At 68.6% G+C, this 56,502-nt stretch carries 56 protein-coding genes and 1 tRNA gene (1 of these 57 only partly in view); 38 read left to right on the forward strand and 19 right to left on the reverse strand.

Going from position 1 to position 56,502, the window contains the following annotated elements; all coding sequences use genetic code 11:
- Positions 1-604: DNA glycosylase AlkZ-like family protein (locus tag NN2_RS11515; RefSeq protein ID WP_174554962.1), on the reverse strand; the 604-nt coding region annotated here is incomplete at its 3' end.
- A gap of 173 nt (positions 605-777) precedes the next feature.
- Between NN2_RS11515 and NN2_RS11520 the strand changes: the two genes are divergently transcribed.
- The 8 genes from NN2_RS11520 to hisH all read left to right on the forward strand — a co-directional run bounded on the left by NN2_RS11520 (position 778) and on the right by hisH (position 10,191).
- Positions 778-1,644: an arylamine N-acetyltransferase family protein gene (locus NN2_RS11520; protein WP_063012983.1), complete on the forward strand. Its 867-nt coding sequence runs from the start codon at positions 778-780 to the stop codon at positions 1,642-1,644.
- A 65-nt stretch (positions 1,645-1,709) separates the two neighbouring features.
- On the forward strand, positions 1,710-3,476 hold the full coding sequence (locus tag NN2_RS11525; RefSeq protein ID WP_063013071.1) for a penicillin-binding transpeptidase domain-containing protein: 1,767 nt from the start codon (positions 1,710-1,712) through the stop codon (positions 3,474-3,476).
- 233 nt (positions 3,477-3,709) lie between these two features.
- Positions 3,710-5,275, forward strand: coding sequence for a serine/threonine-protein kinase (locus NN2_RS11530; RefSeq protein ID WP_063012985.1), 1,566 nt, complete (start codon positions 3,710-3,712; stop codon positions 5,273-5,275).
- Between the two features lie 93 nt (positions 5,276-5,368).
- Positions 5,369-5,974: a maleylpyruvate isomerase family mycothiol-dependent enzyme gene (locus NN2_RS11535; protein WP_063012987.1), complete on the forward strand. Its 606-nt coding sequence runs from the start codon at positions 5,369-5,371 to the stop codon at positions 5,972-5,974.
- A 494-nt stretch (positions 5,975-6,468) separates the two neighbouring features.
- The gene (hisD, locus tag NN2_RS11540; protein ID WP_030514647.1) at positions 6,469-7,806 is read left to right on the forward strand and encodes a histidinol dehydrogenase; all 1,338 of its coding nucleotides are present in this window, start codon (positions 6,469-6,471) and stop codon (positions 7,804-7,806) included.
- Complete coding sequence (locus NN2_RS11545) at positions 7,803-8,936, forward strand: histidinol-phosphate transaminase (RefSeq protein WP_063012988.1); 1,134 nt, start codon at positions 7,803-7,805, stop codon at positions 8,934-8,936. The genes hisD and NN2_RS11545 overlap by 4 nt, the downstream gene beginning before the upstream one ends.
- Positions 8,933-9,565 (forward strand): imidazoleglycerol-phosphate dehydratase HisB, encoded by a 633-nt coding sequence (gene hisB, locus NN2_RS11550; protein WP_030514645.1) that lies wholly within the window; start codon positions 8,933-8,935, stop codon positions 9,563-9,565. The genes NN2_RS11545 and hisB overlap by 4 nt, the downstream gene beginning before the upstream one ends.
- Complete coding sequence (gene hisH / locus NN2_RS11555) at positions 9,562-10,191, forward strand: imidazole glycerol phosphate synthase subunit HisH (protein ID WP_063012990.1); 630 nt, start codon at positions 9,562-9,564, stop codon at positions 10,189-10,191. The genes hisB and hisH overlap by 4 nt, the downstream gene beginning before the upstream one ends.
- A gap of 11 nt (positions 10,192-10,202) precedes the next feature.
- Here hisH and NN2_RS11560 read toward each other — a convergent pair whose 3' ends face one another.
- Entirely contained in the window at positions 10,203-10,679 is a 477-nt protein-coding gene (locus NN2_RS11560; protein WP_063012992.1) for a hypothetical protein, read from the reverse strand.
- 231 nt (positions 10,680-10,910) lie between these two features.
- On the opposite strand from NN2_RS11560, the gene priA reads away from it, so the two are divergent.
- The 4 genes from priA (at position 10,911) to hisI (ending at position 13,665) form a co-directional block, all read left to right on the forward strand.
- Positions 10,911-11,642 (forward strand): bifunctional 1-(5-phosphoribosyl)-5-((5-phosphoribosylamino)methylideneamino)imidazole-4-carboxamide isomerase/phosphoribosylanthranilate isomerase PriA, encoded by a 732-nt coding sequence (priA, locus tag NN2_RS11565; RefSeq protein WP_030514642.1) that lies wholly within the window; start codon positions 10,911-10,913, stop codon positions 11,640-11,642.
- Between the two features lies 1 nt (position 11,643).
- Positions 11,644-12,486 (forward strand): inositol monophosphatase family protein, encoded by an 843-nt coding sequence (locus NN2_RS11570; RefSeq protein ID WP_063012994.1) that lies wholly within the window; start codon positions 11,644-11,646, stop codon positions 12,484-12,486.
- Positions 12,483-13,256, forward strand: coding sequence for an imidazole glycerol phosphate synthase subunit HisF (gene hisF / locus NN2_RS11575; RefSeq protein WP_030514640.1), 774 nt, complete (start codon positions 12,483-12,485; stop codon positions 13,254-13,256). The genes NN2_RS11570 and hisF overlap by 4 nt, the downstream gene beginning before the upstream one ends.
- 61 nt (positions 13,257-13,317) lie before the next feature.
- Complete coding sequence (gene hisI, locus NN2_RS11580) at positions 13,318-13,665, forward strand: phosphoribosyl-AMP cyclohydrolase (protein WP_030514639.1); 348 nt, start codon at positions 13,318-13,320, stop codon at positions 13,663-13,665.
- 5 nt (positions 13,666-13,670) lie between these two features.
- Here the strand turns inward: hisI and NN2_RS11585 are convergent, their stop codons facing one another.
- The 3 genes from NN2_RS11585 to NN2_RS11595 all read right to left on the reverse strand — a co-directional run bounded on the left by NN2_RS11585 (position 13,671) and on the right by NN2_RS11595 (position 15,549).
- Positions 13,671-14,195 carry a MarR family winged helix-turn-helix transcriptional regulator gene (locus NN2_RS11585; protein WP_227463178.1) on the reverse strand — a complete coding sequence of 175 codons (525 nt, stop codon included), beginning with the start codon at positions 14,193-14,195 and terminating at the stop codon, positions 13,671-13,673.
- Between the two features lie 149 nt (positions 14,196-14,344).
- Positions 14,345-14,941 (reverse strand): hypothetical protein, encoded by a 597-nt coding sequence (locus NN2_RS11590; RefSeq protein ID WP_063012996.1) that lies wholly within the window; start codon positions 14,939-14,941, stop codon positions 14,345-14,347.
- A 131-nt stretch (positions 14,942-15,072) separates the two neighbouring features.
- On the reverse strand, positions 15,073-15,549 hold the full coding sequence (locus NN2_RS11595; protein ID WP_063012998.1) for a peroxiredoxin: 477 nt from the start codon (positions 15,547-15,549) through the stop codon (positions 15,073-15,075).
- Positions 15,550-15,645: 96 nt separating this feature from the next.
- On the opposite strand from NN2_RS11595, the gene NN2_RS11600 reads away from it, so the two are divergent.
- The 9 genes from NN2_RS11600 (at position 15,646) to NN2_RS11640 (ending at position 25,539) form a co-directional block, all read left to right on the forward strand.
- Positions 15,646-17,223, forward strand: a complete 1,578-nt coding sequence (locus NN2_RS11600) for an anthranilate synthase component I (RefSeq protein ID WP_369817545.1) — start codon at positions 15,646-15,648, stop codon at positions 17,221-17,223.
- A gap of 50 nt (positions 17,224-17,273) precedes the next feature.
- Positions 17,274-18,236: a TIGR02234 family membrane protein gene (locus NN2_RS11605; protein WP_369689956.1), complete on the forward strand. Its 963-nt coding sequence runs from the start codon at positions 17,274-17,276 to the stop codon at positions 18,234-18,236.
- Positions 18,237-18,387: 151 nt separating this feature from the next.
- Positions 18,388-19,212, forward strand: a complete 825-nt coding sequence (gene trpC / locus NN2_RS11610) for an indole-3-glycerol phosphate synthase TrpC (RefSeq protein WP_063013000.1) — start codon at positions 18,388-18,390, stop codon at positions 19,210-19,212.
- Positions 19,209-20,483, forward strand: a complete 1,275-nt coding sequence (gene trpB, locus NN2_RS11615) for a tryptophan synthase subunit beta (protein WP_063013002.1) — start codon at positions 19,209-19,211, stop codon at positions 20,481-20,483. Before trpC ends, trpB begins: the two co-directional genes overlap by 4 nt.
- On the forward strand, positions 20,480-21,271 hold the full coding sequence (gene trpA / locus NN2_RS11620) for a tryptophan synthase subunit alpha (RefSeq protein WP_063013004.1): 792 nt from the start codon (positions 20,480-20,482) through the stop codon (positions 21,269-21,271). The genes trpB and trpA overlap by 4 nt, the downstream gene beginning before the upstream one ends.
- A gap of 83 nt (positions 21,272-21,354) precedes the next feature.
- Positions 21,355-22,590: a prolipoprotein diacylglyceryl transferase gene (gene lgt, locus NN2_RS11625; RefSeq protein WP_104406383.1), complete on the forward strand. Its 1,236-nt coding sequence runs from the start codon at positions 21,355-21,357 to the stop codon at positions 22,588-22,590.
- Between the two features lie 31 nt (positions 22,591-22,621).
- Positions 22,622-23,107, forward strand: coding sequence for a TM2 domain-containing protein (locus tag NN2_RS11630; RefSeq protein WP_063013008.1), 486 nt, complete (start codon positions 22,622-22,624; stop codon positions 23,105-23,107).
- Positions 23,108-23,210: 103 nt separating this feature from the next.
- Positions 23,211-24,632, forward strand: a complete 1,422-nt coding sequence (gene pyk, locus NN2_RS11635; RefSeq protein ID WP_082856921.1) for a pyruvate kinase — start codon at positions 23,211-23,213, stop codon at positions 24,630-24,632.
- A gap of 1 nt (position 24,633) precedes the next feature.
- Complete coding sequence (locus tag NN2_RS11640; protein ID WP_062966168.1) at positions 24,634-25,539, forward strand: acyl-CoA thioesterase; 906 nt, start codon at positions 24,634-24,636, stop codon at positions 25,537-25,539.
- Between the two features lie 24 nt (positions 25,540-25,563).
- Here NN2_RS11640 and NN2_RS11645 read toward each other — a convergent pair whose 3' ends face one another.
- The 4 genes from NN2_RS11645 to NN2_RS11660 form a co-directional block, all read right to left on the reverse strand.
- Positions 25,564-25,968, reverse strand: a complete 405-nt coding sequence (locus NN2_RS11645) for a hypothetical protein (RefSeq protein ID WP_030514626.1) — start codon at positions 25,966-25,968, stop codon at positions 25,564-25,566.
- A gap of 107 nt (positions 25,969-26,075) precedes the next feature.
- Positions 26,076-26,801, reverse strand: coding sequence for an arsenate reductase/protein-tyrosine-phosphatase family protein (locus tag NN2_RS11650; RefSeq protein WP_369817544.1), 726 nt, complete (start codon positions 26,799-26,801; stop codon positions 26,076-26,078).
- Positions 26,802-26,852: 51 nt separating this feature from the next.
- Positions 26,853-27,434 carry a phenylacetaldoxime dehydratase family protein gene (locus NN2_RS11655; RefSeq protein ID WP_063013012.1) on the reverse strand — a complete coding sequence of 194 codons (582 nt, stop codon included), beginning with the start codon at positions 27,432-27,434 and terminating at the stop codon, positions 26,853-26,855.
- A gap of 113 nt (positions 27,435-27,547) precedes the next feature.
- Positions 27,548-27,634: transfer RNA gene (locus NN2_RS11660), tRNA-Leu, on the reverse strand.
- Between the two features lie 196 nt (positions 27,635-27,830).
- Between NN2_RS11660 and NN2_RS11665 the strand changes: the two genes are divergently transcribed.
- The 4 genes from NN2_RS11665 to NN2_RS11680 all read left to right on the forward strand — a co-directional run bounded on the left by NN2_RS11665 (position 27,831) and on the right by NN2_RS11680 (position 33,158).
- The gene (locus NN2_RS11665) at positions 27,831-28,457 is read left to right on the forward strand and encodes an ANTAR domain-containing response regulator (RefSeq protein WP_063013013.1); all 627 of its coding nucleotides are present in this window, start codon (positions 27,831-27,833) and stop codon (positions 28,455-28,457) included.
- Positions 28,458-28,760: 303 nt separating this feature from the next.
- Positions 28,761-31,541: a DNA polymerase I gene (gene polA / locus NN2_RS11670; protein WP_439955851.1), complete on the forward strand. Its 2,781-nt coding sequence runs from the start codon at positions 28,761-28,763 to the stop codon at positions 31,539-31,541.
- Positions 31,542-31,678: 137 nt separating this feature from the next.
- Complete coding sequence (locus tag NN2_RS11675) at positions 31,679-32,323, forward strand: class I SAM-dependent methyltransferase (RefSeq protein WP_063013017.1); 645 nt, start codon at positions 31,679-31,681, stop codon at positions 32,321-32,323.
- Between the two features lie 406 nt (positions 32,324-32,729).
- Complete coding sequence (locus tag NN2_RS11680) at positions 32,730-33,158, forward strand: 2-isopropylmalate synthase (protein ID WP_063013019.1); 429 nt, start codon at positions 32,730-32,732, stop codon at positions 33,156-33,158.
- Between the two features lie 89 nt (positions 33,159-33,247).
- On the opposite strand, the gene trxA is transcribed toward NN2_RS11680, so the two are convergent.
- A complete protein-coding gene (trxA, locus tag NN2_RS11685; protein ID WP_030514619.1) occupies positions 33,248-33,613 on the reverse strand; it encodes a thioredoxin in 366 nt (121 codons plus the stop codon).
- A gap of 76 nt (positions 33,614-33,689) precedes the next feature.
- Entirely contained in the window at positions 33,690-34,199 is a 510-nt protein-coding gene (locus NN2_RS11690) for a 2'-5' RNA ligase family protein (protein ID WP_227463179.1), read from the reverse strand.
- A 170-nt stretch (positions 34,200-34,369) separates the two neighbouring features.
- On the opposite strand from NN2_RS11690, the gene NN2_RS11695 reads away from it, so the two are divergent.
- From NN2_RS11695 to NN2_RS11710, 4 genes are all read left to right on the forward strand, one after another.
- Entirely contained in the window at positions 34,370-35,461 is a 1,092-nt protein-coding gene (locus NN2_RS11695; RefSeq protein ID WP_439955852.1) for an isocitrate/isopropylmalate dehydrogenase family protein, read from the forward strand.
- A gap of 152 nt (positions 35,462-35,613) precedes the next feature.
- Positions 35,614-36,522: an ABC transporter substrate-binding protein gene (locus NN2_RS11700; RefSeq protein WP_245658662.1), complete on the forward strand. Its 909-nt coding sequence runs from the start codon at positions 35,614-35,616 to the stop codon at positions 36,520-36,522.
- A 6-nt stretch (positions 36,523-36,528) separates the two neighbouring features.
- Positions 36,529-37,479 carry an amino acid ABC transporter permease gene (locus NN2_RS11705; protein ID WP_063013085.1) on the forward strand — a complete coding sequence of 317 codons (951 nt, stop codon included), beginning with the start codon at positions 36,529-36,531 and terminating at the stop codon, positions 37,477-37,479.
- Positions 37,476-38,264: an amino acid ABC transporter ATP-binding protein gene (locus tag NN2_RS11710; RefSeq protein WP_063013023.1), complete on the forward strand. Its 789-nt coding sequence runs from the start codon at positions 37,476-37,478 to the stop codon at positions 38,262-38,264. The genes NN2_RS11705 and NN2_RS11710 overlap by 4 nt, the downstream gene beginning before the upstream one ends.
- Before the next feature lie 14 nt (positions 38,265-38,278).
- Here the strand turns inward: NN2_RS11710 and NN2_RS11715 are convergent, their stop codons facing one another.
- Positions 38,279-39,121, reverse strand: coding sequence for an oxidoreductase (locus NN2_RS11715; protein WP_063013025.1), 843 nt, complete (start codon positions 39,119-39,121; stop codon positions 38,279-38,281).
- A gap of 90 nt (positions 39,122-39,211) precedes the next feature.
- Here NN2_RS11715 and NN2_RS11720 point away from each other — a divergent pair, with 90 nt between their 5' ends.
- Positions 39,212-40,105: a LysR family transcriptional regulator gene (locus NN2_RS11720; protein WP_063013027.1), complete on the forward strand. Its 894-nt coding sequence runs from the start codon at positions 39,212-39,214 to the stop codon at positions 40,103-40,105.
- A gap of 19 nt (positions 40,106-40,124) precedes the next feature.
- On the opposite strand, the gene NN2_RS11725 is transcribed toward NN2_RS11720, so the two are convergent.
- The gene (locus tag NN2_RS11725) at positions 40,125-41,024 is read right to left on the reverse strand and encodes a LysR family transcriptional regulator (protein ID WP_063013029.1); all 900 of its coding nucleotides are present in this window, start codon (positions 41,022-41,024) and stop codon (positions 40,125-40,127) included.
- A gap of 71 nt (positions 41,025-41,095) precedes the next feature.
- Between NN2_RS11725 and NN2_RS11730 the strand changes: the two genes are divergently transcribed.
- The 4 genes from NN2_RS11730 (at position 41,096) to NN2_RS11745 (ending at position 44,574) form a co-directional block, all read left to right on the forward strand.
- The gene (locus tag NN2_RS11730; protein ID WP_063013031.1) at positions 41,096-42,460 is read left to right on the forward strand and encodes an FAD-binding oxidoreductase; all 1,365 of its coding nucleotides are present in this window, start codon (positions 41,096-41,098) and stop codon (positions 42,458-42,460) included.
- A gap of 83 nt (positions 42,461-42,543) precedes the next feature.
- Positions 42,544-43,482 carry an SPFH domain-containing protein gene (locus tag NN2_RS11735; RefSeq protein WP_063013033.1) on the forward strand — a complete coding sequence of 313 codons (939 nt, stop codon included), beginning with the start codon at positions 42,544-42,546 and terminating at the stop codon, positions 43,480-43,482.
- Positions 43,482-43,661, forward strand: a complete 180-nt coding sequence (locus tag NN2_RS11740; RefSeq protein ID WP_063013035.1) for a type II toxin-antitoxin system antitoxin — start codon at positions 43,482-43,484, stop codon at positions 43,659-43,661. Before NN2_RS11735 ends, NN2_RS11740 begins: the two co-directional genes overlap by 1 nt.
- Before the next feature lie 109 nt (positions 43,662-43,770).
- The gene (locus tag NN2_RS11745) at positions 43,771-44,574 is read left to right on the forward strand and encodes an NADH-quinone oxidoreductase subunit E (protein ID WP_063910734.1); all 804 of its coding nucleotides are present in this window, start codon (positions 43,771-43,773) and stop codon (positions 44,572-44,574) included.
- On the opposite strand, the gene NN2_RS11750 is transcribed toward NN2_RS11745, so the two are convergent.
- Positions 44,549-45,430, reverse strand: coding sequence for a class I SAM-dependent methyltransferase (locus NN2_RS11750; protein ID WP_063013037.1), 882 nt, complete (start codon positions 45,428-45,430; stop codon positions 44,549-44,551). The genes NN2_RS11745 and NN2_RS11750 overlap by 26 nt on opposite strands.
- A 473-nt stretch (positions 45,431-45,903) precedes the next feature.
- On the opposite strand from NN2_RS11750, the gene rpsA reads away from it, so the two are divergent.
- Entirely contained in the window at positions 45,904-47,376 is a 1,473-nt protein-coding gene (gene rpsA, locus NN2_RS11755) for a 30S ribosomal protein S1 (protein ID WP_063013039.1), read from the forward strand.
- A 221-nt stretch (positions 47,377-47,597) separates the two neighbouring features.
- Entirely contained in the window at positions 47,598-49,127 is a 1,530-nt protein-coding gene (locus NN2_RS11760; RefSeq protein WP_030514604.1) for a phospholipase C, read from the forward strand.
- A 54-nt stretch (positions 49,128-49,181) separates the two neighbouring features.
- On the opposite strand, the gene NN2_RS37095 is transcribed toward NN2_RS11760, so the two are convergent.
- Positions 49,182-49,388 (reverse strand): hypothetical protein, encoded by a 207-nt coding sequence (locus NN2_RS37095; RefSeq protein WP_146098606.1) that lies wholly within the window; start codon positions 49,386-49,388, stop codon positions 49,182-49,184.
- 291 nt (positions 49,389-49,679) lie between these two features.
- Here NN2_RS37095 and coaE point away from each other — a divergent pair, with 291 nt between their 5' ends.
- Positions 49,680-50,876 (forward strand): dephospho-CoA kinase, encoded by a 1,197-nt coding sequence (coaE, locus tag NN2_RS11765; RefSeq protein ID WP_063013087.1) that lies wholly within the window; start codon positions 49,680-49,682, stop codon positions 50,874-50,876.
- Between the two features lie 23 nt (positions 50,877-50,899).
- Here the strand turns inward: coaE and NN2_RS11770 are convergent, their stop codons facing one another.
- The 3 genes from NN2_RS11770 to NN2_RS11780 form a co-directional block, all read right to left on the reverse strand.
- Positions 50,900-51,862 carry an aldo/keto reductase gene (locus NN2_RS11770; RefSeq protein ID WP_063013041.1) on the reverse strand — a complete coding sequence of 321 codons (963 nt, stop codon included), beginning with the start codon at positions 51,860-51,862 and terminating at the stop codon, positions 50,900-50,902.
- Positions 51,863-51,904: 42 nt separating this feature from the next.
- Complete coding sequence (locus NN2_RS11775) at positions 51,905-52,429, reverse strand: ribonuclease FAU-1 family protein (protein ID WP_063013043.1); 525 nt, start codon at positions 52,427-52,429, stop codon at positions 51,905-51,907.
- 86 nt (positions 52,430-52,515) lie between these two features.
- Positions 52,516-53,079 carry a DUF402 domain-containing protein gene (locus NN2_RS11780; protein WP_082856930.1) on the reverse strand — a complete coding sequence of 188 codons (564 nt, stop codon included), beginning with the start codon at positions 53,077-53,079 and terminating at the stop codon, positions 52,516-52,518.
- A gap of 865 nt (positions 53,080-53,944) precedes the next feature.
- Between NN2_RS11780 and uvrB the strand changes: the two genes are divergently transcribed.
- Positions 53,945-56,128: an excinuclease ABC subunit UvrB gene (gene uvrB / locus NN2_RS11785; RefSeq protein ID WP_063013091.1), complete on the forward strand. Its 2,184-nt coding sequence runs from the start codon at positions 53,945-53,947 to the stop codon at positions 56,126-56,128.
- 71 nt (positions 56,129-56,199) lie between these two features.
- Here the strand turns inward: uvrB and NN2_RS11790 are convergent, their stop codons facing one another.
- Positions 56,200-56,502, reverse strand: the 3' portion of a protein-coding gene (locus tag NN2_RS11790) for a VOC family protein (RefSeq protein ID WP_063013045.1). 168 nt of this gene lie beyond the right edge of the window; only the last 303 of its 471 coding nucleotides appear in the window; the start codon falls outside the window, past its right edge — the gene reads right to left on this strand; its stop codon occupies positions 56,200-56,202.

Here is a 56,502-nt window from a genome sequence, read left to right on the forward strand (position 1 = left end):
AGGTGTACTGGCTGCTGGTCCAGCCGCCGTTGGGACGGCCGCGCACGATGAGCCCGTCGCACCCGAGGATGAGCAGCACCCAGGTGGTGATGTTGGTGGGTTTCGAATACGGCTTGCCGGGTGCGGTGTCGACCTGGGTGCGCAGCCGGGGCACGGCGGCCGACAGTTGCGCGCCGGTCGCGCTGCCTCGGGCCAGCAGTTCCCGATGGGTCTCGTCGGCCACGTCGGCCAGCCAGGCATCGATATCGCCCTCGACGGCCTGGGCCAGATACTTCCCGTAGGCGCGGCGCTGCTTGATCGCGAGCGCGTCGGCCACCGCGGCCTGCAGGACGGGAACCATGCCGACCGGCGCGACGAACATGGTCCGGCGCATCGCCAGCAGCCGCAGCAGCGACCGATCCTCGTAGAGGGCGTGCTCCACGTCCGCCGGAGCCAGGCCACGCGTGCGGGCGCAGACCGCGAGGAACACCGTCGCGGGATCGGTGGCGTGCAGGGCGACCATCGAATCGGCGATATCCGCGGGATCGGTACCGCGGGATTCGACAGCGAGCCGATGCCGCCGCGCCAGCCGCGCGCGTCGCTGAGCGACCGTAATCGAACGCATGGGCGAATCCTAGCCTGCTCGGGCCGCGTCGAGGACGACATCCGCACCCCGCAGTAGTGGGAAGGATGTGGGACACGCTGTCGTTGATCATGAGGCGAACGACAGTCACCGAGACCGCACCTGCACGCGGGCGGCTGCGCGCCCTCCGGACGCGAGACCACACAGGAGAACTCATGACGGAAAACCCGGCCCCGGTCTCGAACTGGGACGGTGCGGCACTGGATCTGCCGGCGTATTTCGCCCGCATCGGCTTCACCGGAACGCCGGCGCCGACCCTCGACACCCTGCGCGCGCTGCAGTACGCGCACACCACCACCATCCCGTTCGAGAACATCGAACCGGTGCTGAAACGTCCGGTGCTGCTGGATCTTCCGTCGTTGCAGGACAAGATCATCCGATCCCGCCGCGGCGGCTACTGCTACGAGAACGTGGGCCTGTTCGCCGCCGCGCTGGAACGGATCGGCTTCGGCGTCACCGGTTTACACGGGCGCGTGAGTATGGGCGCGGGCGGTGAGATCCGCCCGGCGACGCACGCCCTGCTGCGCGTGACCACCGCCGACGACGAGCGGGTATGGCTGTGCGATGTGGGTTTCGGTTCCGGGCCGTTGGCCCCGCTCGAGCTGAATCCCGATGCGGGGGAGGTGCGCGCCGGCGACTGGCGATTCCGGCTGGAACGCACGCGCGGCGAACTCGATTCGCAACTGTGGGTGCTGCATCACTTCGCCCGCGACGGCTGGATCGACCGCTACAGCTTCACCATGAATCCGCAGTACCGCATCGACTACGCGGTCGGCAACCACTTCGTCTCCACCTTCCCGCGCTCGCCGTTCGTGACCCGGCCGTACGTGCAGCGATTCCGGCCGGACCGGCACGACGTCATCGACAACACCACCTGGATCACCGAATATCCGGACGGCACCTCGCACAGCCGCGATCTGCCGCCGGCCGATCTGCCGAAGATCCTGGCGGCCGAATTCGATATCGAACTCGACGACGCGGACGCGGCGACACTGGCGGCGGGGGAGTGGCTGCGCCGCTGACCGGCGGCCCGCGCGGGGCGGGCGATTACCGCACCGCGGCGGCGCACGGCGGTAGTGTCGGCCGCGTGCGCACCGGATCGAAGTTGTTCGCCCTGCTCGCCGCCCCGATTCTCGCTGCCGCCGCCTGTTCCGGAGACAGTTCCGCCGACCGGCTCGACCGCAGCGTGCACACCTTCGCCGAGGCGTTGAGTCACGGTGATCCCGCCGCCGCGGCCGCCGTGACCAGCGATCCGGCGCAGGCCACGACCACCCTCGGCGCCCTCTTCGACAGCCTCGGCAAGAAGGTGCGCGTCGACGTGCGCTCGGTGGACCGGTCCGACCACCACGCGACGTTCGGCCTCGCCACCACCTGGACCTTCGGCACGGCCGGAAATCAGTGGACCTACACCACCACCGGCACCGCCGACGAATCCGGCGACCAGTGGAAGGTCCGGTGGAATCCGGCCACCGTGGCGCCCGGCCTCGAGACCGGGCCGCTGTCCTACGACACCGTGGCCCCGCAACCGGCCGCGCGCGTGCTCGACCGTGACGGCGCGGAATTGATGACCCAGCAGGTCGTCACCCTGGTGCAACTGGCGCCCGGCGCCGACCCGAATGCCGTTGCGGCCGTACTGGGACCGATCGATCCGAGTATCACCGCGGCGAGCCTGCGCCAGGACATGGACAAGGCGCAGGGCAAACCCGTCACCGCGATCGTGTTGCGGGCCGATGATCTCGCCCCGGTGCAGGATCGGCTCGCCGCGCTGCCGAACGTCACGCTGGCACCGCAGACCCGGCTGCTCACCGTCGACAAGACGCTGACCTCGCCGGCCCTGTCCGGCGTGAGCGACCTCTGGCAGCACAGTACCGACGCCGCGGCCGGCTGGGCCGTGCGCGCGCAGACCGCCGACGGCGTCCACACGGTGGGCGGACAGGACCCGAAACCCGTCGCCGACATCAGGACCACTCTCGACACCGGAATGCTGCGCCGCGCCGAGGCCGCGCTCGCGCCGATCCCGACTCCGGCCGCGATGGTGGTGCTGAGACCGTCCACGGGTGACGTTCTCGCAGTGGGGCAGAACGCGCCCGCCGACGCGCAGGGGCCGATCGCGCTGACCGGGCTGTACCCGCCGGGTTCGACCTTCAAGACGGTCACCGTGTCGGCCGCGTTGCAAGCCGGGCAGGTCACCGCCGACACGATGCTCGCCTGCCCCGGCACCGAGAACATCGAGGGCCGGCAGATCCCCAACGACAACAACTTCGACCTCGGCACCGTCGCCTTGCACACCGCTTTCGCGCGGTCCTGCAACACCACCATGGGACGGCTGGCGGTGAACCTGCCGCCCGATGGGCTGACCCGCGCGGCCGCGCAACTCGGCCTCGGTGTGGATTTCACCGCCCCCGGCATGACCACGGTGACCGGAAAGGTGCCCACCGCAGACACTTCCGCGCTGCGGGTCGAGGAGGGCATCGGCCAGGGCCGGGTGACGGCGTCGCCGTTCGGCATGGCGTTGGTCGCCGCGACCGTCGCTCACGGTTCGGTGCCGGCGCCCACCATCGTGGCGGGATCGCCCGGGACCGCGGACCGGACGCCGGAGCCGGTGCCCGCGCCGGTGCTCGATCAGGTGAAATCCATGATGCGCGAGACGATTACGAACGGCACGGCCACCAGCCTCGCCGACATTCCCGGCATGCTCGGCAAGACGGGCACGGCCGAATACATCGACGACACCCACGCGCACGGCTGGTTCGTCGGCATCGACGGCGATCTGGCACTGGCGGTGTTCGTCGCCGATGCCGGCAGCTCGACGCCGGCGGTCGAGGCGGCCGGACGTTTCCTGCGGAATCAGTAGTAGCACGCCCTGCGATCAAGTGAAGTTCGTCACAAATACTCTCGCTGTATAGCGGATTGATCTCGACCGCATCGCATGGTGGTCACACATATTCGGCACAGATCTCGCTCCGGCGTCAAAGCGGCCCGTCACGCCCGCTACACTCGTCCGGGAACACGCGCGGGACCTGACCCCGCGCGCGGTAAGTCACGGATCGCGGAGAAACTCGGAGTAGTGCCATCGAAACCGGCCAAGTGATCGCAGGGCATTACCGCCTGGTCGAGCGGATTGGTAGCGGCGGCACAGGCGTCGTCTGGCGTGCCGTCGACGAACGACTCGAACGGTCGGTCGCGATCAAGCAGATCCTCACCCAGCCCAGTCTGCCGCCGGGTGAGAAAGAGATCGTGCGTCAGCGCGCGTCTCGGGAGGCCCGCAACGCGGCCCGCTTCCAGCACCCCAACGCGATCGTTGTCTTCGATATCACCGACCACGAGGGCGATCCCTGCCTGATCATGGAATATCTGCCGTCGCAGAGCCTGGCCGTGGTGCTGTCCTCGCAGGGGACGCTGCCGCTGCTGCAGGTGGCGCGCATCGGCGAGCAGATCGCCTCGGCGCTGGTGGCCGCCCATCGCGCCGGCATCGTGCACCGAGACATCAAGCCCGGCAACGTGTTGCTCGGCGACAACGGCACCGTGAAGATCACCGACTTCGGTATCTCGAAGGCCAAGGGTGACGTCAACCTCACTGCCACCGGCCTGATCTCCGGCACCGCCGCCTACCTGGCTCCCGAGGTCGCCCGCGGGGCGGAACCCAGCCCGGCCGCCGACGTATTCGCCCTGGGCGCAACGCTTTTCCATGCCCTCGAAGGGGAACCGCCCTACGGCACCAATCCGAATCCGCTGGCGCTGCTGTACGCCGCGGCCAACGGTCAGCTGAGCCAGCCGCGCAACGCCGGCCCGCTCACCGATCTGCTGCTGGATCTGCTGAGCTTCGAGCCGGAGGACCGGCCGAGCATGACCGACGTGCGCGATCAGCTGGCCGATTTCGCGGATCAGGCCGCCGATGCCGAATCGACCCGGATGCTGGCCACCCACCGCGGCGGTGGTCGCCGCCAGGCCACCCGCACACTGGATCGCCGTGCGGCACAGGCGGATATCTCCACTGCGGAGATGATGGCCACCGCGGCGGTGCTCTCCGAGCCGGAGATGCAGCCGGTGCGGCCCGCCGCGGCCGCCGCGCATCCCACCCGCTCCCATCCGGTGCCCCCGGCTGCCGAGCCCGCACCGACCCGCAATGCGAAGCCGTGGGTGTTCGCCGGTGGTTTCGCCGCCGGTCTGGTGATCGTCGCCGCGGCGCTGTATCTGATGTTCGGCGGCGCCAAGACGGAATCGCCGGGCTCGCAGGCACATTCGCCGGCGGCGACCGCCACCGCGCAGGCGGGTACCTCGACGCAGAGCGTCGCGGCCGTGGGACAGACCAAGAGCGCCGGGAAGACGGATGTCGGCTCGGCGGCCGGTGTCATCCAGAACTTCTACGACGCCCTCGTCGACCAGAACACCGGCACCGCGTGGAATCTGCTCACTCCCGCGGCGCAGCAGGTGTACGGCAGCCAGCAGGCGTTCGCGACCTATTGGAAGCAGAACCAGATCACGGCGTACAACACCATCGAGGGCGCACGCGGCGGCGGCAGCGCCAATTCCGACGGCTCGGTGGATATGTCGGTCGCCAGCATCACCTACGGCGGTCAGTCCAAGTCGATCGAACTCCGCGTCGTGGTGGGCAGCAGCGGGAAGCTGCTGATCGACAGCGACACCCACTGATTCCGCCGCGCGCGGTGCCTCCGCCCACGGGCGGAGGCGTCGATCCGTCCGCGGTAGCTGTCACCTCCGGTGTGCCCCCGGTAGGGTCGAGGCGTGAGCACTCGGCAGCTGCTGAACGACGAACGGGCCGAACTGATTACGCTTCTGCGTGATCTGAGCGACGACGAATGGGAGGCGCCCTCCCTGTGCGCGGGGTGGCGGGTGCGTGATGTGGTGGGGCACCTGCTCTACGACGAGATCTCCCTGCTGGGCTACGCCCGCTTCGCCCTCGGCTACCGCCTGAACACCGACCGGGTCAACAACGGTCTCGTCGACCGGGTGCGCGACCTCACCCCGGCGCAGCTCATCGAGCGATTCGAGAACTCCGGACAGCGCATCACCGGCAAGTGGCCGAGCCTGGGCCTGGCCGACATCCTGGTGCATCAGCAGGACATCCGCCGTCCGCTCGGCCGGCCCCGCACGATTCCCGCCGACCGCCTGGTCGCGGTGCTGCGCCATCCCGACCCGTTCGCCGGCCCGCGCAAATACACCCGCGGCCTGCGCTTCGTCGCCACCGACGTGGAGTGGTCCGCCGGCACCGGCCCGGAAGTCCGTGGGCCGGGCGAGGCGCTGGCGCTGGCCGTAGTGGGCCGCCCCGTCGCCCTGGAAGACCTCTCCGGTGAGGGAGTGGCCACGCTGCGCCGCCGTCACGGCGTGTGATCCGCCGCAGCGACCGCCGACCGCGAATGCCGCTGTCGCGCAGCGGTTTCGGTCTCGGCCGGCCAGTCGGCGAGTAGGCGCGGAGCGGTCGCGCTCGGCGAGTCGGGCTCGACCGTGTAAGTGATCGACGCCTGATCGAAGTCGTCGGGCAGTCGGCGAAGACCGGGCCGTACGTGTTGTGCGGCCGGCCCGCATGGTGGTTGTGGAGCGCCGGCATGGGCCCGACGCCCTCGAGGCCCGTTTCGCCACGCCGCCCTTCCGCCATATCGCCGAGGTCCCGGACGTGATCCTGGCCGGGCCGGTGCCGCCGTATCGCCTGGTGCCGAAACGAGTCGCCGCGGCCGCGGCCGGAGGTGGGGGCGTGCCGCCGCGTCCGGCTCGGGCGGCGGATATCCACTGGCGCCGACCCGATAGGCTGGTAGGCGGTCCGGAGCTTTCGCTTCGATGTGATGACCAGCACAGACCGGCCGGACAGACAAGGATTTCACACCGCTATGACTAGCCGCATCGAGCTCGCCCGCGTGGATCTGCGCGGACGTACGCCCTCCGCTGCCGAACTGCGCGCGGCCCTGCCGCGCGGGGGAGTGGACGTGGACTCGGTGCTGCATCATGTGCGGCCGGTGGTGGAGGCGATCCGTGATCGCGGGGTCGAGGCGGCGCAGGAATTCAGCGCGAAATTCGACGGCATCGCCCCGGCGAGCGTGCGCGTCCCGGCCGCCGAACTCGACACAGCCCTCGCCGAGCTGGATCCGGCCGTGCGCGCGGCGCTCGAGGTGGCCATCGAACGCACCCGCAAGGTGCATGCCGATCAGCGCCGCACCGACACCACCACCGAGGTGGTGCCCGGCGGTACCGTCACCGAACGCTGGGTGCCGGTCGAGCGCGTCGGTCTCTACGTGCCCGGCGGCAATGCCGTCTACCCGTCCAGTGTCGTCATGAACGTCGTCCCCGCGCAGGCCGCGGGCGTGGACTCGCTGGTGGTGGCCTCGCCGCCGCAGGCGCAGTTCGGCGGACTGCCGCATCCGACGATTCTCGCCGCCGCGAAACTGCTCGGCGTCGAGGAGGTGTGGGCCGTCGGCGGCGCCCAGGCGGTCGCGTTGCTGTCCTACGGCGGCACCGACACCGACGGCGCGCAGCTCGCGCCCGTCGACATGATCACCGGCCCGGGCAACATCTATGTCACCGCCGCCAAGCGGCTGTGCCGCGGCCTCGTCGGCATCGACGCCGAAGCCGGCCCCACCGAGATCGCGATCCTCGCCGACGCCACCGCCGACCCGGCGCACGTGGCCGCCGATCTGATCTCCCAGGCCGAACACGATGTGCTCGCCGCCAGCGTGCTCGTCACCGACAGCGCGGCGCTGGCCGATGCGGTCGACGCCGCGATCACGACCCAGCTCGAGGTGGTCAAGCACCGGCAGCGGGTGTCGGAGGCGCTGTCCGGCAAGCAGTCCGGCGTCGTGCTCGTCGACGATGTCGAGCAGGGGTTGCGGGTGGTCAACGCCTACGCCGCCGAACACCTCGAGATCCAGACCGCCGACGCGGCCGCCGTCGCCGGACGGGTCCGCAGCGCGGGTGCGGTGTTCGTCGGCGCGTGGTCGCCGGTGAGCCTCGGCGACTACTGCGCCGGATCGAACCACGTGCTGCCCACCGCCGGGTGCGCGCGCCACTCCTCGGGGCTGAGCGTGCAGACCTTCCTGCGCGGTATCCATGTCGTCGAATACAGCGAAGCCGCGCTGAAAGATGTTGCCGGACACGTGGTCTCCCTGGCCAACGCCGAGGATCTGCCCGCCCACGGGCAAGCCGTGCAGGTGCGTTTCGAGGCCCTGTCATGACCGCCACCGCCGATATCCCGGGCGCCGCGGCGACCCTCGACGATCTGCCGCTGCGCGAGAACCTGCGCGGCAAGAGCCCGTACGGCGCACCGCAACTGGCGGTGCCGGTTCAGCTGAACACCAACGAGAATCCGCATCCGCCGAGCCGCGCGCTGATCGACGACGTGGCCGAATCCATTCGCGCCGCCGCCGCCGACCTGCACCGCTACCCCGATCGCGACGCGGTCGCGCTGCGCACCGACCTGGCCGCGTACCTGACCCGTCAGACCGGCGTCGCCGTGCAGACGGCGAACGTGTGGGCGGCCAACGGATCCAACGAGATTCTGCAGCAGCTGCTGCAGGCCTTCGGTGGTCCCGGCCGCAGCGCACTCGGCTTCGTGCCCTCGTATTCGATGCACCCGATCATCTCCGAGGGCATCGACACCGAGTGGATCGAGGCCGAGCGCAACAGCGACTTCTCCCTCGACATCGACTACGCCGCCGCGGTGATCGCCGACCGCCGCCCCGATGTGGTGTTCGTGACGAGTCCGAACAACCCGACCGGACATTCGATCGCCCTCGCCGATCTGGAGCGTCTGCTCGAGGCGGCGCCGGGCATCGTGGTGGTCGACGAGGCGTACGGCGAGTTCTCCGCCGCGCCCAGCGCGCTCGCGCTCATCGACCGATATCCGGCGAAGCTGGTGGTCAGCCGCACCATGAGCAAGGCCTTCGCCTTCGCCGGTGGGCGGCTCGGCTATCTGGTGGCCGCGCCCGCGGTGATCGAGGCGATGCTGCTCGTGCGACTGCCGTACCACCTGTCGGTGGTCACCCAGGCCGCCGCCCGCGCCGCGCTGCGCCACGCCGACGAAACTCTGGCCAGTGTCGCCGAACTCGCCGCGCAGCGGGAACGGGTGGCGACGGCGTTGCGCGAGATGGGGTTCGAGGTGGTGACCTCGGATGCGAACTTCCTGCTGTTCGGCTACTTCGCCGACGCATCCCGCACCTGGCAGCGCTATCTGAACGAGGGCGTGCTGATCCGCGACGTCGGCATTCCCGGCTATCTGCGCACCACCATCGGACTGGCCGCCGAGAACGACGAATTCCTGCGCGTGAGCGAGATGCTGGTGGCCACCGAGGTGATCTCCCGATGAGTACGGAAGCGAGTATGAATCGAACCGCCCGGGTGGAACGCACCACCCGCGAATCCAGCATCGTGGTCGAGCTGAATCTCGACGGCACGGGCCGGACCGACATCTCCACCGGCGTCCCGTTCTACGACCACATGCTCACCGCCTTCGGCCAGCACGGCAGCTTCGATCTGACCGTGCAGGCCAAGGGTGATATCGAGATCGAGGCCCATCACACGGTCGAGGACACCGCCATCGTCATCGGGCAGGCGCTCGGTGAGGCGCTGGGCGACAAGAAGGGCATCCGCCGCTTCGGCGACTGCTACATCCCGATGGACGAAACCCTCGCCCACGCCGTCGTCGACGTGTCCGGCCGCCCGTACTGCGTCCACGACGGCGAGCCGGAACGGCTGCTGCACACCGTGATTCCCAGCGCCGGTCCCGGTGCCTCGTATTCCACGGTGCTGAACCGGCACGTCTTCGAATCGATCGCCCTCAACGCCCGTATCGCGCTGCACGTGCGCGTGCTGTACGGCCGCGACCAGCACCACATCACCGAGGCCGAATTCAAGGCAGTCGCACGGGCTTTGCGCGCCGCCGTCGAACCGGATCCCCGGGTCACCGGTGTGCCGTCCACGAAGGGAACGCTGTGAAATCGGTTGTGCTGCTGGACTACGGCTCCGGCAATCTGCATTCCGCGGCGCGCGCGCTGGCCCGCACCGGCGCGGAGGTCACCGTCACCGCCGATCCCCAGGCCGCGCTCGATGCCGACGGCCTGGTCGTACCCGGTGTCGGCGCCTTCGCCGCGTGCATGGCCGGACTGACCCAGGTGCGCGGGGAGCGGATCATCGGCACCCGGCTCGCCGGCGGCCGTCCGGTGCTCGGCATCTGTGTGGGCATGCAGATCATGTTCGAGCGCGGCGTCGAATTCGGGGTCGAGTCCGAGGGCTGCGGGCAGTGGCCGGGCACGGTGGAACGGCTTCCGGCGCAGATACTTCCGCATATGGGTTGGAACACCGTGCAGGCGCCCGCCGACAGCGTCCTGTTCGCCGGGATGGATCCCGAGACGCGCTTCTACTTCGTGCACTCCTACGCGGCGCAGAAGTGGGAATGGGACGACAACGGCACCATCGCCCCGGCGAAGCTGATCTGGGCCGAACACGGCGGGCCGTTCCTCGCCGCGGTGGAGAACGGGCCGTTGTGCGCCACCCAGTTCCACCCGGAGAAGTCCGGCGACGCGGGTGCGCAGCTGCTGCGCAACTGGGTCGGCTCGCTGTAGGGGCTGTAGAGCTACGTCTGCGGCGGCAGGGTGTCGACCCGCCCGGCGAGCCAGCGGCCGTCGACGTTGTCCAGGAACACCCGCAGCTTGGACCGTTCGGGGCGGGGCAGGCCCAGCGTGGCATCGCTACGTTCGGATCGATCCACGGTCACCACGACCTGCGAATGTTCGGGGTCGGCCACATCGGTGCGGCATTCCACCGAGTTGGCCTCGGAGCGGACGTGCACCGAGGTCACGTGCGCCTGCCGATCGGGCGCCGACGCGGCGAACTGGTCGTGGAACGCGCCGGTGGACAACTCCAGCACACGGCGGTCGTAATCGTCGTAGCCCGCCCAGTCGTAGGTGGTGAACTGTCGCCCGAAGTCGCAGGCCGCCAACTGAATCGGGTCGGTGGGCGCGGCCACTGCCGTCGGGGGCACGAGCATCGCGGCGCCTGCGGCCCCGCACGACAACGCGAACATGATGGGCCGCAACGTGATCCGCGACATGGGTGAAGATCCTCTTCGTCGACAACGATGGCAGTACGTGCCCCCGACCCAGGGTACGTACGCGGAGACCGTCGGTCCGGACCTCCTGCGCACAGTGACACACGCAGTCTTCGGATTGCCCGGCGTTGTCCAGTTCAAACGTGTGATGCGCCTCCTCGCAGGCAGTGACCGGCGTCCCATTTGCGCCATCCCGGCACCGCGACGCCAACCGGTAGCCAGTAGGCTGCACACGTGAGTCTTGTGCTGCTACCCGCCGTCGATGTCGCCAATGGTGAGGCCGTGCGCCTGGTTCAGGGGGAGGCCGGCAGCGAAACCAGCTACGGCGCGCCCCGCGATGCCGCGCTGGCCTGGCAGGAGGCGGGCGCCGAATGGGTGCATCTGGTGGATCTGGACGCGGCCTTCGGGCGCGGCTCCAACCGCGAACTGCTCGCCGAGGTCGTCGGTGAGCTGGATGTGAAGGTCGAGCTGTCCGGCGGCATCCGCGACGACGACTCGCTGAAGGCCGCGATGGCCACCGGCTGCGCCCGGGTCAACCTGGGTACCGCGGCACTCGAGGATCCGCAGTGGTGCGCCCGCGCCATCGCCGAATACGGCGATCGGGTCGCGGTCGGGCTGGACGTGCGGATCATCGACGGCGACTACCGGTTGCGGGGCCGTGGCTGGGTCAGCGACGGCGGTGACCTGTGGGAGGTGCTCGAGCGCCTGGAGCGCGACGGCTGCGCCCGCTACGTGGTCACCGACGTGAGCAAGGACGGCACGCTGCAGGGGCCCAACCTCGACATTCTGCGGCAGGTGTGCGCGGCCACCGAGGCGCCGGTGATCGCCTCCGGCGGTGTCTCCACTCTCGACGATCTGCGTGCCATCTCCGGGCTGGTGTCCGACGGGGTGGAAGGCGCGATCGTCGGAAAAGCTTTGTACGCCGGGCGTTTCACGCTGCCCGAGGCGCTGGACGCGGTTCGCTGACGTGACCTCCGCCGTCTCCGACCCGGCCGCGCTGCTCGCGACGGCGAGCGAGATATTGGACGGTGCGGCACCGCGTTTCGTCGAAGGGTTGGGGGCGCCGAGCGCGGTCCAGAAGGGCCGCGGCGACTTCGCCACCGCACTGGATCTGGAACTCGAGCGCACCCTGTCGCAGCAGCTGGCCGACCGCACCGGAATCCCGGTGCACGGCGAGGAATTCGGCGGGCCGGAACTGAGCTCGGGCACCGCCTGGGTGCTCGATCCCATCGACGGCACCTTCAACTACTCTGCGGGCCATCCGCTGTCGGCGATGCTGTTGGCGCTGGTGGCCGACGGACAGCCCGTTCTCGGTCTGACCTGGCTGCCGCTGCTGGACCGCCGGTACGCCGCGGCGGCCGGCGGGCCGCTGCTGCTCAACGGAAAACCGTTGCCGCCCTTGGAACCCGGCCGGCTCGCGGAGGCGATGATCGGCTTCGGCGCGTTCAACATCGACGCCCACGGCCGGATCCCGGGCCGGTTCCGCTTCGACCTGCTGGGCGCGCTGAGCCGGCTGTCGAGCCGGGTGCGCATGCACGGATCCACCGGCATCGACCTGGCCTACACCGCGTCCGGGGTGCTCGGCGGCGCGGTCGTCTTCGGGCACCATCCGTGGGACAACGCCGCCGGAGTGGCGCTGGTACGCGCCGCGGGCGGTGTGGTGACCGATCTGCGCGGCGACGAATGGTCGATCACCTCGCGGTCGGTGCTGGCCGCCGCGCCCGGGGTGCACGAAGAGCTACTGGACATGATCGACAGCGCCGTCGACCGCGCCTCCGAGCGCAACGAGAATTCGGAAGGGACGCAATGACACTGGCGGTACGCGTGATTCCGTGCCTGGACGTCGACGCCGGCCGGGTGGTCAAGGGCGTGAACTTCGAGAATCTGCGCGATGCGGGCGACCCGGTGGAACTGGCCGCCGCCTACGACGCCCAGGGCGCCGACGAGTTGACCTTCCTCGACGTCACGGCCTCGAGCGGTGATCGCGGCACCATGATCGACGTGGTGACCCGCACCGCCGAGCAGATCTTCATCCCGCTCACCGTGGGCGGTGGCGTGCGCACCGTCGAGGATGTGGACCGGCTGCTGCGCGCGGGCGCGGACAAGGTATCGGTGAACACCGCGGCGATCGCGAACCCGGAGATCCTGCGCGAGATGTCGCAGCGCTTCGGTTCGCAGTGCATCGTGCTGTCGGTCGACGCGCGCCGCGTGCCCGACACCGGCTCGCCCACCCCGTCCGGCTGGGAGGTGACCACTCACGGCGGTAAACGCGGCACCGGCATCGATGCGGTCGAGTGGGCGGTGCGCGGCGCCGAACTCGGTGTCGGCGAGATCCTGCTCAACTCGATGGACGCCGACGGCACCAAGGGCGGTTTCGACCTGCCGATGATCAGCGCGGTGCGGGCCGCGGTCTCGGTGCCGATCATCGCCAGCGGCGGCGCCGGCGAGGTCGACCATTTCGCGCCCGCGGTGCGGACGGGCGCCGACGCGGTACTGGCCGCGAGCGTCTTCCACTTCGGCGATCTGACGATTCCTCAGGTCAAATCCGCGATGCGGGCCGAGGGCATCACCGTCCGCTGAGGCCGGACGGCATCCTCCGCCCAGCACGCTCAGTTCCGACAGGACAGGTATAACAATGGCTATGAGTTTGGATCCCGCCGTCGCCGCCCGGCTCAAGCGCAACGAGGCGGGGCTGGTCGCGGCGATCGCGCAGGAACGCGGCACCGGCGATGTGCTGATGATGGCGTGGATGGACGACGAGGCCCTGGCCCGCACCCTCGCCACCCGCAAGGCCACCTACTATTCGCGCTCGCGGCAGCAGTACTGGGTCAAGGGCGAGACCTCGGGACATACGCAATACGTGCACGAGGTGCGGCTGGACTGTGACGGCGATGCCGTGCTGCTGATCGTCGACCAGCAGGGCGCGGCTTGCCACACCGGCACCCACACCTGCTGGGACGGGGATCTGCTGCTCGCCGACGCGAGCTGAACCGGTCAGCGGGCGGCGCCGGCCGTCGCCTCGGTGGCCGGCGGGTCGGGGAGTCCGTCGGCGCGCCCGATGCCCCGGGACAGGCCCGCGTCGAGCTGCGCTACCAGCGCCTCACCGAGAGTGAGCAGCTGTTCGACCTGCTCGTCGTCGATGCCGTCGAACACCAGCCCCCGCACGCCTTCCAGGTAGGCCGGGGTGGCCTTCTGTACCTGTTCGAAACCCTCGTCGGTGAGCACCGCATAGGCGCCGCGGCGGCCGCGCACCACGTCGCGGCGCGCCCAGCCCAGCCGTTCCAGCTTCGTCACCACATGCGACAGCCGTGATAGCGAAGCATTTGCCCTATTGGCCAGTTCGCTGAGTTGCAGGCGATGTCCGGGCTCCTCGGACAGCAGTGCCATGAGGAAATACTCGAAATGCGTCATACCGGCTTCGCGTTGCAGCTGGGTGTCCATTGCCGCCGGTAATCGCGTCGTCAGCGCGACCAGAGTCCGCCACGCTCGCCGTTCGGTGGGATTGAGCCATTCCGTCACTTCGCGCCCTCTCTTGCAGCCCAGTGACGCAAATCTCGGTTCACCGTCACTCGCGACCAACAAGTTTGCCACGACTTCGCTCGCTGGTCAGCCCGGTTGCCGATGACGTGACAGCGATCACGCCGGGGCGCGATCACGACGCTGTCGGTTCACTCCCTGATATCGCCTGGTGGACGCGTGTCGTTAGCAGTGTCCGGCGCGGTGACCACGCCGGCTTCGGCGCGGCGGGCCGAGCGTGCTCGCCATTGTTTGCGTAGCAGTAGCACGAGCAGTACCACGAAGATCGCGGCCGCCACGACGGCGCCGACCAGTGAGGCGCCGCGGAAGCCGGGCGCGTCGACGTCGAGCACGCGTTCCCCGGCGTGCGCGGCGCTGTTACCGCCCAGCACGATGGTCAGCGTCATCAGATTGGGCAGGGCCACGATCAACGCCAGCACCGCCGCGGCGCCGGCGGCGAATTTGCCGGCTCGGGTGCGCCATACCCGCACCGCGCCCAGTAGGAGCAGCAGGGGGATCAGCGTGCACAGGAACCCGATCGCCAGGCCCGACCAGATGCCCTGGGCGAAGCTGCCGTGCCCGGACATACCGGCGATCCGCTGCGCCCACCAGCGCGGAATGAAGGCCGACAGCACGAAATAGGCGACGACCAGCACGATGATGACCGCGAGCAGGCCGAGGGCTCGATTCCGCCACACGGTGGCTCGGGGTTTGGTCCCGGAGTTCGTGAGGGAGCTCGTCGATGTCATGAATCCAGCGTATGCGCGAGGCGCGCGCCGACGCCGGGAGAATCGTGTCGTATCAGGCCGTCAGTGCGCTCTCACCAGGGCAAAGGCGGCCGTGCACCCGGAGGCGGCCCAGGGTGTGTCCAGTAGTCGATTCAGGCCCGGTGCTCGCGCAGGGCGGCCAGCGCGGCGTCGGCGTGGACGTTCGCGCGCAGTTCGCCCGAGATCACCGCGAGTACCGTGCGGTCGGTGTCGATCACGAAGGTCTGCCGCTTCACCGGCAGGAAGTTGCCGAGCAGACCGCCGATCGCCCCGGAACGCTTGACGCCGAACCGTTCCGCCACCGCGCCGTCGCGATCGGACAGCAGCGGATAGCCGAGGGTCTGCGCCTGCGCGAAACCGGCTTGGGTGTCGACCGAATCGGTGCTGATTCCCGCGCAACTCGCGCCCAGGGCCGCGAATTCGCTTGTCAGATCACGGAAATGGCAGGCCTCGGCGGTGCACACGGGAGTATTGGCGGCGGGGAAGAAGAACAGCGTCAACGGCCCGTCTGCCAGCAACGCATCGAGCGACCGGACGGTGCCGGTCTGATCGGGAAGTTCGAACCCGGGTGCGCGCTGGCCTTTTTTCACAGTCGCGAGGGTACCGGGCGGCACGGTCGCCCGGTACCCGCCGCGGATCGCGGGGGTCGCGGCGGGGCCAGGAAATCTCGGTTGCGGCCGACTGGAATGATGAGCGATATGCACGGCGCCGCATTCGACCGTCCGGAAACCGCAACCACCACCACTCGGGACCAGTTCCGCGTGCTCGCGGCCGCGCACCGGGTGGTGCCGGTGACGCGCAAGGTGCTGGCGGATTCGGAGACCCCGCTGTCCGCCTATCGGAAGCTGGCCGCGGACCGGCCGGGCACCTTCCTGCTGGAGTCGGCCGAGAACGGTCGTTCGTGGTCGCGCTGGTCGTTCATCGGCGCCGGCAGCCCCACCGCGCTGACGGTCGTCGACGGCCAGGCGGCCTGGCTGGGCGCCACTCCCGCCGACGCCCCGGCCGGCGGCGATCCGCTGGAGGCGCTGCACGACACCCTGGAACTGCTGCGCACCGAGCGCCTGCCCGGCCTGCCGCCGCTGACCGGTGGGCTGGTCGGCTATCTGGGCTACGACATCGTGCGTCGTATCGAACGCCTGCCGGAACTGACCGCCGACGATCTGCGGGTCCCGGAGATGGTGCTGCTGCTGGCCGCGGATCTGGCCGCCTTCGACCATCACGAGGGCGCCATCACCCTGATCGCCAACGCGGTGAACTGGAACGGCACCGACGAGCGTGTCGACGAGGCCTACGACGACGCCGTCGCCCGGCTCGACCGGATGACCGCGGCGCTGGCCGCACCCGCCGAATCGACCGTGTCCGTCTTCGATCGTCCCGAACCGGACTACATCCGCCGCCGCACCAGCGAGGACTTCGGTGCGGGCGTGCGGCGGCTGGTCGGCGAGATCGAGGCCGGCGAGGCGTTCCAGGTGGTGTTGTCGCAGCGGTTCGAGATGGACTTCGACGGCGAACCGCGCGATGTGTACCGGATGCTGCGCGCCTCGAATCCGAGCCCGTACATGTATCTGATGCACATTCCCGACGGTGCGGGCGGCACCGCCTTCTCCATCGTCGGATCGAGTCCGGAATCGCTGGTGACGGTCAAAGACGGTGTGGCGACGACACATCCGATCGCCGGCACCCGGTGGCGTGGCGCCACCGAAGAGGACGATGTGCTGCTCGAGAAGGATCTGCTCTCCGACGAGAAGGAGAACGCCGAACACCTCATGCTCGTCGACCTGGGTCGCAACGACCTGGGCCGGGTGTGCGAGCCGGGCACCGTGCGCGTCACCGAATACCGCCACATCGAGCGCTACAGCCACGTGATGCATCTGGTGTCGACGGTGACCGGGCGGCTGGCGGCCGGTCGCATCGCCCTCGATGCCGTACGCGCCTGCTTCCCGGCCGGCACGCTCTCGGGTGCGCCCAAGGTGCGGGCCATGGAGTTGATCGAGGAGAACGAGCCCACCCGCCGCGGCGTCTACGCCGGGGTCGTCGGCTACCTCGACTTCGCCGGCGACGCCGATACCGCGATCGCGATCCGCACCGCGCTGCTCAAGGACGGCATCGCCTATGTGCAGGCCGGTGCCGGCATCGTCGCCGATTCCCAGCCCGACTACGAGGACGAGGAATCGCGCAACAAGGCGATGGCCGTTCTCAAGGCCGTCGCGGCCGCCCGCACCGTACGCACCTTCACCTCCGAACCCGACGGCACCCTGCTATGAGTAACCCGGAATCCGAACCAGCCCAACGACATTCGCAGGACCAGCCGGAGGTGAGGCCCGCGCCCGGCGCGAACGACGCGTCTGCGGCCGATGCGGCAGTGCGCCCGCGGCAGTCCGATGCCGACATCTCTGCGGCACAGCGCGCGCCGATGCAGAGCGGCCCCGAGGGCGAGGCCGTCCGGTCGGGTGCCGGACAAGCCGATGGCGGCTCCCGCCTCGACGACGCCGCCGCGCAGGTGCCTCCCGGCGGTGACCCCGACCGCTATGTCCCCGAGACGGATGCGGGCGGCGCCGACAGCGTGCCCGGCAAACGCGCCCGCCCGGTACTGCCGGTCCTCCTGCTGGCCGTCGGCGCGGCCGCGCTGTGGGGCGCCTCGCGCATGACCTGGGTGACCCTGCGGTCCTCCGACGGTCTGACCGAACCGCGCACCCAGCTTCTCAACGGCGGCCTCTGGTTCGGCGCGCTCACGCCGCTGGCGTTGGTGCTGCTGGCCTCGATCGCGGCCGTCTTCGCCACCAAGGGCTGGCTGCGCCGGCTGATCGGGGTGGTGGTGGCGCTGGTCGCCGCCGTCGCCGCGGTGCCCGGCCTGGCGCTGCTGACCCAGCACGGCAAGATCGCCGAACGGGCCGCCCGGCTCGCCGAACTGCCCGCCCGCGCGCACGTCGACGCCGCCACGGCGGCCACGTTCCCGGCCGCACTCAGCGTCGTCGGTGCGCTCGCGGCCTTCGCCGCCGGAGTCCTGCTGGCCCGCATGCCCGAAACGACCGCCCGCATGTCGGGTAAGTACGACAATCCGGTGTTCCGCCGGGCCGCGGCCGCCGAACAGGTCGCCGAATTGCGCCGCACGGGTGATCCGGAATCGGCCGCCGCGGCCACCGACGCACCGCGGACGGCGACGCCGAAGTCCTCGCCGCACACCCCGGAACCGGAGCCGGGCGAACTCTCGCAGCGCGTGCTGTGGGACGCGCTCGATGCGGGCGCCGACCCGACCGACGACGAGCCGGGCCGATGAGCGCCCTACCACGCCACGCCGGGCGGCAGGCGTCACACCCCGCCGTCGGCTCGGCTTACCCTTCCATTTACTCTTTATCAGCATCGGTGAGACAGCACCTGGGGGGATTCTCAGGTAGCAAGTCCGTCTCCCCAGAAAGGATTCGAGCCAGATGACGGTACTCGACTCGATTCTCGACGGGGTCCGTGCGGATGTGGCCGCTCGGGAAGCCCTCCTGGATTTCCAGGCCGTCAAGAAGGCCGCCGCCGCGGTACCCTCGCCGCGCGATGCGCTGGCCGCTCTGCACGCGGACGGGATCGGAGTCATCGCCGAGGTCAAGCGCGCCAGCCCCTCGAAGGGTGAGCTCGCCGACATCCCGGACCCGGCCAGCCTGGCGAAGTCCTACGAGGACGGTGGCGCGCGCATCATCAGCGTGCTCACCGAGGGCCGCCGCTTCCACGGCTCGCTCGACGATCTGGACGCGGTCCGCGCGGTCGTCGACGTGCCGATCCTGCGCAAGGACTTCGTCGTCGGCCCGTACCAGATCCACGAGGCGCGCGCCCACGGCGCGGACGTGATCCTGCTGATCGTGGCCGCCCTGGAACAGGACGTGCTGGCCTCGCTGATCGATCGCACCGAATCGCTGGGCATGACCGCGCTGGTCGAGGTGCACACCGAGGAGGAAGCCGATCGGGCACTGACCGCCGGCGCCTCGGTCATCGGCGTGAACGCCCGCAACCTGAAGACCCTCGAGGTCGATCGCGACGTCTTCGCCCGCATCGCGCCCGGACTGCCCACCGAGGTCATCCGGGTCGCCGAATCCGGCGTCAGCGGCACCGCCGACCTGCTCGCCTACGCCGGTGCCGGCGCCGACGCGGTTCTGGTCGGCGAGAGCCTCGTGACCAGCGGCGATCCGCGTGCCGCCGTCTCCGAGCTGGTGACCGCGGGTACCCATCCGTCCTGCCCGCGTCCGCTGCGGCGGGGTGTCACCCGATGACCGGCGTGCACGAGCCGCTGCCCCAGGCCAGCGAGGGCGTCACCCACCGCAGCCACGAACCGGATCTCGGCGGCCACTTCGGCGTCTACGGCGGCCGGCACGTGCCCGAGGCGCTGATGGCGGTGATCGAAGAGGTCACCGCCGAATACGACAAGTCCCGCCTGGATCCCGATTTCCTGGCCGAACTCGACCGGCTGCAGCGCGATTACGCGGGCCGGCCCTCGCCGGTCTTCGAATGCAAGCGGCTCTCCGAACACGCCGGCGGCGCTCGCATCCTGCTCAAGCGCGAGGATCTGAACCACACCGGCTCGCACAAGATCAACAATGTGCTGGGCCAGGCGCTACTCGCCCAGCGGATGGGCAAGACCCGGGTGATCGCCGAAACCGGCGCCGGTCAGCACGGTGTCGCGACGGCCACCGCCTGTGCGCTGCTCGGCCTCGAATGCGTGATCTACATGGGCGCGGTCGACACCGCGCGCCAGGCGCTCAACGTCGCGCGGATGCGGCTGCTCGGCGCCGAGGTGGTCTCGGTGACCACCGGCTCGCAGACGTTGAAGGACGCGATCAACGAGGCGCTGCGCGACTGGGTCACCAACGCGTCGGAAACCTACTACTGCTTCGGCACCGCGGCGGGCCCGCATCCGTTCCCGCTGATGGTGCGCGATTTCCAGCGCGTCGTCGGCCTCGAGGCGCGGGTGCAGGTGCAGGCGCAGACCGGCCGGCTGCCCGATGCCGTCGTGGCGTGCGTGGGCGGTGGATCGAACGCGATCGGCATCTTCCACCCGTTCCTCGACGACGAGGGCGTGCGGCTGATCGGCTACGAGGCGGCCGGCGACGGCGTCGAAACCGGCAGGCACGCGGCGACTTTCGCCGGCGGCCGGCCGGGAGCATTCCAGGGCGCCTACTCGTACCTGCTGCAGGACGAGGACGGCCAGACCATCGAATCGCATTCCATCTCCGCCGGTCTGGACTATCCCGGCGTCGGCCCCGAACACGCCTACCTGAAGGACATCGGCCGCGCCGAGTACCGGCCGATCACCGATACCGAGGCGATGGACGCGCTGCTGCTGCTCTCGCGCACCGAGGGCATCATCCCGGCCATCGAATCGGCGCACGCGGTGGCCGGCGCGTTGCAGCTGGGCCGTGAATTGGGTTCCAGCGCAATCATTCTGGTGAATCTGTCCGGACGCGGCGACAAGGACATGGATACCGCGGCGCGCTGGTTCGGCCTGTTCGACGACGCTGCCGCCACGGAGGAGAATCGCTCGTGAGCCGTCTGGAATCGACCTTCGCGGCCAGCCGCGGCGAGGGCCGCGCCGCGCTGATCGGATATCTGCCCGCGGGCTACCCGGACCTGGCCGGATCCATCGACGTGTGCACCGCGATGGTCGAATCCGGTTGCGACATCATCGAAGTCGGTATCGCCTATTCCGATCCGGTGATGGACGGCCCCACCATCCAGGCCGCCACCGAGCAGGCCCTGCGCGGCGGCGTGCGGGTGCGGGACGTCTTCGGTGTCGTCGAGGCGATCACCGCCGCCGGGGGCAATGCCGTGGTGATGACCTACTGGAATCCGGTGCTGCAATACGGCGTCGATCGTTTCTCCCGCGATCTCGCCGCGGCCGGCGGTCTCGGGCTGATCACCCCCAACCTGATTCCCGAGGAGGCGGGGGAGTGGTTCGAGGCCTCCCGCGTCCACGATCTGGACCGCATCTTCCTGGTTGCTCCCTCCTCCACCGAGGAGCGCCTGGTCAAGACCATCGAGGCCAGTAGCGGATTTCTCTACGCCGCCTCCACCATGGGCGTCACCGGCGCCCGCGACGCGGTGTCCTCCGCCGCGCCGGAACTGTGCGCGCGGGTGCGTGCCCACTCCGATATCCCGGTCGGTGTCGGCCTCGGTGTGCGCAGCGGTGCGCAGGCGGCCGAAATCGCTTCCTACGCCGACGGAGTGATCGTCGGCTCGGCGCTGGTCACGGCCGCGGGACAGGGACTGGACCAGGTCCGCAAGCTCACCGCGGAACTGGCCGAGGGCGTGCGTTCGGCGACTGTCGCCAGCTGATCGGAGACGCGAACTGGGCGGCGCGCGCCCCCTCCGTTACGGTGGGGCCCGTGACTTTTCCAGTCCTGGCAGACGGCGTCGATGTGCACGGTGGGGCAATACTGGCCTATATTCCCAGTCCGCCGCGAGGCGTATGGGATGTGGGGCCGTTCCCGCTGCGCGCCTATGCGATCTGCATCATCATCGGCATCATCGTCGCGATCTGGTGGGGTGAGCGGCGCTGGCGCGAGCGCGGCGGCGAGCAGGGCAAGGTGCTCGACGTGGCGATGTTCGCGGTGCCGTTCGGACTCGTCGGCGGCCGGCTCTATCACGTGGCCACCGACTGGGAGAAGTACTTCGGCGCCGGCGGGCATCCGATCAACGCGCTGAAGATCTGGGAGGGCGGTCTCGGCATCTGGGGTGCCGTGCTGCTCGGCGGTGTCGGCGCCTGGATCGGCTGCCGGGTGTATCGAATTCCGTTGCCCGCCTTCGGCGATGCCATCGCCCCGGCGATTCTGCTCGCGCAGGCCATCGGCCGCCTGGGCAACTACTTCAATCAGGAACTCTACGGCCGCAAGACCGATCTGCCGTGGGGCCTCGAGATCTATCTGCGGTTCGATTCCGACGGCCGGCTGGACATGATGAACGGCGTTTCCACCGGCGTGGTGGAGAAGATTGTGCAGCCGACCTTCCTCTACGAGCTGATCTGGAATCTGCTCGGCGTTCTGGTGCTGGTGATGGTCGACAAACGTTGGCGGATCGGCCACGGTCGCTTGTTCGCCCTGTACGTGGCGATCTACACCTTCGGCCGCTTCTGGGTCGAGCTGCTGCGCGACGACGAGGCCACCCACATCTTCGGCATCCGGGTCAACTCCTACACCTCGGCGATCGTATTCCTCTGCGCGCTGGCGTATTTCGCCCTCGCCACCAAGGGTCGCGAGACCGCCGCCCAGCTCGCCTCCGGCGGTGAGCGCCCCTGGCCGTGGCAGTGGGGTGCGTTGCGTCGGTACGGCGCCGCCGGACAGGAAGCCGCCGCCGAGAGCGCACCTGCCGCCTCGGCCGGCGAATCCGCCGCCGGCGAGAAATCGGACGAAGACGCGAAAACGGAGAAAGCTGCCGAATCCGAATCCGCGCCCGCCACCTCCGCATCCGACGAATCGGGCGAGTCCACCGCCGGCCCGTCCGATTCGGTGAAGACCGGTACCGAGGCGACCGGCAACGAACTGGATCCGCCCGCCGATGACAAGGATGCGGCCGGTGTCACCACCGCCGGGAACAGCGATCAGCGGGCCGAGGGCGAGTCGGGTAAGCCGGGCCGGAAGAAGGCGGACAAGAGCTGAGCGGGCCGACCGCTCGAATCAGGAGGACTTCGTGACCGACCCCTATCAGCCGCAGCCCGGCTACGGCCCGCAGTACGGGGCTCCGGGTACCGGGCCGGGAAATCCGGGCGGCTACGGCCAATCCGGCCCCTACGGAGGCGGGCAACCGGGCCCCTACGGGCCGGCCGGCTACAGCCAGCCCTACGGCCAGCCCGCAGACCCGTACGCCCAGCCGTACGCCCCGGGCCCCGGCTACCCGCCCGCGCCCTACGGCATGGACCCGGAGGCGCCGTACGGGCGCAACATGTACGGCGAACCGTTCTCGGACAAATCGAAGCTGACCGCCGGGCTGCTGCAACTGTTCGTCGGTGGCCTCGGGATCGGCCGGTTCTATCTCGGCTACACCGGCATCGGCGTCGCCCAGCTCCTGGTCACGCTGTTCACCTGCGGTCTGGGCGGAATCTGGCCGTTCATCGACGCGATTTTGATCCTGACCGGCAAGGTTCGCGATCCGTACAACCGTCCCTTGCAGGAGTGACGACCATGCCGGTCGAATATGTGATGTGCGTCATATTTTCGTCGATTGGCAGTGGCGGGAGTGCCGATCAGCGCCACTGCGGCGGCAGGACTAGGCTCGGCTCGTGATGCGACGGACAAAGATTGTGTGCACCCTCGGGCCGGCCACCGCCACCGAGGACCGGATCCGTGAACTTGTCGACAGTGGCATGGACGTGGCCCGGTTGAATTTCAGTCACGGAGAACACGCCGATCACGCCGAGAACTATCACAAGGTGCGGCACGCCGCCGAGCAGATGGGTCGTGCGGTCGGCATCCTGGCCGACCTGCAGGGGCCGAAGATCCGCTTGGGCCGGTTCATCGAGGGCCGCACCGTGTGGGCGACGGGCGAGGAGGTGCGGATCACGGTCGACGACGTGGAAGGCACCCACGATCGCGTCTCCACCACCTACAAACAGCTGTCCGAGGACGCCAAGGCCGGTGACCGGCTGCTCGTCGACGACGGCAAGGTCGGGCTGACCGTGGTCCGCGTCGAGGGCAACGACGTGGTGTGCCGCGTCACCGAGGGCGGCCCGGTCTCCAACAACAAGGGTGTCTCGCTGCCGGGTATGGACGTTTCCGTTCCGGCGTTGTCCGAGAAGGACATCGAGGATCTGGAATTCGCCCTGCGGCTCGGTGTGGACTTCATCGCCCTGTCGTTCGTGCGGTCGCCGTCGGACGTCGAGCTGGTCCACGACATCATGGATCGCGTCGGCCGTCGGGTGCCGGTGATCGGCAAACTCGAAAAGCCCGAAGCCATCGACAATCTCGAGGCGATCGTGCTCGCCTTCGACGCGATCATGGTGGCTCGCGGCGACCTCGGCGTCGAACTGCCGCTCGAGCAGGTGCCGCTGGTGCAGAAGCGCTCGATCCAGATGGCAAGGGAGAACGCCAAACCCGTCATCGTCGCCACCCAGATGCTGGAGTCGATGATCGGCAACTCCCGCCCGACCCGCGCCGAGGCCTCCGATGTCGCCAACGCTGTGCTCGACGGCGCCGACGCGGTCATGCTCTCCGGCGAGACCTCGGTCGGCCAGTATCCGATCGAAACGGTGCGGACGATGGCGCGCATCGTGCACGCCGTGGAATCGGAATCCTCGACCCGGGTGCCGCCGCTGACCCACGTCCCGCGGACCAAGCGCGGCGTGATCTCCTACGCGGCCCGCGATATCGGCGAGCGGCTCAACGCCAAGGCGCTGGTGGCCTTCACCCAGTCCGGTGACACCGTGCGCCGGCTGGCCCGCCTGCACACCACGCTGCCGCTGCTGGCGTTCACTCCGCTGCCGGAGGTCCGCAGCCAGCTGGCGCTGACCTGGGGTGTGGAAACCTTCATCGTCCCGCCGGTCGGTACCACCGACGAGATGATCGGCCAGGTCGACAAGGAACTGCTGTCGCTGAATCGCTACGCCAAGGGCGATCTCGTGGTGATCGTGGCCGGCTCCCCGCCGGGTACCGTCGGCTCCACGAACCTGATCCACGTGCATCGCATCGGCGAGGAGGACCACTGAGGTGAGTGCATCACTGGGCGAATCGGTCGGCACCGGCCGTGAGAGCGGCGGCGATCTCGCCGTCCTGCTCGGCCTGCTCGAACTCGAGGAGATCGGCGAGGACGTCTTCCTCGGTCACCATCCGGAGAAGGTGTGGAGTCGCACCTTCGGCGGCCAGCTGGTGGCGCAGGCGATCATCGCGGCCGGCCGCACGGTCGGACCGGGGCGCCCGGTGCATGCGGTCAACGCTCATTTCGTGCGCGGCGGCGACGTGCGCAAACCGATCGAATACCGGGTCGAACGCCATCGGGACGGACGTGCGTTCGCCAACCGCACGGTCACGGCGTATCAGGACGATCAGGAACTGTTCGTGATGCTGGCGGCGTTCCAGGACTGGGCCAAGGGCCTGGAACACGCCAGCCCGCAGCCGCAGGTGCCCGATCCGGACGGCCTGCCCCGGGTGGAGGAGTCCTTCTCCGGGTTCGAGGACAAACTGCAGATGTTCGTGCAGGCACCGCATCCGATCGACATGCGCTACACCAACGATCCGGCCTGGATCCTCAAGGGCACCGGCGGCACCCTCAACCACAATCGCGTGTGGATGAAGGCCGACGGTGAACTGCCCGACGATCCGCTGATCCACGTGGCGACGCTGGGTTATTCGTCCGACACCACGGTGCTGGATTCGATCATCACCACGCACGGGCTGTCGTGGGGCCACGACCGGATCGTGGCCGCCACGGTGAATCATTCGATCTGGTTCCACCGTCCGTTCCGCTTCGACGACTGGGCCCTGTACGCGACGCAGTCACCGGTGGCCGCCGGTTCGCGCGGCCTGGCCACCGGTCACTTCTATTCGCGGGCCGGCGAGCTGCTGGCCACCGTCGTGCAGGAAGGCGTGATCAGGCACTTCCCGGCGCGCAAGTAGCGCTGAGCGCCGGGAGCGCCGGTATCAGAGGCGTTCGCGGTTCTCGTCGAAGTCGTAACTGTCGCGATGGAGCGCGTGAATCGTGTAGGGGACGGCGTCGGCGGTGGTGGCGATCCCGAGGACCAGTCGATGCTCGAGTGCGGCCAGGCCGGATTCGGTCAGCTGATCGGGATCGCCCACCAGGCTGAGCGCTATCTCGTAGGTGCGCCGCGAGCCAGGGTCGCGGTGGGGGTGTTCCAGGCGCCACTGGGTCTCCAGGACCGTATGGCCGGGTTGATCGGCGTCGACGGGCAGGGTGAAGCGCCAGGCGAAAACATCGTGCTCGGCGAGGTGGTCGTCGACCACGCAGCGCACGGTGTGCACGACGCGGTCGAGCGTTTCCGGTGTGACGTAAACATGGAGTGAAACATCCGAAATTCGTTTCGGCATGTCTGTGTCCTGTTCCGGTGTCGAACCATCGGCGTCGGCAGTTACCGCGGGGAGTCTAACCCCGGATCCCGCTCCGCGGGAGGGCGGCATGCCCGGCGCCGGATTGTTCAGGCGTGGCGGCCGATTCGCACGGGCTCGATACCCCAGGGCGGGGTTTCGATACGTCCACCGGGCAGCAGCACCAGCCGGGGCCGGCCGGACTCCGTGCGGCCCGCGTCGCGATGGGGGTGCAGGGCGAGCAGCAGCGGGACCAGCGTTTCGGCGATCCGATCGCCGACGGCACAGTACTTTTCGCTCGACAATCCCACCGGGTCGGCGATGTTCTCCCGGCCCACCAGCGCGAGATCGTTTCGCGCACTGTCGATCTGGGCGATCGTGCGGGCGCCGGAGACCTTCGTCACCCGGTAGGCCTCGAGCAGTGTGAAGGTCCGCGGCCGGGCGGCCGGAACCAGGTCGATGATGTGGTCGCGGATCTGCTCGGTCATCGCCAGCACGAGGTCCGCGCGCGTGACCATCTCCGGCTTCAACTTGCGTGCTGAGAAGTTGCCGGGATCCGCGCCGAGGCCTGTGATGGTCTGTGCCGCAAGCGGATCGACGCCGAAGCCGACGAGCGCGCGGGTACCGGCGCTCTCGGCGGTCAGGTCGTCGAGACCGTGTTCGGCCGCGACGGCGCGGGTCAGACGTTCGGCGATCACCGAGCGGCAGACGTTGCCGGAGCAGACGAACAGGACGTGCATGACCGATACGGTAGGTCGCCGCGGGCCCCGGCAGAAGCCGAGGACGGCCGAAAACCGCTTATTTAACGCGATGTTCAGCTGCCGGTAGCGCGTCACGTTCGACCGTTTGCCGAATTTTCGCTGACCGGCTGGGCGGCGGATGAGGCGCTACGGCTGCCGATCCGTGTCGGAACCTTCGGCGCCGTAAGCGTTTCGATAGTAGGAGGCTTCCTCGACGACCGGGGCGACCGTCGGTTCGGTGCCGAGATGCGCGTTGTCCGCGCCGGCGCGCGTGGCGTTGTCCTGGGCCCGGCCGCGCGCACTGAACAGCGGTCCGCGCATGGACCGGGTCGGAGCGAAGGCGCCCAGCCCGGTGGGCGTGGTCATATCGTCGTACATGGTGTCGATGCCGCCGCGCAGGAAATAGGCCTCGTGCCAGAACCCGGTGCCGCCGGAGTCGCGCAGAAACCGCTGCCACCAGTCGCGATGCGGCTGGGAACGGGTCCAGCGCTCCAGGCTGTCCAGGTCGCGCCAGTATTGGCGGGCGCCCCAGTGCGGCGGGAACAGCGACCAGATGATGTCCTCGTGCCGCAACAGGCCATCCGGCCGATCACGATGGGAGCGATACAGTTTCGGCCCCAAGCCGAGCAGACGCAACACCCCCCGCGGGGTCCGCACCCGCATCCCCAGATAGATCACCACCAGATCGGGATATCCCGAAAGATCCGCGGTGAGCCGGTTCACCCGCATACGCGCGACCTCCTCCTGCCCGGGGTCGTGTGCACCACCCTACGCGTAGTCACGGGTCATCCTGCCGATTCGGTTCGAATACGACAAAAGCGGCCCGATCGGACCGCCGACGATGGTGCCGAGTGTGGGACTCGAACCCACACGTCCGTGAGGACAACGGTTTTTGAGACCGTCGCGTCTGCCAGTTCCGCCAACTCGGCGCACCGGGAGGAAATGATAGCCGGTGGGTGCCCAGGTTACCGAATCGGTGCCGCGCGGGCGGGTTCCCGCTGGGTAGATGGGTTGTGAGCGAAGTTGAACGGTACGCTTTAGGACACTCGGCGTGCGTGACCGGTGACAGGGTGGGACCGGAGGCGCACATCGGGTGTCGGCATCGGAATATCGAGGGGTCTGTCTATGGGAACGAATGCAGGGGGCGCGGGCGCGAAGCAGGACGCGCCGGTTGCCGCGAAGCGTGTCGTGGTGGCCGAGGACGAGGCGCTCATCCGGATGGACCTTGTGGAGATGCTCTCCGAGGAGGGCTACCAGGTGGTGGGTGAGGCCGGCGACGGCCAGCAGGCGGTCGACCTGGCCGTGGAACTGCGCCCCGATCTGGTCATCATGGATGTGAAGATGCCGCGGCGCGACGGTATCGATGCCGCCGGTGAGATCGCCTCCAAACGTGTTGCGCCCGTAGTGATCCTGACCGCGTTCAGCCAGCGTGACCTGGTCGAGCGGGCGCGCGACGCGGGTGCGATGGCCTATCTGGTGAAGCCGTTCACGAAATCGGATCTGGTGCCCGCGATCGAGTTGGCGGCCAGCCGTTTTCACGAGATCTCGGCGCTGGAACAGGAGGTCGCGAATCTGTCCGACCGCCTGGAGACCCGCAAACTGGTCGAGCGTGCCAAGGGCGTGCTGATGCAGACGCAGGGGCTGTCGGAACCGCAGGCGTTCAAATGGATCCAGCGCACCGCGATGGATCGTCGCACCACCATGAAGGCGGTCGCGGAGGTCGTCCTGGAGAATCTCGCGCCGAAGTCCTGATCGCCCCTGTGGTCGGCCGCGGCTCGCGTGCCGGTCGAGCGCGGGAGTGGTCGGGTCGCGGCCCGCGCCGTCGGCGGGCTCGCTCGTGGGCTTCGGGTGAGCTCCCCGGGCGAACTCCGGCACCGACGCGGGAAAACCGCGGACCTCGGCGAGCTTGTGCACGACCTCGCTGCCGGTCCGGTGGGGCGGATGTGGCCGGCGTGAAAGCGGGCACCGTATCCGCGTGCGCGAATTCGAACGCGACACATGTCGGTCCGTGCCCGGTGGCCGGGGATGTCGGTGGATATCCCTAGACTCTGTGCCGTGACTCCAGCCTCCACCGATCAGCGTCAGGGCAGTGTGTCGTCCACCACCGCCGCAGCGGCCGCGCCGAAAGCCGGCAGTACGGCGCCGGGTGCTCCCGGCGAGCGGCCCACGCTGTTGTTGCTGGACGGCCATTCCCTGGCCTACCGCGCCTTCTACGCGCTACCGGCGGAGAACTTCAAAACCGTCACCGGGCAGACCACCAACGCCGTCTACGGCTTCACCGCCATGCTGATCAACCTGCTGCGCGACGAACGGCCCACCCATGTGGCGGCCGCGTTCGACGTCAGCCGGAAGACCTTCCGGGTCGAGGCCTATCCGGAGTACAAGGCCAACCGCATCACCACCCCCGACGAATTCCGCGGGCAGGTGGAGATCACCCAGGAGGTGCTGGGCGCGCTCGGCATCCCGGTGATGGCCATCGAAGGCTACGAGGCCGACGACATCATCGCCACCCTCGCGACTCAGGCTGTGCCGCAAGGCTTCCGGGTGCTCATCGTCACCGGCGACCGGGATTCGCTGCAGCTGGTCAACCCCGACGTCACCGTGCTGTACCCGAAGAAGGGCGTCTCCGAACTCACCCGTTTCACGCCGGAGGCGGTCGAGGAGAAGTACGGCCTGACCCCCGCCCAGTACCCGGATTTCGCGGCTCTGCGCGGCGACCCGAGCGACAACCTGCCCGGCATCCCGGGCGTGGGGGAGAAGACCGCCACCAAGTGGATTCGCGAATTCGGCGATCTGCCCACCCTGGTCGAGCGGGTCGACGAGGTGCGCGGCAAGGTCGGCGACGCCCTGCGCGCGAACCTGTCCAGTGTGGTGCTCAACCGGCAGCTCACCGAGATGGTCAAGGATGTTCCGCTGCCGTACACCCCGGAGCAGCTGGCGCAGCAGCCGTGGGACCGCGACAAGATCCACCGCCTGTTCGACGATCTCGAATTCCGGGTGCTGCGGGACCGGCTGTTCGAGACGCTGGCGCCGCCGGAGCCGGAGGCCGAGAGCGGTTTCGAGATCAGCGGCGGTCCGGTCGCGCCCGGCGCCGTCGCCGACTGGCTGGCCGAACACGCGAAAGCCGGTGTGCGCCACGGTGTGTCGATCGTGGGCACGACCACGCCCGTCCAGGGGGATGTGAAGGCGATCGCGATCGCCGCCGCCGACGGAGAGGGTGGCTACTTCGACGTGGTCGCGCTGACCCCGGAGGACGAGCTCGCCCTCGGCCGCTGGCTCGCCGACGCCGGCACCCCGAAGGCGGTGCACGAGGCCAAGGCCGCCATCCACGCTCTGCGCGGGCGCGGCTGGCGGCTGGCGGGGCTCACCAGCGATACCGCGCTCGCGGCCTATCTGGTCCGCCCCGGGCAGCGCACCTTCAACCTCGACGATCTGTCGCTGCGGTACCTGTCGCGGGAGTTGCGGGTCGAGGCCGCCGAGGACGCCCAGCTGTCGCTGCTCGACGACGAGGACCAGGTCGACACCGAACTGGCCCAGGCCGAGATTCTGCGCGCCCGCGCGGTGGCCGATCTGGCCGAGGCGTTCGATGCCGAACTCGACCGCATCGAATCCGTGCCGCTGCTCACCGAGATGGAACTGCCGCTACTGGGTGTGCTGGCCGAACTGGAGCACGCCGGCATCGCCGTCGACTGCGACAAACTGGACCAGTTGCAGCGCGAATTCGCCGACCGGGTGGCCTCGGCCGCGGAGGCGGCCTACGAGGTGATCGGTGAGCAGATCAACCTCGGTTCGCCGAAGCAGCTGCAGGTGGTGCTGTTCGACAAACTGGATATGCCCAAGACGAAGCGGACCAAGACCGGCTACACCACCGATGCCGACGCGCTGGAGTCGCTGTTCGAGAAGACCCAGCATCCCTTCCTCGAACATCTGCTCGCGCACCGCGACGCCACCCGCCTCAAGGTCACCGTGGACGGGCTGCTGAAGTCGGTGGCCGACGACGGCCGCATCCACACCACGTTCAACCAGACCATCGCCGCCACCGGCCGGTTGTCCTCGACCGAGCCGAATCTGCAGAACATCCCGATCCGCACCGACACCGGCCGGCGCATCCGCGACACCTTCGTCGTCGGCCCCGGCTACGAGTCGCTGATGACGGCGGACTACAGCCAGATCGAGATGCGGATCATGGCGCACCTGTCCAAGGACGCCGGGCTGATCGAGGCGTTCAATTCCGGCGAGGACCTGCACAGTTTCGTCGCGTCCAAGGCGTTCGACATCCCGATCGCCGACGTGCATCCGGAGATGCGCCGCCGCATCAAGGCGATGTCCTACGGTCTGGCCTACGGCCTGTCCGCCTACGGACTCTCGCAGCAGCTGCGGATCAGTGCCGAAGAGGCGAAGGCGCAGATGGAGGTCTACTTCTCCCGCTTCGGCGCGATTCGCGACTACCTGCGCGACGCCGTGGATCAGGCGCGCAAGGTGGGCTACACCGAGACGCTGTTCGGCCGCCGCCGCTACCTGCCCGATCTGGATTCCAGCAATCGCCAGCGCCGCGAGGCCGCCGAGCGGATGGCGCTCAACGCGCCCATCCAGGGCACCGCCGCCGACATCATCAAGGTCGCGATGATCAACACCCAGGCCGCCATCGCCGAGGCCGGGTTACGTTCGCGCATGCTGCTGCAGATCCACGACGAACTCGTCTTCGAGGTCGCGTCCGGTGAGCGGGAGGCGCTGGAATCGCTTGCCCGCGAACAGATGTCGAGCGCCATCGACCTGTCGGTACCGCTCGAGGTCTCCGTCGGCGTCGGCCGCAGCTGGGACTCGGCCGCCCACTGACCGGGGCGCCGAAGGCGCCGGCCGGCCCGGTCTCGCGCGGCGTATGGCGCCACAGACGGGTTGTGCCGCGCACGGTGCGGGAAATCGCTCCCCGGCGGTCGGTGCGCGGTCGACCCGCCGCATCGTAGGGTGGCGCGATGGGTGCAGTGGACTGGGATCACAACGCCTTCTACCACCGGACGCTGCTGCGGCAGCTGCCGCAGCGCTGTGAGCGGATCCTCGAAGTCGGTTGCGGGGCAGGCGCTTTGGCGGTCGAGCTGGCGCGGCGTGCCTACCGGGTCGACGCGGTGGACCGCTCGCCGGAGATGATCGAGGCGGCCCGCGGTGTCGTCCCGGGCAACGTCGAATGCACCCGGGCCGACATTCTCGAGTACCCGCTGCCGGAAGCCGCCTACGACGCCGTCGTCTCGCTCACCACGCTCCATCACCTGCCCCTGGAACGGGTGCTGCCGCGGCTCGCGCAGACGCTGCGGCCGGGCGGGGTGCTCGCGGTGATCGCGCTGCCGCGGGCCGACCCGCTGCGTGAACTGCCCGCGGAGATCGCGGGCGTACTCGGCCATCGCCTCTTCGGCGCGACGTTCGCGATGCTGCGTGCCACGGGCCGCGGCGCCTGGTACGCGCACGAACCCACGCATGCGGTGATGCCGGTCGTGCTCGATCCGCCACTGACCACACGCGAGGTCGCGCGCCGGGCGGGCGGCATCCTGCCGGGCGCGCGCGTGCGGCGGCTGGTGTTCTGGCGCTATCTGTTGCGGTGGGACAAACCCGGGCAAACCCGGTGACGACACGCCGGACCTGTCCGGGGCGCATCCTGTGAACCCGCTGTGGCCTGCGTGAATGCGGCGTTCACCACGGCACTGCCCGTTGGCATGCCGTTCACTCGAAAATGTGACGAAGTTACTCGTTGGTTCCGCCGCAATATTGTTGCCATCGACGCGGTGAGTCCATATTCTCGAAGCCGTGCCGAATCCCGCCGCAAGCCACAGCGCCGCGCGCAACGTCGCCGACCGCGACCGCGTGGTGCGCCTTCCGCTTACCGCGATGGTGGCTGCGGCGCGACTTCTCGTAGTACCTCGCCGTAGCGGGAGCTGATTCGGACCGGCCCCCTCGCTGCGGCCGTTGACAAGTGTTTGCGCTGGTCCCCTCTGTCATCCGACCAACGACAAAGCTTCGGGAAGACCTAGTCCAATGACGATCACTATCGATACACATGCCTTCATCGCGGCCGCGCCCAAGGGGCTGCGCGCCGAATCCGCCGACCTGACGCCCGCGGAGTTCTACGACCGCTACTGCGCGCACACCGGCCCGGTCAAGCTCAGCGACTGGGCGCGGGCCGAACAGCGGGCGACCTACACCGCGACCATCGAACTGGCCGGACATGCGCGGACCGTGGTGTCCGCGGGCAGCCCGGTCGCCGCGCTGACCTCGGCGCTCTACGACGAGGGCTACCCGGTGGAGATTCTGCAGTTCCACCAGCGGCGTACCGGCGCCGGCACCGCCACCTTCGTGCAGTGCGAATGCAACGGCCGCCGAGGCTGGGGCGCCGCGCTCGCCGGGGACGGGCCGGAGTCGACCGTTCGGGCCATGATCGCCGGCATCAACAAACTCGGGAACTGAGCCGGTTCGGCAACCGAGCCGACACGCGAAAACCACAGTGCCGCATCCCCTTTCGTGAAGAGTCGGGATGCGGCACCGGTTCGTGCGGGTCAGCCCTGCTGCTGTTCGGCGAGCTGCTTGCGCACCTCTTCCATATCGAGCGCCTTCACCTGGGAGACCAGATCTTCCAGCGCGGCCGGCGGCAGTGCGCCGGGCTGCGCGAAGACCAGGACACCCTCGCGGAAGGCCATGATCGTGGGGATGGAGCGGATGTTGGCGGCGGCGGCGAGGCTCTGCTCGGCCTCGGTGTCGACCTTGCCGTGGACGACATCGGGATGCTGTTCCGAGGATGCCTCGAAGGTGGGCGCGAACGCCTTGCAGGGCCCGCACCAATCGGCCCAGAAATCGACGAGGACGACGTCGTTTCCGGTCACAATCTCGTCGAAGTTCTGCGCGGTCAGGGTCTGGGTGGCCATGACTTCCTCTCGTGTCGTTGTATGCGGTGCAACGCGGGACGCTGTGCATATCTTCCGCGCGGCCGGTGTCCGCGGCTCAACCGTGGACCCCACCCCCTGGGGCGATCGGCCACTCGATCCGCCGATCACCGTCCCACCGCCGAATACCCACCACGGTAGCCGCAAAATCCCGCTCGGCGGCCACCGCGTCGATCGCCGCGGGCCAGTGCTCCGGTTTCAGCCGCCGTGCCAGCGTGACGTGCGGGGTCCACGCGTCCGGGCACATGTTCGCCGGAACGCCGGGGCACGCGTCGACGACCGCCGCGATGCGCCGTTGCATCGTCAGCAGGTCCTCGGTGGGCACCACCAGCCGTACCAGAATCGGATGGCGGGCGCCGAATATCAGCAGCCCCCCCAGCCGGATCGGGAGCGGCCGGAACGGCAGGGCGGCCAGCGTCTTGTCCATCCGGGGCCAGATCTCGCGGGCGACCGCGACGGTGATGTGCGGCCGGTGTTCCGGTGTGGGACTGTGCATTCCGGCCGTGGCCAGCGCACCCCACTGCCGGCGGACCTCGGCCTCCGCCGCCTCGTCGAGTACCAGTTCCACCGACTGCACCATGGTGCAGGACAACTTACGCGCGCGGGCCGGGCCCGGTGCGCCGATTACCCGAGTTGCCGGGCAGGCCGGGCCCGCGGTCGGCTCGACGATCCGGCACCCAATAGGGTGACCCGGTGTGCCGGGCCGCGGACCGGCCGGGACGGGGTGCGAGCAGAGGAGTGAGCGCGGTGGATGCGCGGCGGGCGGTGCGGCTCGGGCTGATCGAGGGCGACGGCATCGGGCCGGAGGTGGTGCGGGCGACCCGGGCCGTGGTGGACGAGGCTCTCACCGCGGCCGGTGCGGCGACGCCGGAATGGGTCGAGCTGCCGATCGGGCATGCGGCCATCGCCGAATGCGGGGAACCGCTGCCGGAGACCACGCTGTCCGCACTCGCCGATCTCGATGCCTGGATCCTCGGTCCGCACGACAACGCCTCCTACGCGCCGCATCACCGCGTCGGGGCCCCGCCGGGCGGGGCGATCCGCAAACGCTTCGGCCTGTACGCGAATATCCGCCCGGCCCGGGCCTTTCCGGGCGTGCGGGCGGCGGCGAAGGACATCGATCTGGTGATCGTGCGCGAGAACAGCGAGGGCTTCTACGCCGACCGCAACATGTTCGCCGGTTCGGGCGAATTCCGGCCCACCGCCGATGTGGCGATGGCCGTGGCCGTGATCACCCGGGCCGCCTGCGAACGCATCGCGCATCAGGCCTGCACGCTCGCGGCAGCGCGACGCGGCCGGTTGACGATCGTGCACAAGGCGAATGTGCTGCCGATGACGATGGGACTGTTCCGCGAGGTCTGCGCGGAGGTGGCCGCGGGATATTCCGGAATCGAGGTCGACGACGAACACGTCGACGCCGCCGCGGCCCACCTGGTTCGCGCGCCCGGTGACTACGACGTGCTGGTGACCGAGAACCTGTTCGGCGACATCCTCTCCGACCTCGCGGGGGAACTCGCCGGGTCACTGGGCTTGGCGGCCTCGCTGAACTGCTCGGACGACAAGGCGATGGCTCAGGCGGTGCACGGCGCGGCTCCGACGCTGGCGGGCCGCAACCGGGCGAATCCGGGCGCACTGCAACTGTCGGCCGCGATGCTGTTGCGCTGGCTGGGCACCCGCGACGGCGATCCGGCGCTGCTGGGCGCCGCCGACCGGATCGAGCGCGCGGTGGCGGCGACCCTGGCGGCCGGTATCGCCACCGCCGACCTCGGCGGACTGGCCTCGACCAGTGAATTCACCGAGCAGGTCCGGGCTCGCGTGCATCGCCGGTGAATCGGCGTGTACCCCTGCCGCCGGTCGTGGCGCGCATTAACCTTCGGTAACCGACCGGCGCATCTCGTGCCGATCGCCTACATTTTCGAATGGCTGCATTGCTACACGGCGACCCGCTCACGGTGGCGGGTCGCGCGAATACGGAGGGCCGCGTGTCAGTTCGACTCGGCGCCCGCGGGTACATCCTGCGAGCCGCGTGCGTGATCGTCGGTGCGGCGGTGCTGGCAGCGGGATGCGCGGACAACACCGAGGACGAATCGCCCAAGGTGCCCAAGGTGCCGGTGACGAAGGTCGAATCGATCGCCGCGCAGCTGCCGCCGAAGATCGCGCGGGCGGGACGGCTCGTGGTCGGTGTGAACGTTCCGTACCAGCCCAACGAGTACCGGGATCCGCACACCGGACAGATCATCGGATTCGACGTCGATCTGATGGATGCGGTCGCCGCTGTGCTCGGTGTGCGCGCCGACTACCAGGAAGCCGACTTCGAGAAGATCATCCCCGCGATCGAGGCCGGCACCGTCGACGTGGGAATGTCGTCGTTCACCGACAACCTGACGCGGGAGAAGACCGTCGACTTCGTCGACTACTTCTCCGCCGGCATTCAGTGGGCACAGCGCAAGGGCCGTCCGATCGATCCGAACAACGCCTGCGGCAAGAAGGTCGCGGTGCAGCGCACCACGACCGAGGACATCGACGAGATCCCCGCGAAATCGAAGGCCTGCACCGATGTTGGCAAGCCCGAGATCCACAAGATGTCCTACGACGAACAGAGTGCGGCGGCGACCGCCCTGGTCCTCGGCCAGGTCGACGCCATGTCCGCCGATTCCCCGGTCACCGCGTATGCGATCAAGCGCAATCCCGACACCATCGAGGCCGCGGGCCCGGTCTTCGAGGCCGAACCCTACGGCTGGCCGGTACCGAAGGGTTCGCCGCTGGGCCCGGTACTGCAAGCGGCGCTGCAGCATCTGATCGATTCCGGCGTCTACCGCACCATCGCCGAGAACTGGGGCGTGGAGGCCGGTGCGATCACCACCTCGGTCATCAACGGTGCGAAAGGCTGAGTGCACATGTCCGCGCAACCCCCCGCCGTCTCGCAGGCCGGGCCGCCCGAGGCGTCCATGCCGGAGCCGATCGAGGCCGTACCGCTGCGGCGGCCCGGGCGCTGGATCGCCGCAGCGATCCTGCTGATCCTGCTCGGGCTGTTCGTCTACGGCGCCGCCACCAACCCGGCCTATCGCTGGGACACCTACTGGAAGTATCTGTTCGATCGGCGGATTTCCGAGGGGGCGGTGGTCACCCTCGAACTGACCGTGCTGGCGATGGCGATCGGCGTGATTCTCGGCGTGATCCTCGCGGTGATGCGGCTGTCGCCGAATCCGGTGCTGCGGTCGGTGTCGTGGGTGTATCTGTGGATCTTCCGCGGCACCCCGGTATACATCCAACTCGTCTTCTGGGGCCTCTTCCCGGCGCTGTACAAATCGATTCAGCTCGGAATCCCTTTCGGCGGGCCCAGTTTCGTGCAGTGGGATGTGCAGGACTGGTCGCAGCCGTTCATCTTCGCCATGATCGGCCTGGGCCTGAACGAGGCCGCCTACATGGCCGAGATCGTGCGTGCCGGAGTCAATTCGGTGGGTGAGGGGCAGCGCGAGGCGTCGGTGGCGCTCGGCATGTCGTGGGGACAGACCATGCGGCGCACGGTGCTGCCGCAGGCGATGCGGGTGATCATCCCGCCCACCGGCAACGAGCTGATCTCCATGTTGAAGACCACCTCACTGGTCACCGCGATCCCGCTGACCACCGATCTGTACGGCCGCGCCCGCGATATCTACGGCATCAACTTCCAGCCGATTCCGCTGCTGCTGGTCAGCGCGACCTGGTATCTGGCGATCACCAGTGTGCTGATGGTCGGCCAGTTCTATCTCGAGCGGTACTACTCGCGCGGGGTGACGCGGCAGTTGACCGGCCGGCAGCTGCGCGCACTGGCCACCACCCAGCAGACGACGGAGGTCGGCAAATGAGCAGCGCCGTGGCAGCCTCGGCCGACGTTCCGATGATCCGGGCCGAGCGGGTATGCAAGAACTTCGGTGCGTTGCAGGTGTTGCAGGGAGTGTCGCTCGAGGTCGCGCGCGGGCAGGTGATGTGCCTGATCGGCCCGTCCGGATCCGGCAAATCGACCTTTCTGCGTTGCATCAACCATTTGGAACGGGTGAACGCCGGGCGCCTCTACGTCGACGGCGATCTGGTCGGCTATCGCGAGCGCGGGGGCAAACTCTACGAACTGCGTCCGCGGGAGTCGGCTCGCCAGCGCCGCGACGTCGGCATGGTGTTCCAGCACTTCAATCTGTTTCCCCATCGCACCGCGCTGGCGAATGTCATCGAGGCGCCGATCCATGTGAAGAAGCTCTCCCGCGCCAAGGCGGTCGCCCGGGCGCGGGAACTGCTCGATCGAGTCGGCTTGGCGGACAAGGCCGATGCCTATCCGGCGCAGCTGTCGGGCGGCCAGCAGCAGCGGGTCGCGATCGCCCGCGCCCTGGCGATGGATCCGAAGCTGATGCTGTTCGACGAGCCCACCTCGGCCCTGGATCCCGAGCTGGTCGGCGAAGTCCTCACGGTCATGCGCGAATTGGCGCAATCGGGCATGACGATGGTGGTCGTCACGCACGAAATGGGTTTCGCCCGCGAGGTCGCCGACCAGCTGGTGTTCATGGACGGGGGCGTGGTGGTGGAGGCCGGAGATCCGCGCGAGGTGCTGGCGAATCCGCAACACGAGCGAACCCAGGCCTTCCTGTCCCGCATCCTGTAGAACGCGATCGAGGCTCAGTTCTCGTCGAACGCCGTTGCGCGCGAGACCTTTTCCCATTCGCGGATCTCGGCGCGCACGGAGTCGAGGTGTCCGAGCAGCGTGTCGACCGAATCGCTGCCCAGCGGCAGCCGCAACGGGGTGCGCTCGGCCTCGAGGGCGGCGCGGATGGCGGCCGCGGCCTTGACCGGGTCGCCGGGCTGGGTGCCGTCGCCGCCCTCGATCATGCGGCGGGTCTTGCCCGCGGTGTCGGCGTAGACATCGGATTCGGCGCTGAAATAGGCTGCGCCGGAACCGAACAGGCCGGTGCGGAAGGCGCCCGGCTCCACGACGAGCACCCGGATGCCGAACGGCGCCACCTCGTCGGCCAGCGCCTCCGACAACCCTTCCAGCGCGAATTTGGTTGCGCTGTAGGCGGAGAAGCCGGCGAACGACATCTGGCCGCCCACACTGCTCATCATGACGATCGCCCCGCTGCCCTGGGCGCGCATCTGCGGCAGGACGGCGCGGGTGAGCGCGGCGGGACCGAAGACGTGCAGGTCGAACAGGTCCCGCAACTCCCGGTCGGTGGTTTCCTCCACCGCGCCGACCTGGGTGCGTCCGGCATTGTTGACCAGCACGTCGATGCGGCCGTACCGGGCGATCACATCGGTGACGACCGCGTCGACGTGGGCGGTGTCGGTGACATCGAGGGCGACGGCCTCGATGCGATCGGGGTGGGCGGCGACCAGATCGTCCAGCGCGGCGGTGCGGCGGGCGACCGCGACGACGATATCGCCGGCATCGATCGCGTTCTGGGCGATCGCGCGGCCGAAACCGCTACTGGCGCCGGTGATCAGCCAGACCTTGCCTGTGCTCACGGAAACTCTCCTCGGTAGTTCGGGGTACGAGAGAAATCTTTGTCTGTCCCCAGTGGTGAAGTCCAAGGCCTTTCGCTATAACCATCGGTTATGGATGTGCACGGACGTGATCTGCGGTACTTCGTCGCCGTCGCCGACGAGCTGAGTTTCACCCGTGCGGCCGAGGTGCTGTTCGTTTCCCAGCCCGCGCTGTCGAAACAGATCCGCGCGCTGGAACGCCGGATCGGGGCGCCGCTGTTCGTTCGCGACGGCCGGGCGGTACGCCTGACCCCGGTGGGCCGGACCCTGCTGCCGCATGCGCGAAAGATGCTGGCGGACTGGGACATCGCGCGTGCCGAGGTGGATGCCGCGAAGGCCGGTCAGCACGCCACCGTCACGATCGGGATCAGCACCAGTCCGGGACGCGGTCTGCTGCCGGCCATACGCTCGCGCCTGGCCACCGCGTTCCCGCTCGCCAAACCCGTCCTGCGCCAATCGGGGTGGTCCGATCCGTCCGCCGGACTGGGCGACGGGAGCTGCGATGTCGCGTTCGTCTGGCTGCCCCTGGCCGAGCCGGAGCGTTACGAGTGGATCGTGGTCGCGCGGGAGCCGCGCATGGTGGCCCTGCCCGAAAATCACCGCCTGGCCTCGCGACCTGCGATCGACTTCGCGGATCTGCTCGACGAACCGTTCCTGGCCCTGCCGAAGTCCGCGGCGGGCCTGCGCGACTACTGGCTCGCCGTGGACGCTCGCGGCGGACGCGCCCCGATCGTCGGCGCGGAGATCACCAGTACGGAGGAGACCTACGAGGCGCTGCTGAACGGCGACGGGGTGGTCCTGCTCGCGGCGGGCAACCTCCCGCTGGTCGCGCACGAGGGCGTGGTCGCCAGGGAAGTGCGGGGAATCGGCCCGAGCGAGCTCGCGCTCGCGTGGCGGTGCGGCGAGTCGCGGCCGCTGGTTCGCGGCTACATCGAGGCGTGCCGCCTGGTGGTCGGCAGTCGATAGCAGGGTCTTGCGTGGGCGTTCATCGGTGCGGGCCCAGCGCGATCCGCAACTGCCCGAGCAGTACCTTCGCGGCCGGTGCCGCCGGCCGATCCGACCGCCAGACCAGGGCGAGCTGTCCGTACATCTCGGGGTCGGTGATCTCGATCATCCGGACTCCTGCGGCCTCGGCGTGGGCGGCACCGAGGGCCGGTACCACGGCGATTCCCAGTCCTCCGGCGGCCAGCTGAACGAGCAGCGGCGGCGCGGCGGCCTCGAACTCGATCATCGGAGTGAATCCCGCAGCGGCACAGCAACGTTCGAGCACGCCGCGGATTCCGGTGCCTCGTGGCAGGCAGATCAGGGAGCGCTCGCGCAACTCGTCCAGTGCTATCCGGGAGCCGAACGCGTGGTCGTCGCGCGCCACGGCAGCGGCCAGGCGCGCCTCGAAGACGACGTCGGCGGCGAGGCGTTCGTCGAGTTTCTCGCCGGTCAGCCCGACCAGGGCGATATCGAGTTCGCCGTGCGTCAGCGCGGCGAGCATGCGGTCGGTGGTGTCCTCGGTGAGGGTGATGCCGACCTGCGGATGATCGCGGTGGAAGTCCGACAGGACCGTTGCGACGTCGAACTCCTCGGTCGCCGCCCCGGAGATCAGGCCGATTCGTACCTGCCCTCGCAACAATCCGGTGAACTCGTCGACGGTGAAGGAAACCTGTTGTGCCGCTGCCAATGCCGCCCGCGCGTGCGGCAGCACGGCGGCGCCGGCGGCGGTCAGTGTCACGGTGCGTCCCGACCGGTCGAGCAGCGGCTGACCCAATTCCCGTTCCAGCTGCCGGATCTGCGCCGAGAGACCGGGCTGGGCCAGGTGCAGCCGCTGGGCCGCCCGGGTGAAATTGGCCTCCTCGGCGACGGTGACGAAGTAGCGCAGCTGCCGCAGTTCCATAACTACCGATTCTAGTGTCGAGAAGAACTATCTGTTTTACTTCTCATCTGCCCGGCGGCAGAGTTCAGGACATGACGAACTCGAACTTCCCCGCCGAACTGCCCACCGTCACCGGCCCGGTATTCCGTCCGGGTGACGACGGCTACGACGCCGAGGTCTCCGGCTTCCAGACCGCGTATACGCACCGGCCCGATCTGGTCGTCGGTGCGCTCCACGCCGAGGATGTGCGCGCGGCCGTGGAATTCGCCGCCCGGCACCGGCTGCCCGTCGCCGTGCAGGCGACCGGGCACGGGCTCTCGGTGCCGGCCGCCGACGGTGTGCTGATCAGTACGCGCCGGATGACCCAGGTGCGCGTCGATCCGGGCGCCCGCACCGCCTGGGTGGCCGCCGGCGTGCAGGCCGAGGCGCTGATCGCCGCGGCGGTCGCGCACGGTCTGGCGCCGCTGAACGGTTCCTCGCCCTCGGTCGGCGTGATCGGTTATCACCTGGGCGGCGGGCTCGGCATTCTGGCGCGCACCTTCGGCTACGCCGCCGACCGGGTCCGCGTCCTGGAACTGGTGACGGCCGACGGCCGGTTGCGCCGCCTCACCCCGGGCGACGAATTGTTCGGCGCCGCACTGGGTTCGGGCGGCAACTTCGGTGTGGTCACCGGCATGGAAATCGAACTGTTCCCGATCACCGAGGTCTACGGCGGACAGCTCACCTTCGACACCCCGCTGGTGGAACCCGCCCTCGAGGGGTGGCGGCAGTGGACCGCCGAGGTCCCCGAGGAGATGACCTCTGCGATCACCATGATGACGATGCCCGATGTCGCGGCGATACCGGAACCGCTGCGCGGGCGCTATCTGGCCACCGTCAACATCGCCTTCACCGGGTCGGCCGCCGATGGTGAGCGGCTGGTCCGGCCACTGCGCGAGGTGGGCGCCCGGATCGCCGACGACCTGCGAACGATGCCCTACATCGACACCCACGGCATCTACCGCGACCCGAATTTCCCGCACGCCTACACCGCGACCAACGCGCTGCTGTCGGATCTGACCGCGGACGCGGCCTCGGCCTTCCTCGATGTCACCGGCCCCGAGGCGCCGGTCGCGGCGGTGGCGGGCTTCCGGCATCTCGGGGGAGCGCTGCGCCGTCCGGGTCCGGCGGGGATCGCGATGGATCACCGGGAGGCCGAATACAACGCGCGCGTGATCACGATGCCGAACTCGGACGGCCCGGATCCGCGGGGCTACCACGATCTGGTCGCGAAGACGTTGGCGCCGTGGACGATCGGCCACAACCTGAACTTCCTCTACGGCGCCGGAGAGTGGACCGATGAGAACCAGACCCGGGCCGGGTACTCGGCGCGGACCTATGCGCGGTTGCGGGCGCTGAAGTCCGAGTACGACCCGGCCAACCTGTTCCGTTTCAACCGCAACATCCGGCCCGCCTGAGCGGAGTCCGCCGATTGGACCCCTGGCGTCCGGGATATCTCTGCGCTATCGTCGTGATATCACTTCAATATTGGGAGGATGTCATGTCGCTGCGTCCGGCCTTCCGGCTGAACGGGTTCTTGATGCTGTTGGTGCTGCTGGTGGTCGGCACCGCCGGACTGATCGGCGGGGTCGCCGCCTCCAGCGCCGCCGGTTCGGGCGGGGGCGCCGGCGCGGCGATCGGCGCGGCCGCGGGATACGTGATCTTCGCGGTCGCGGTGATCCTGCTGACCGGGCTCACCACGGTCGGCCCGAACGAGGCCAAGGTGCTGCAGTTCTTCGGCCGCTACGTCGGATCGGTCGCCGACGCCGGCTTCTTCTGGGCCCTCCCGCTGACCACCAAACGGCGAATCTCGTTGCGGGTCCGTAATTTCGAGACGCAGAAGTTGAAGGTCAACGATTTCGACGGCAATCCGGTGGAGATCGCGGCCGTGGTGGTCTACCGGGTCGTGGACAGCTTCAAATCCGCCTTCGCCGTCGACGACTACGAGGAGTACGTGCAGACCCAGTCCGAGGCCGCGGTCCGGCACCTGGCCACGGTGCACCCCTACGACGCGGCCCCCGACGTGGTGCCCGCGGCCGTGGCGATGACGCCCGCTCTCGCGGGGCCCGACGACCCGGCCCCGACCAGTCTGCGCAACGGCGCCGAGGTCGCCGAGGAACTGACCGCCGAACTGCGCGAACGTACCGCGCTCGCGGGTATCGAGATTCTCGAAGCGCGGATCACGCACCTGGCGTACGCGCCGGAGATCGCCCAGTCGATGCTGGTCCGCCAGCAGGCCGCACAGGTGGTGGCCGCGCGCAGCCGCATCGTCGAGGGCGCGGTCGGCATGGTAGGCATGGCGCTGCAGCGGCTGACCGAGGAGGGGATGGTCGACCTGGACGAGGAACGGCGGGCCTCGATGGTGTCGAATCTGCTGGTGGTGCTGTGCGGTGATCGATCCGCCCAGCCCGTCGTCAACACCGGAACGCTCTACTCCTGATGGCCAAGCGCGAGCCCAAGAAGGTGCTCGTCCGGCTCGATCCGGCCGTCCACGAGGCGATAGCCAAGTGGGCGGCCGACGACCTGCGCAGCATCAACGCTCAGATCGAGTTCGCTCTGCGGATGGCGCTCGATCAGGCGGGGCGCTCCCCTCGGCGGTCCGGGGAGACCCCCGAATGAAAACAAACCTGACACCCGTTTCGTCCGATATTTATTACCAGGTGGTCACGCCTTGAACACAAAACGCCCCAGGAAGTGCGAAAAGGTCACAGATGGGTAGCTTGGTTGCGTGCCAATCGTGTTCGAAACCGGGGGACTGCAGCAGCTTGACCAGACCACGTGGGGGAATCCGGCCACCCGTGACATCATCACGCTGAGCTATATCGATCTGGTACCGGACTTACCCGCCCCGCTGGCCGACATCGACACATTGCGCCGCCGCCTCACCGAACTGCAGGCCGAGTTCGGCTGCCTGATCGAGGCACATGCCATCACCGTGGATTCCCAGCCGGCCCTGCTGCGCCTGGAGAAGTTCCCGCTGGCCGATCCGGCGTCCGGACTGGGCTTCACCGCCGGAATCGTCGTGCCCAAGGCCGGATGCAGCGCGATCGTGAAGATCATGTGTCCCGAAACCGGCCGCTCCGGCGTCCGGGAGGCCGCGGTCGTGCCGAAGGTCGGCTTCGCGAACATGTTCCCGCCGCATCCGTACGCGCCCGAGGTCAAGGGCAAGCTGCCCTACAACATCGCCGATGACGCGCGCTGGGATCCGCAGTTCCCGGACCATCCGCTGACCCGCGCGCGGCGCTGGATCACCCACGTCAGCCGGACCGCACGTATCGACCCGCGGTTCGCGGCCCTGCCGCCGTTCGCGGGTCCGGCCGGCGCGGAGGCGTCGAGCGGTAAGGCGGCGCCGACCGGTAAGACACCGCCGACCGGTAAGGCGGAGTCCGCCGCCGCGCCGGTGGCCAAACCCGATCCGGGCAAGACCACGCCCATTCCCGCGCAGAACTCGGTGTCCGACGGCAAGGCGACGGTGGCGCCGCCGCCGCTGCCGCGGGCCGCGCGGGCTAATGCCGCGACGGCTTCTCGGTAACGAAAATGGCTGTGCCGGGGAAGATCTCACCGCGCAACGGGCTCCACTGGCCCCATTCGCGCTCGAGCCACTCCGGCCATTCGGGTTCGACGATGTCGAGCAGGATCAGGCCCGCGCCGACGATGTCGCGGACCCGATCGCCGATCGTGCGGTGATGTTCGACGTAGATCGGTTCGTCGTCGGCGTCGACCTCGACGTAGGGCGTGCGGTCGAAGTAGGGGATCGTGGCGCGCAGTCCGTCCGGGCCCGGATCGTCGGGGAAGATCCACCGCATCGGGTGATTCACTGAGAACACCCAGCGCCCGCCCGGCCGCAGCACCCGGGCCACCTCCCGCATCACCCGGGCGGCATCGGCGACGAACGGGACCGCGCCGAACGCCGAACAGGCCAGATCGAACGATTCGTCCGCGAACGGCAGCGCCTCGGCACCGGCCTGCACCAGCGGCACCCGCGGTCCGCCGCGCGCCATGGCCGCGAGTCCGCGGTCGAGCATCGCCCGCGACAGATCCAGTCCGACCGGATGCGCGCCCTGGGCGGCCAGCCAGCGCGAGCACGGCGCCGATCCGCAGCCGATCTCCAGGACGCGCCGCCCGGCGACCTCGCCCAGCAGATGCCAGTCGCCCTCGTGCAACCCCTCCGGGCACCAGACGAATTCTCCGGCCTCGGAGTCGACGCCCAGGAAATCGGCGTGCGTCTCGTGGTACTGCGCGGCATCGGCATCCCACCAGCGCCGGTTGGCGCGTTCGCTGACCGCCGACCCGACGGTCGCGCGGGTCACCCGCGCGGTGCCGAGCAGGGCATTGGCCTGGGCGTGGCGCTCGTCGTCGAGGAGGGCCGGATGCGGGTCGTCGGACATGGTTCGCAGCGTATGGCACGGCCCGGTCCGCGCCCCTGCGGACGCCGTCTCCGATCCGGCCGGCCCGGGCGCGACCGGGGTGCTTACGTCTCCGCCGTGACGGGTACCACACTGTGCGGGAACGGTGTTCGGTGCCGGCCGTATGATCATGGTGCGGGCGGGGGCCCGTGTTTGCTTGGCGTAACTCACGTCGCGTACGCTGTTTCCCGCGAGTGTCTTCGGCATTTGCGTAGCCGCTGTCGGTACTGTAGCGCTCGGTACCGGGCGCAGGGGTTACGGATTTCGGAAGTCGCCCGCAGGCTGTGATTTCGCAGCCGGTGCTGTGAGTTTCTGCAGTGAGTACAGCGTTGTGCTGTGTCGCAGCGATGTGCTGTGCATGGCCGTCAACGTAGTTCCACCGCTGTGACTTCACAGCAAAACCGAGAGTTCCAATGTCCACTACCGACCACAATCCGTCCGGAGCAACCCAACATATGCCCACCACCGTCACCTCGCCGCAGGTAGCCGTCAACGACATCGGCTCCGCCGAGGACTTCCTCGCCGCCATCGACAAGACGATCAAGTACTTCAACGACGGAGATATCGTCGAAGGCACGATCGTCAAGGTCGACCGCGACGAGGTTCTGCTCGACATCGGTTACAAGACCGAAGGCGTCATCCCTTCCCGCGAACTGTCCATCAAGCACGATGTCGACCCGGCCGAGGTCGTTTCCGTGGGCGATGAGGTCGAGGCCCTCGTTCTCACCAAGGAGGACAAGGAAGGCCGCCTGATCCTGTCGAAGAAGCGGGCTCAGTACGAGCGGGCGTGGGGCACCATCGAGGAGCTCAAGGAGAAGGACGAGGCCGTCAAGGGCACCGTCATCGAGGTCGTCAAGGGTGGTCTGATCCTGGACATCGGCCTGCGTGGCTTCCTCCCGGCCTCCCTGGTCGAGATGCGCCGCGTCCGCGATCTGCAGCCGTACGTCGGCAAGGAGATCGAGGCCAAGATCATCGAGCTGGACAAGAACCGCAACAACGTGGTCCTGTCCCGCCGCGCCTGGCTGGAGCAGACCCAGTCGGAGGTTCGCAGCGAGTTCCTGCACCAGCTGCAGAAGGGCCAGGTCCGCAAGGGCGTCGTGTCCTCGATCGTCAACTTCGGTGCGTTCGTCGATCTCGGCGGCGTCGACGGTCTGGTGCACGTCTCCGAGCTGTCCTGGAAGCACATCGACCACCCGTCCGAGGTTGTCGAGGTCGGCATGGAGGTCACCGTCGAGGTTCTCGACGTCGACCTGGACCGCGAGCGCGTTTCGCTGTCGCTCAAGGCCACCCAGGAAGACCCGTGGCGTCAGTTCGCCCGCACCCACGCCATCGGCCAGATCGTGCCCGGCAAGGTCACCAAGCTGGTTCCGTTCGGTGCGTTCGTGCGCGTCGAAGAGGGCATCGAGGGCCTGGTGCACATCTCCGAGCTGGCCGAGCGCCACGTCGAGGTGCCGGACCAGGTTGTCGCCGTGGGCGACGATGCGATGGTCAAGGTCATCGACATCGACCTGGAGCGTCGCCGGATCTCGCTGTCGCTGAAGCAGGCGAACGAGGACTACCACGCCGAGTTCGACCCGTCGAAGTACGGCATGGCCGACAGCTACGACGAGCAGGGCAACTACATCTTCCCCGAGGGCTTCGACCCCGAGACCAACGAATGGCTCGAGGGCTTCGACAAGCAGCGGGAAGAGTGGGAAGGCCGCTACGCCGAGGCCGAGCGTCGCCACAAGATGCACACCGCTCAGATGGAGAAGATGGCGGCCGACGCCGCCGCCGAGGCCGCCAACGGTGGTGCCTCCGGTAACTACTCCTCCGAGAGCGGCGCGCAGAGCTCGTCCTCCAGCTCCTCGTCGGAGCCGGCCGGCGGTTCGCTGGCCAGCGACGCGCAGCTCGCCGCGCTGCGTGAGAAGCTGTCCGGCAACGCGTAATTCGCTGAGCTGAAACGAAGGCCCCGGTCCATCGGACCGGGGCCTTCGCCCATCTCCGGGCTACTCGTTCAGCCCCTCGTCACCGCGTCGATGCCGCCGGTCCATTATTCTCGGCGAGGATCTGCCACTGTCCTCTGTCAGCCGGCACGGTCTTGTCGGCCGGCACTGTCCTGTCAACCGGCACTGTTCATTTCACCGACGCGGAAGGTCTCGGCACCGGCATGGGTCTGTTCGACGGCATCAACAGGCGTGATTTTCTGGCGAAGGCCATGGCGGCCGGTGGAGCGGGGGCCCTGGCCGCCTGGGCGAATCCGATCATCGAGCGCGCGCATGCGGCCGACCCGGCGGGGATGGGCGGGCTCGGCGATATCGAGCATTTCGTCCTGCTCATGCAGGAGAACCGCTCGTTCGACCACTACTTCGGAACCCTGTCCGGTGTAAGGGGTTTCGACGACGCCTCGCCGGCGTGGAAGCAGTACGGCTACGCGCCCGGCGTCGGGCCCACCGCCGACGGGTTCATCGTCCCGTTCCGGCTCGACACCACCCGTGGCGCGACCCTCGACGGTGAGTGCATCAACGATCCCGATCATTCCTGGGCCGGAATGCACGAGGCGTGGAACGGCGGCCGCAACGACCGCTGGATGCCGATGTCGGTGGCCGGCGTCGGCGCTGCCAACGGTCCGGCGGCCATGGGGTATTACACCCGCGCCGATATTCCGGTTCACCACGAGCTGGCCGATGCGTTCACCCTCTGCGACCACTACCACTGCTCGGTGCTCGGCCCGACCGACCCGAATCGGCTGTACTGGATCTCCGCCACCATCGACCCCGACGGTCTGGCCGGCGGGCCGATGGTGGAGACGCCGACGCTGATCCCGCAGAACGTCTACAGCTGGCGCACCTATCCGGAGAACCTCTCGGAGGCCGGTGTCGACTGGAAGATCTACAACAATCGCGATGTCGGACCGATCTCGTCGGTGATCCTCGACGGCATGATGGGTTGCTTCACACAGGCCGCGGACCCGAATTCCGAACTCGCCAAGCGCGGCAAGGCCCCGGTGTATCCGCAGGACTTCGCCGCGGACGTGGCCGCCGACCGGCTTCCCTCGGTGTCGTGGGTGATCCCGCCGCTGTTCAACTGCGAACATCCCGCGCTGCCACCCGCGTTGGGCGCGGTGGGCATCATGCAGGTGCTCGACATCCTCACCTCCAATCCGAAGGTGTGGGAGAAGACCGCGCTCATCGTGAGCTACGACGAGAACGGCGGCTTCTTCGATCACGTCACCCCGCCGACCCCGCCGCCCGGCACACCGGGGGAGTACCTGACGGTGGACCTCGGCAGGGTGCCGGCGGCCAAGGGGGTCGCCGGTCCGATCGGATTGGGTTACCGCGTCCCGTGCTTCGTCATCTCCCCGTATTCACGCGGCGGGCTGGTCGCCTCGCAGACCTTCGACCACACCTCGCAATTGCGTTTGCTGGAACGTCGTTTCGGCGTGGAAGTGCCGAATGTGACCGCCTGGCGGCGCAGCGTCACCGGCGATATGACCTCGGCATTCGATTTCGGTTCGACGCCCGATTCCGTGCCGCCGCGAATTAGCGATCCGAAACCGAAATCGGATGCCGCACTCGCGCAATGTGGGCCGAATATCGCGCTCGGTACCGAGGGTAAGGGAATTCCCTATCCGGTGCCGCCGAATGCGATGCCGAGCCAGGAACCGGGCTCGCGCCGGACCCCGAGCGGCTTGGTGTGAAAAACGGGCGGCCCACCGAATCCGCGGTGGGCCGCCGAACGTTCGATGTACTGGTCAGCTCGCCGTGGCGGGAATCCAGCGGGTGACCCCGCCCCGGCTGCGCATGGCCGCGAAGCTGTGCCGCGCCGGGCTGAGCAGGGCGGTCAACCACGAACGGCGATGTTCGGCCAGTGCTGCCGCAACGGCGGGAATCCGAATGCAGTGCACGGTGCCTGCCATACCCAGCCGGTGGCGACCCGACTGGATGTTTGTGGTGCCCAATGATCTTCCTTCGCTAGCTCGGATGGCCTGGATCGCCCGCGGCGAAACAGTAGCGGAACAAAAGTGTGGGGTTGCGGATTTTGCGTGACTTCGAGCCCGGCGTGTCGGAAAGTTGCCGACCCCAGGTCGGTATCGGGCGGAAAAAGTTGCGAATTGATATCACCGGCGTCACGGAATGGGTAATACCGCGTGGTCGAGGTGAAAAGTATTCACGCGGTGGGTAATCAGCCCTATCGCCTCGCGGCCGGGGTGCGGGCGCGGACCGCGGTGGTGGGATGCGAGACTGGGGAAATGTTGCGTATCGGTCTCACCGGAGGCATGGGAGCGGGTAAGTCGACGGTGGCGCGGCTGCTGGTGGAATACGGGGCTGTTCTGGTCGACAGCGACGCCATCGCCCGCGAGGTCGTCGAACCCGGCACCGAGGGCCTCGCCGCGCTCGTCGCGGCGTTCGGCCCGGAAATCCTGGCCGAGGACGGCAGTTTGAACCGCCCCGCGCTCGCGGCGGTCGCCTTCGCCGACGAGCAGTCGCGCACGACGCTGAACTCGATCACCCATCCGCTGGTCGGCCGGCGCACGGCCGAGCTGATCGCCGCCGCGCCGGCGGACGCGATTGTGGTGCAGGACGTTCCGCTCCTGGTCGAGAACAATCTCGGCGCGATGATGAATCTCGTCGTGGTGGTGATGGCCGACGAACAGACGCGCGTTCACCGGCTCGAGCAGTTCCGCGGCGTGAGCCGCGCGGACGCGCTGGCGCGGATCAAGGCACAGGCCAGTGACGACCAGCGGCGGGCGGCCGCGGATGTCCTCCTGGACAACAACTCCGACGCCGAGGCGCTGGCGCCGCAGGTGCGGGCGCTGTGGGAGCAGCGCCTGGTGCCGTTCGAACACAATGCGCGCACCCGGACCCCGGCGCGCTCGACCGGGGCGGTGCGGCTGGTCGAGCCGGATCCGCAGTGGCCGGCGCAGGCGCAGCGGTTGATCGGCCGGCTGTGGCTGGCCTGCGGTGGCGATGCGCGCCGCATCGATCACATCGGTTCCACCGCCGTGCCGGGGCTGGCGGCCAAGGATGTGATCGACATCCAGATCACGGTCGCCGACCTCGCGACGGCCGACGCACTGCGAGACCGATTGGCACTCGCCGGTTTTCCCCTGGTCGACTCGGTCACCGGCGACAACCCCAAACCGACGCCGCAGGATCCCGCGGGCACCGATGCCGAACTGTGGGCGAAACGTCTGCACGGCAATGCCGACCCCGGGCGGCTCGCGAATATCCATGTGCGCGTGGACGGTTCGCCGGGGCAGCGCTTCGCGTTGGACTTCCGCGACTGGCTGCGCGCCGACGCCGACGCCCGTACCGAGTATTCGGGGATCAAGCGCCGCGGGGAGGCAGAGGCAGCGGGCAAGGTGGGCGACGAGGCCGTCGAGGCCTACCTGTCGGTGAAGGAACCCTGGTTCGACAAGATCTACGAGCGAGTTCCTCGCGCCTGATACAGGCACCACCGGTACCGCGGTCAGCGCGATACGGAGGTGATCCGGTCGATCTCCGCGAGGTCCTCGGCGGTGGGCTGCCACCGCCCGGCCCGGACATTGGCCTCGACCTGTTCGGGCGAGGTGGCGCCGGCGATCACCGAACTCACCGCGGGTTGCGCGGCGAGACCGCCGATGGCGACGTCGAGCACGGTGATCGAACGCTGCGCCGCGAAGTCCTCCAGCTGTTCCACGATGTCGAAAGCCGCGTCCGTGAGTGCGGCTTCCCGGCCCCACGCCTGGATCCTGCTACCTTCGGGCGCGGGCACGCCGCGCTTGTACTTCCCGGTGAGCAGACCGCTCGCCAAGGGGAAGTAGGGGAGCAGTCCGATCCCGTAGTGCTCGAGCGCCGGCACCAGATCGGCCTCGATCCCACGCCGCAGCAGGCTGTACTCGTTCTGCGCGCTGATGAATCGCTCGAGACGGCGCGTGCGTGCGGTCCACTCGGCGTCCGCGGTCTGCCAGCCGGTGAAGTTGGAATGACCCAGGTATCGGATCTTGCCCTCGTGGACGAGATCGTCCAGCGCCGACAGCGTCTCCTCGATCGGTGTCGCCGGATCGGGGCGATGGAGTTGATAGAGATCGATCCAGTCCGTGCGCAGCCGGCGTAGTGACTGCTCGACCGCCCGGCGAATATAGCGGCGTGAGCCACGCGCGCCCCAGTCCTCGCCGTTGTCCCCGCCGAGGCGGCGCACGTCGCTGCCGAACTTGGTCGCGATGACGACATCGTCGCGTGTGCCCTGCAGGATCTCGCTGATTCGCCGCTCCGATTCCCCGTAGGAGTCGGCGGTATCGATCAGGTTGATGCCGTGGTCGAGCGCGGCGTGCAGCACCGCCCTGCTCTGCTCGAGATCGAGCTTCATCCCGAAATTGTTGGTGCCCAGTCCGACGACCGACACCGCGAGCCCCGAGTTCCCGACCCGGCGCAGCGAAGCCGACTCACCCATGGCTCTCCTTGTTCTCGAGGTTGCGTAGCTCGGCCCGGCCCGTTACCGCCAGCCGATCTCGATACCTCGCGAGCGCAGCCAGGACTCGAAATCGTAACCGTGCGAGGCGATTCCGTCGATCGCCCGGGTGGCGGCCTCGATCGCCTGCTGCGCCTGCGACGCGCTCAGATATCCGGCGGCGTGAGCGGCCAGGAGCTCGTCGACGTCGAGCAGAATCGCCTCGCGACCGGTGCGAACCACGATGTCGAGGTAGTGGTCGACCGACTTCCACATCTGCGGTCCCGCCGCCTCGAAATCGCCGATATCGAGGTAGAAGTCCTGGTCGCGCCGGTGGGTGGGGCGGAAGTGGAAGATGGTGGCGCGCAGCGACAGCTCCGGCAGCAGCCAGGATTCGAGGTAGTGGAATTCCGGATGATCGGCGGTGCGGGCCATGTAGAGCCCCCACGGTTCGGTCCGATACGTCTCCACCGGCCGCACGAAGCCCTTCGGATCGGTGTTGGTGGACCCGGCGAGGTCGAAGTATTCGATCTTCGGCCGATGCAGATCGACCACATGCCCCTGCGTCATGCCCCGAATCTACCGCCGCGGGCCCGCAAAACGCCCGCTCGCGCCGCGATCCGGATGATCATCGACGCGAGCGGGCGGTGACGCGGTTACAGCCAGTGCAGGGCGATGCCCTGGGTGGTGAGCCAGCGTTCGAAGTTGTGATCGTGCGAGGCGATACCGTCGACGACCGCGGTGGCCTGCTCGAACGCGCGCTGAGCGGTCTCGGCCGATACGTGGCCGGCCGCGTGCGCGGCGAACAGTTCGTCGACCCCGTGCAGTTCGCAGACGTGGCCGTTGCGGGCGACGATGTCGATGTAGTGGTACTCGGCCCGCCAGCGCTTCGGCTCGATCTTGGCGAAGTTGCCGATATAGATGTGATAGATCGGATCGCGATCGTGTGCCGCGTTGATGTGATGCATGGTGACGCGGATCGACTGCCTGGGCAGCAGCCAGGTCTCGGTGTAGCGGTAGGGCGGGGTATCGGCGGCCCGGACCAGATACAGCCCCCACGGCTCGGCGTGATAACTGTCGACCGAATGGACGAAACCGCGGGAATCGGTTCTGGTGAGATCGGCGATATCGAAATATTCGACGTGCGGTCTGTGTGCCGTACCCGATGGTGGCACCGGAATCGGTGCTTTTCGGCCCGGAATGTTGCGATTCGACGGCATTGGGCTGACTCCATTGGGCGCGGCAGTGCGCAGAGTCCGGGTGACACGTTCAGCGAGGAAACCGGCCATAACACTTGCCCTTCTCGACTTCCGACCGGATCAGCGTACACCCGGGCAACCCCCTCCGGCGGGGTGAAAACGACACGGAATTCGGCTGATTCGGCCGTGCCGTGATCATCGAGGCGGCTTGCGCTACCGGACATTTCGGGCATCTGGTCGGTTGATCCAATGCTGCGCGCGCGGTTGCCGGAGCAATGCTCCCGCAGCCCCGGCAAACCTCCGGCCAGGCCTGTCGCAATGGTCGGCGGCGGGGTTCCGGAGGCGCCGGTGGGCGGGAGTGTGGCCGCGCGTTGGGGGAATTGTCGAATTACTCTGCGGGATAATATTTTCGGCCCGCAGTGGCCGAAACGTGGTGGCGTATTTCGAATTGTTCGGAATGTCCGAAAGGGGCGGCGGAGAATTGCGCCACCGGTAGCGCGGGCCGGGCCGAAATGATTGGCATACGGCATGTTCCGGAGGAGGGGACGGCCTCGGCGGGCCCGCCGGGTGTGTCGACGCTCGATCCGGAGGGTCCGGCTCACGGTGGACGGTCCCGGGCATGTGCGGGTTCGGGCGCGCCGGCGGGGTCACACGGGCCAGCCGTCTCATCGAAGGCCGGAGGGCCGCCGGTTTTGCCGTGCGGTTGCCCCGCGTGGCCGTTGCGCACGCCGGGCGGCCGCACCGGCCGAGGCGGTGTCAGGGTCGTGCGGCGGCAGGCCGCTGCCGCCGATACACAGTCGTGGCCGAAAAATGATCACCGGGTGTCTGGCTGTGCCCGCGGTCACGGCGCCGGAACTTGTCGGTGCCGCGGCTTACCCTGGTGACCATGGCTTTCGCAACGGAGATCCCCGCGGATTCGGACGCACCCGGCGGGCAGCCGCTGGCGCATTCGGAATTCCGGCCGATCGGGGCGATCGAGCGCTCCGACGGGCGGTTCGAGGTCGTCAGCGAGCATCAGCCCGCCGGTGACCAGCCCGCAGCGATCGCCGAGCTGGAGCGGCGGTTGCGTGGCGGCGAGAAGGACGTGGTGCTGCTCGGCGCCACCGGCACCGGCAAGTCGGCCACCGCGGCCTGGCTGATCGAGCGGGTGCAGCGCCCGACCCTGGTCATGGCGCCGAACAAGACCCTGGCGGCCCAGCTGGCCAACGAACTGCGCGAGATGCTGCCGCACAACGCGGTGGAGTACTTCGTCTCCTACTACGACTACTACCAACCCGAGGCCTATATCGCGCAGACCGATACCTACATCGAGAAGGACTCCTCGATCAACGACGACGTGGAGCGGCTGCGCCATTCGGCGACCTCGAGCCTGCTCTCGCGGCGCGATGTCGTGGTGGTCGCCTCGGTCTCGTGTATCTACGGTCTGGGTACCCCGCAGTCCTATCTGGACCGCTCGGTGCAGCTCGAGGTCGGTACCGAGGTCGAGCGCGACCGGCTGCTGCGCCTGCTGGTCGATGTCCAGTACACGCGCAACGACATGGCCTTCACCCGCGGGTCGTTCCGGGTGCGCGGCGACACCGTCGAGATCATTCCCTCCTACGAGGAGCTTGCGGTCCGGATCGAATTCTTCGGCGACGAGATCGAGGCGCTGTACTACCTGCATCCGCTCACCGGCGATGTGGTGCGTCAGGTCGACACCCTGCGCATCTTCCCGGCCACCCACTACGTGGCCGGGCCGGACCGGATGGAGCGCGCGGTCGTCGATATCGAGACCGAACTCGAACAGCGGCTGGCCGATCTGGAGCGGCAGGGCAAACTGCTCGAGGCACAGCGGCTGCGCATGCGCACCCAATACGACCTGGAGATGATCCGGCAGGTCGGGTTCTGCTCCGGTATCGAGAACTATTCGCGGCATATCGACGGCCGCCCGGCGGGGTCGGCGCCGGCGACGCTGCTGGACTACTTCCCCGAGGACTTCCTGCTGATCATCGACGAGTCGCACGTGACCGTCCCGCAGATCGGCGGCATGTACGAAGGCGATATGTCGCGCAAGCGCAACCTCGTCGAATACGGCTTCCGGCTGCCCTCGGCGGTCGACAACCGCCCGCTCACCTGGGAGGAGTTCGCCGACCGGATCGGCCAGACCGTGTACATGTCGGCCACGCCCGGCCCGTACGAGCTGGGCAGTACCGGCGGTGAATTCGTCGAGCAGGTGATTCGCCCGACCGGTCTGGTCGACCCGCAGGTAGTGGTCAAGCCGACCAAGGGCCAGATCGACGATCTGGTGCACGAGATCCGCGCCCGCACCGAACGCGACGAACGCGTCCTGGTCACCACCCTGACCAAGAAGATGGCCGAGGACCTCACCGACTATCTGCTGGGCATGGGGGTTCGGGTGCGCTACCTGCATTCGGAGATCGACACGTTGCGCCGCGTCGAACTGCTGCGGCAGCTGCGGCTGGGTGAGTACGACGTGCTGGTCGGCATCAACCTGCTGCGTGAGGGCCTCGATCTGCCGGAGGTGTCGCTGGTCGCGATTCTGGACGCCGACAAGGAAGGCTTCCTGCGCAGTGCCACCAGCCTCATCCAGACGATCGGGCGCGCCGCGCGCAACGTCTCCGGCGAAGTGCACATGTACGCCGACAAGGTGACCGATTCGATGCGCCAGGCCATCGACGAGACCGAACGCCGGCGGGCCAAACAGGTCGCCTACAACGAAGCCAACGGTATCGACCCGAAACCGCTGCGCAAGAAGATCGCCGACATCCTCGATCAGGTCTACCGTGAGGCCGACGAGACCGAGGTCGAGGTCGGCGGATCCGGACGCAATGCCAGCCGCGGACGCCGTGCCCAGGGCGAACCCGGCCGCGCGGTGAGCGCCGGCGTGTACGAGGGCCGCGACATCGCGAATATGCCGCGCGCGGAACTGGCGGATCTGGTGGCCCAGCTGACCGATCAGATGATGAACGCCGCCCGCGAGTTGCAGTTCGAGCTGGCCGGGCGATTGCGCGACGAGATCGCCGACCTGAAGAAGGAGTTGCGGGGTATGGACGCTGCCGGGCTGAAATGAGTTCCCGCACAGCATCTTTCCCGCGGATGCGGCGGTGCCCCGGCCGGACCGGGGCACCCGCGCGGCCCGCTTCAGCTCTGCGTGGCCATCCACTCGTTGACCCGGCGCTCGCCCTCCTCGCGCGAGACGTCCTCGACCCGGGTCATGATCACCCAGCGATGTCCGAACGGATCCATCACCAGCCCGTAGCGGTCGCCGGTGACGAACGTCTGCGGCTCCTCGACCCGAGCTGCGCCGTGTTCGGCGGCGCGGGCGACGACCGCGTCGACATCGGGGCAGTAGTGCACGATGCTGGTGTGTACCCAGCCCGATTCGGGTGCGCGCACCCCGTGATCGGGGATGGGCATACCCATCTGGATGGTGGAATCGCCGAT

Origin of the sequence: Nocardia nova NBRC 15556 (assembly GCF_001613005.1) — a bacterium.
Classification (GTDB): domain Bacteria; phylum Actinomycetota; class Actinomycetes; order Mycobacteriales; family Mycobacteriaceae; genus Nocardia; species Nocardia nova.

Excerpts from the sequence above, each read along its gene's own strand:
- NN2_RS11520 (WP_063012983.1), top strand. The coding sequence starts at position 778 with ATGACGGAAAACCCGGCCCCGGTCTCGAACTGGGACGGTGCGGCACTG.
- hisD (WP_030514647.1), top strand. The coding sequence starts at position 6,469 with ATGACTAGCCGCATCGAGCTCGCCCGCGTGGATCTGCGCGGACGTACG.
- NN2_RS11545 (WP_063012988.1), top strand. The coding sequence starts at position 7,803 with ATGACCGCCACCGCCGATATCCCGGGCGCCGCGGCGACCCTCGACGAT.
- hisB (WP_030514645.1), top strand. The coding sequence starts at position 8,933 with ATGAGTACGGAAGCGAGTATGAATCGAACCGCCCGGGTGGAACGCACC.
- NN2_RS11560 (WP_063012992.1), bottom strand. The coding sequence starts at position 10,679 with ATGTCGCGGATCACGTTGCGGCCCATCATGTTCGCGTTGTCGTGCGGG.
- hisF (WP_030514640.1), top strand. The coding sequence starts at position 12,483 with ATGACACTGGCGGTACGCGTGATTCCGTGCCTGGACGTCGACGCCGGC.
- hisI (WP_030514639.1), top strand. The coding sequence starts at position 13,318 with ATGAGTTTGGATCCCGCCGTCGCCGCCCGGCTCAAGCGCAACGAGGCG.
- NN2_RS11590 (WP_063012996.1), bottom strand. The coding sequence starts at position 14,941 with ATGACATCGACGAGCTCCCTCACGAACTCCGGGACCAAACCCCGAGCC.
- NN2_RS11600 (WP_369817545.1), top strand. The coding sequence starts at position 15,646 with ATGATGAGCGATATGCACGGCGCCGCATTCGACCGTCCGGAAACCGCA.
- trpC (WP_063013000.1), top strand. The coding sequence starts at position 18,388 with ATGACGGTACTCGACTCGATTCTCGACGGGGTCCGTGCGGATGTGGCC.
- trpB (WP_063013002.1), top strand. The coding sequence starts at position 19,209 with ATGACCGGCGTGCACGAGCCGCTGCCCCAGGCCAGCGAGGGCGTCACC.
- NN2_RS11645 (WP_030514626.1), bottom strand. The coding sequence starts at position 25,968 with ATGCCGAAACGAATTTCGGATGTTTCACTCCATGTTTACGTCACACCG.
- NN2_RS11655 (WP_063013012.1), bottom strand. The coding sequence starts at position 27,434 with ATGCGGGTGAACCGGCTCACCGCGGATCTTTCGGGATATCCCGATCTG.
- NN2_RS11665 (WP_063013013.1), top strand. The coding sequence starts at position 27,831 with ATGGGAACGAATGCAGGGGGCGCGGGCGCGAAGCAGGACGCGCCGGTT.
- NN2_RS11675 (WP_063013017.1), top strand. The coding sequence starts at position 31,679 with ATGGGTGCAGTGGACTGGGATCACAACGCCTTCTACCACCGGACGCTG.
- NN2_RS11680 (WP_063013019.1), top strand. The coding sequence starts at position 32,730 with ATGACGATCACTATCGATACACATGCCTTCATCGCGGCCGCGCCCAAG.
- trxA (WP_030514619.1), bottom strand. The coding sequence starts at position 33,613 with ATGGCCACCCAGACCCTGACCGCGCAGAACTTCGACGAGATTGTGACC.
- NN2_RS11705 (WP_063013085.1), top strand. The coding sequence starts at position 36,529 with ATGTCCGCGCAACCCCCCGCCGTCTCGCAGGCCGGGCCGCCCGAGGCG.
- NN2_RS11710 (WP_063013023.1), top strand. The coding sequence starts at position 37,476 with ATGAGCAGCGCCGTGGCAGCCTCGGCCGACGTTCCGATGATCCGGGCC.
- NN2_RS11720 (WP_063013027.1), top strand. The coding sequence starts at position 39,212 with ATGGATGTGCACGGACGTGATCTGCGGTACTTCGTCGCCGTCGCCGAC.
- NN2_RS11725 (WP_063013029.1), bottom strand. The coding sequence starts at position 41,024 with ATGGAACTGCGGCAGCTGCGCTACTTCGTCACCGTCGCCGAGGAGGCC.
- NN2_RS11730 (WP_063013031.1), top strand. The coding sequence starts at position 41,096 with ATGACGAACTCGAACTTCCCCGCCGAACTGCCCACCGTCACCGGCCCG.
- NN2_RS11735 (WP_063013033.1), top strand. The coding sequence starts at position 42,544 with ATGTCGCTGCGTCCGGCCTTCCGGCTGAACGGGTTCTTGATGCTGTTG.
- NN2_RS11740 (WP_063013035.1), top strand. The coding sequence starts at position 43,482 with ATGGCCAAGCGCGAGCCCAAGAAGGTGCTCGTCCGGCTCGATCCGGCC.
- NN2_RS11750 (WP_063013037.1), bottom strand. The coding sequence starts at position 45,430 with ATGTCCGACGACCCGCATCCGGCCCTCCTCGACGACGAGCGCCACGCC.
- rpsA (WP_063013039.1), top strand. The coding sequence starts at position 45,904 with ATGCCCACCACCGTCACCTCGCCGCAGGTAGCCGTCAACGACATCGGC.
- NN2_RS11760 (WP_030514604.1), top strand. The coding sequence starts at position 47,598 with ATGGGTCTGTTCGACGGCATCAACAGGCGTGATTTTCTGGCGAAGGCC.
- coaE (WP_063013087.1), top strand. The coding sequence starts at position 49,680 with ATGTTGCGTATCGGTCTCACCGGAGGCATGGGAGCGGGTAAGTCGACG.
- NN2_RS11770 (WP_063013041.1), bottom strand. The coding sequence starts at position 51,862 with ATGGGTGAGTCGGCTTCGCTGCGCCGGGTCGGGAACTCGGGGCTCGCG.
- NN2_RS11775 (WP_063013043.1), bottom strand. The coding sequence starts at position 52,429 with ATGACGCAGGGGCATGTGGTCGATCTGCATCGGCCGAAGATCGAATAC.
- NN2_RS11780 (WP_082856930.1), bottom strand. The coding sequence starts at position 53,079 with ATGCCGTCGAATCGCAACATTCCGGGCCGAAAAGCACCGATTCCGGTG.
- uvrB (WP_063013091.1), top strand. The coding sequence starts at position 53,945 with ATGGCTTTCGCAACGGAGATCCCCGCGGATTCGGACGCACCCGGCGGG.